The 54,620-nt window shown below is 58.4% G+C and carries 63 protein-coding genes (1 of these 63 only partly in view); 15 read left to right on the forward strand and 48 right to left on the reverse strand.

Annotated features, from left to right (window positions below):
- Positions 1–905, forward strand: partial view of a peptide chain release factor 3 gene (locus AABB31_RS06400; RefSeq protein ID WP_373635546.1) — the 3' portion only. It extends 691 nt beyond the left edge of the window; only the last 905 of its 1,596 coding nucleotides appear in the window; its start codon lies beyond the left edge, outside the window; it ends in the stop codon at positions 903–905.
- Between the two features lie 130 nt (positions 906–1,035).
- Here AABB31_RS06400 and AABB31_RS06405 read toward each other — a convergent pair whose 3' ends face one another.
- Positions 1,036–1,812: an N-acetylmuramoyl-L-alanine amidase gene (locus AABB31_RS06405; protein WP_342075300.1), complete on the reverse strand. Its 777-nt coding sequence runs from the start codon at positions 1,810–1,812 to the stop codon at positions 1,036–1,038.
- A 123-nt stretch (positions 1,813–1,935) separates the two neighbouring features.
- On the opposite strand from AABB31_RS06405, the gene AABB31_RS06410 reads away from it, so the two are divergent.
- From AABB31_RS06410 to AABB31_RS06430, 5 genes are all read left to right on the forward strand, one after another.
- Entirely contained in the window at positions 1,936–2,409 is a 474-nt protein-coding gene (locus AABB31_RS06410; protein ID WP_373635547.1) for a hypothetical protein, read from the forward strand.
- A gap of 134 nt (positions 2,410–2,543) precedes the next feature.
- Positions 2,544–3,113: a hypothetical protein gene (locus AABB31_RS06415; RefSeq protein WP_373635548.1), complete on the forward strand. Its 570-nt coding sequence runs from the start codon at positions 2,544–2,546 to the stop codon at positions 3,111–3,113.
- Between the two features lie 6 nt (positions 3,114–3,119).
- Positions 3,120–3,737 carry a hypothetical protein gene (locus tag AABB31_RS06420; protein ID WP_342075297.1) on the forward strand — a complete coding sequence of 206 codons (618 nt, stop codon included), beginning with the start codon at positions 3,120–3,122 and terminating at the stop codon, positions 3,735–3,737.
- A 51-nt stretch (positions 3,738–3,788) separates the two neighbouring features.
- A complete protein-coding gene (locus AABB31_RS06425; RefSeq protein WP_342075296.1) occupies positions 3,789–4,532 on the forward strand; it encodes a hypothetical protein in 744 nt (247 codons plus the stop codon).
- A gap of 146 nt (positions 4,533–4,678) precedes the next feature.
- Positions 4,679–6,103 carry a DEAD/DEAH box helicase gene (locus AABB31_RS06430; protein WP_342075295.1) on the forward strand — a complete coding sequence of 475 codons (1,425 nt, stop codon included), beginning with the start codon at positions 4,679–4,681 and terminating at the stop codon, positions 6,101–6,103.
- A gap of 83 nt (positions 6,104–6,186) precedes the next feature.
- Here the strand turns inward: AABB31_RS06430 and xylB are convergent, their stop codons facing one another.
- From xylB to AABB31_RS06455, 5 genes are all read right to left on the reverse strand, one after another.
- Positions 6,187–7,653 carry a xylulokinase gene (gene xylB / locus AABB31_RS06435; protein ID WP_342075294.1) on the reverse strand — a complete coding sequence of 489 codons (1,467 nt, stop codon included), beginning with the start codon at positions 7,651–7,653 and terminating at the stop codon, positions 6,187–6,189.
- A complete protein-coding gene (locus AABB31_RS06440; protein WP_342075293.1) occupies positions 7,650–8,618 on the reverse strand; it encodes a sugar-binding domain-containing protein in 969 nt (322 codons plus the stop codon). The genes xylB and AABB31_RS06440 overlap by 4 nt, the downstream gene beginning before the upstream one ends.
- Before the next feature lie 12 nt (positions 8,619–8,630).
- The gene (locus AABB31_RS06445; protein ID WP_342075292.1) at positions 8,631–9,455 is read right to left on the reverse strand and encodes a carbohydrate ABC transporter permease; all 825 of its coding nucleotides are present in this window, start codon (positions 9,453–9,455) and stop codon (positions 8,631–8,633) included.
- Between the two features lies 1 nt (position 9,456).
- Positions 9,457–10,323, reverse strand: coding sequence for a sugar ABC transporter permease (locus AABB31_RS06450; RefSeq protein WP_342075291.1), 867 nt, complete (start codon positions 10,321–10,323; stop codon positions 9,457–9,459).
- Between the two features lie 86 nt (positions 10,324–10,409).
- Complete coding sequence (locus AABB31_RS06455; protein WP_342075290.1) at positions 10,410–11,753, reverse strand: sugar ABC transporter substrate-binding protein; 1,344 nt, start codon at positions 11,751–11,753, stop codon at positions 10,410–10,412.
- A gap of 96 nt (positions 11,754–11,849) precedes the next feature.
- On the opposite strand from AABB31_RS06455, the gene AABB31_RS06460 reads away from it, so the two are divergent.
- The 7 genes from AABB31_RS06460 to AABB31_RS06490 all read left to right on the forward strand — a co-directional run bounded on the left by AABB31_RS06460 (position 11,850) and on the right by AABB31_RS06490 (position 18,509).
- Positions 11,850–12,905, forward strand: a complete 1,056-nt coding sequence (locus AABB31_RS06460) for a sn-glycerol-3-phosphate ABC transporter ATP-binding protein UgpC (RefSeq protein WP_342075289.1) — start codon at positions 11,850–11,852, stop codon at positions 12,903–12,905.
- Between the two features lie 11 nt (positions 12,906–12,916).
- Positions 12,917–14,290: a sn-glycerol-1-phosphate dehydrogenase gene (locus AABB31_RS06465; RefSeq protein ID WP_342075288.1), complete on the forward strand. Its 1,374-nt coding sequence runs from the start codon at positions 12,917–12,919 to the stop codon at positions 14,288–14,290.
- Positions 14,287–14,844, forward strand: a complete 558-nt coding sequence (locus tag AABB31_RS06470; RefSeq protein ID WP_342075287.1) for an SIS domain-containing protein — start codon at positions 14,287–14,289, stop codon at positions 14,842–14,844. Before AABB31_RS06465 ends, AABB31_RS06470 begins: the two co-directional genes overlap by 4 nt.
- Before the next feature lie 3 nt (positions 14,845–14,847).
- On the forward strand, positions 14,848–15,600 hold the full coding sequence (locus AABB31_RS06475) for an SDR family NAD(P)-dependent oxidoreductase (protein WP_373635549.1): 753 nt from the start codon (positions 14,848–14,850) through the stop codon (positions 15,598–15,600).
- 32 nt (positions 15,601–15,632) lie between these two features.
- Entirely contained in the window at positions 15,633–16,445 is an 813-nt protein-coding gene (locus tag AABB31_RS06480) for a TIM barrel protein (protein ID WP_373635550.1), read from the forward strand.
- Complete coding sequence (locus AABB31_RS06485) at positions 16,446–17,342, forward strand: HAD family hydrolase (RefSeq protein ID WP_342075283.1); 897 nt, start codon at positions 16,446–16,448, stop codon at positions 17,340–17,342.
- An 84-nt stretch (positions 17,343–17,426) separates the two neighbouring features.
- Positions 17,427–18,509, forward strand: coding sequence for an IS481 family transposase (locus AABB31_RS06490; protein WP_342074941.1), 1,083 nt, complete (start codon positions 17,427–17,429; stop codon positions 18,507–18,509).
- 159 nt (positions 18,510–18,668) lie between these two features.
- Here AABB31_RS06490 and AABB31_RS06495 read toward each other — a convergent pair whose 3' ends face one another.
- The 33 genes from AABB31_RS06495 to AABB31_RS06655 all read right to left on the reverse strand — a co-directional run bounded on the left by AABB31_RS06495 (position 18,669) and on the right by AABB31_RS06655 (position 44,999).
- Positions 18,669–19,028, reverse strand: a complete 360-nt coding sequence (locus AABB31_RS06495) for a hypothetical protein (RefSeq protein ID WP_342075282.1) — start codon at positions 19,026–19,028, stop codon at positions 18,669–18,671.
- Positions 19,029–19,037: 9 nt separating this feature from the next.
- Positions 19,038–20,702, reverse strand: coding sequence for a ribonuclease J (locus tag AABB31_RS06500; RefSeq protein ID WP_342075281.1), 1,665 nt, complete (start codon positions 20,700–20,702; stop codon positions 19,038–19,040).
- Complete coding sequence (locus tag AABB31_RS06505) at positions 20,699–21,472, reverse strand: type III pantothenate kinase (RefSeq protein ID WP_342075280.1); 774 nt, start codon at positions 21,470–21,472, stop codon at positions 20,699–20,701. Before AABB31_RS06505 ends, AABB31_RS06500 begins: the two co-directional genes overlap by 4 nt.
- Before the next feature lie 10 nt (positions 21,473–21,482).
- Positions 21,483–22,238 carry a biotin--[acetyl-CoA-carboxylase] ligase gene (locus AABB31_RS06510; protein WP_342075279.1) on the reverse strand — a complete coding sequence of 252 codons (756 nt, stop codon included), beginning with the start codon at positions 22,236–22,238 and terminating at the stop codon, positions 21,483–21,485.
- Positions 22,228–23,673, reverse strand: a complete 1,446-nt coding sequence (gene nuoN, locus AABB31_RS06515; RefSeq protein WP_342075278.1) for an NADH-quinone oxidoreductase subunit NuoN — start codon at positions 23,671–23,673, stop codon at positions 22,228–22,230. The genes AABB31_RS06510 and nuoN overlap by 11 nt, the downstream gene beginning before the upstream one ends.
- Before the next feature lie 12 nt (positions 23,674–23,685).
- On the reverse strand, positions 23,686–25,227 hold the full coding sequence (locus AABB31_RS06520; protein ID WP_342075277.1) for an NADH-quinone oxidoreductase subunit M: 1,542 nt from the start codon (positions 25,225–25,227) through the stop codon (positions 23,686–23,688).
- Entirely contained in the window at positions 25,227–27,341 is a 2,115-nt protein-coding gene (gene nuoL / locus AABB31_RS06525; RefSeq protein ID WP_373635551.1) for an NADH-quinone oxidoreductase subunit L, read from the reverse strand. The genes AABB31_RS06520 and nuoL overlap by 1 nt, the downstream gene beginning before the upstream one ends.
- A 219-nt stretch (positions 27,342–27,560) precedes the next feature.
- On the reverse strand, positions 27,561–27,866 hold the full coding sequence (nuoK, locus tag AABB31_RS06530; protein ID WP_008235370.1) for an NADH-quinone oxidoreductase subunit NuoK: 306 nt from the start codon (positions 27,864–27,866) through the stop codon (positions 27,561–27,563).
- 91 nt (positions 27,867–27,957) lie between these two features.
- The gene (locus tag AABB31_RS06535; protein ID WP_342075276.1) at positions 27,958–28,428 is read right to left on the reverse strand and encodes a hypothetical protein; all 471 of its coding nucleotides are present in this window, start codon (positions 28,426–28,428) and stop codon (positions 27,958–27,960) included.
- Between the two features lie 7 nt (positions 28,429–28,435).
- Positions 28,436–28,711 carry a hypothetical protein gene (locus AABB31_RS06540; RefSeq protein WP_342075275.1) on the reverse strand — a complete coding sequence of 92 codons (276 nt, stop codon included), beginning with the start codon at positions 28,709–28,711 and terminating at the stop codon, positions 28,436–28,438.
- 4 nt (positions 28,712–28,715) lie between these two features.
- Positions 28,716–29,321: an NADH-quinone oxidoreductase subunit J gene (locus AABB31_RS06545; RefSeq protein WP_342075274.1), complete on the reverse strand. Its 606-nt coding sequence runs from the start codon at positions 29,319–29,321 to the stop codon at positions 28,716–28,718.
- Entirely contained in the window at positions 29,318–29,716 is a 399-nt protein-coding gene (locus tag AABB31_RS06550; RefSeq protein WP_342075273.1) for a carboxymuconolactone decarboxylase family protein, read from the reverse strand. The genes AABB31_RS06545 and AABB31_RS06550 overlap by 4 nt, the downstream gene beginning before the upstream one ends.
- Entirely contained in the window at positions 29,713–30,213 is a 501-nt protein-coding gene (locus tag AABB31_RS06555) for a hypothetical protein (protein ID WP_342075272.1), read from the reverse strand. Before AABB31_RS06555 ends, AABB31_RS06550 begins: the two co-directional genes overlap by 4 nt.
- The gene (nuoI, locus tag AABB31_RS06560; protein ID WP_342075271.1) at positions 30,210–30,704 is read right to left on the reverse strand and encodes an NADH-quinone oxidoreductase subunit NuoI; all 495 of its coding nucleotides are present in this window, start codon (positions 30,702–30,704) and stop codon (positions 30,210–30,212) included. Before nuoI ends, AABB31_RS06555 begins: the two co-directional genes overlap by 4 nt.
- Positions 30,701–30,859 carry a hypothetical protein gene (locus AABB31_RS06565; protein ID WP_342075270.1) on the reverse strand — a complete coding sequence of 53 codons (159 nt, stop codon included), beginning with the start codon at positions 30,857–30,859 and terminating at the stop codon, positions 30,701–30,703. The genes nuoI and AABB31_RS06565 overlap by 4 nt, the downstream gene beginning before the upstream one ends.
- Complete coding sequence (locus AABB31_RS06570) at positions 30,859–31,554, reverse strand: hypothetical protein (RefSeq protein ID WP_342075269.1); 696 nt, start codon at positions 31,552–31,554, stop codon at positions 30,859–30,861. Before AABB31_RS06570 ends, AABB31_RS06565 begins: the two co-directional genes overlap by 1 nt.
- The gene (gene nuoH, locus AABB31_RS06575) at positions 31,554–32,591 is read right to left on the reverse strand and encodes an NADH-quinone oxidoreductase subunit NuoH (RefSeq protein ID WP_373635552.1); all 1,038 of its coding nucleotides are present in this window, start codon (positions 32,589–32,591) and stop codon (positions 31,554–31,556) included. Before nuoH ends, AABB31_RS06570 begins: the two co-directional genes overlap by 1 nt.
- 11 nt (positions 32,592–32,602) lie before the next feature.
- A complete protein-coding gene (gene nuoG / locus AABB31_RS06580; protein ID WP_373635553.1) occupies positions 32,603–34,621 on the reverse strand; it encodes an NADH-quinone oxidoreductase subunit NuoG in 2,019 nt (672 codons plus the stop codon).
- A gap of 136 nt (positions 34,622–34,757) precedes the next feature.
- Entirely contained in the window at positions 34,758–35,165 is a 408-nt protein-coding gene (locus AABB31_RS06585) for a DUF5333 domain-containing protein (RefSeq protein ID WP_342075268.1), read from the reverse strand.
- Positions 35,166–35,256: 91 nt separating this feature from the next.
- Positions 35,257–35,724, reverse strand: a complete 468-nt coding sequence (locus tag AABB31_RS06590; RefSeq protein WP_342075267.1) for a DUF3291 domain-containing protein — start codon at positions 35,722–35,724, stop codon at positions 35,257–35,259.
- Positions 35,721–36,173, reverse strand: a complete 453-nt coding sequence (locus tag AABB31_RS06595) for a DUF3291 domain-containing protein (RefSeq protein ID WP_342075266.1) — start codon at positions 36,171–36,173, stop codon at positions 35,721–35,723. Before AABB31_RS06595 ends, AABB31_RS06590 begins: the two co-directional genes overlap by 4 nt.
- A gap of 39 nt (positions 36,174–36,212) precedes the next feature.
- Positions 36,213–36,452: a hypothetical protein gene (locus AABB31_RS06600; RefSeq protein ID WP_373635554.1), complete on the reverse strand. Its 240-nt coding sequence runs from the start codon at positions 36,450–36,452 to the stop codon at positions 36,213–36,215.
- Between the two features lie 7 nt (positions 36,453–36,459).
- Entirely contained in the window at positions 36,460–36,873 is a 414-nt protein-coding gene (locus tag AABB31_RS06605) for a hypothetical protein (protein ID WP_373635555.1), read from the reverse strand.
- Complete coding sequence (gene nuoF, locus AABB31_RS06610; RefSeq protein ID WP_342075263.1) at positions 36,870–38,156, reverse strand: NADH-quinone oxidoreductase subunit NuoF; 1,287 nt, start codon at positions 38,154–38,156, stop codon at positions 36,870–36,872. Before nuoF ends, AABB31_RS06605 begins: the two co-directional genes overlap by 4 nt.
- Positions 38,156–38,386 carry a DUF5337 domain-containing protein gene (locus tag AABB31_RS06615; RefSeq protein ID WP_342075262.1) on the reverse strand — a complete coding sequence of 77 codons (231 nt, stop codon included), beginning with the start codon at positions 38,384–38,386 and terminating at the stop codon, positions 38,156–38,158. The genes nuoF and AABB31_RS06615 overlap by 1 nt, the downstream gene beginning before the upstream one ends.
- A gap of 121 nt (positions 38,387–38,507) precedes the next feature.
- A complete protein-coding gene (locus AABB31_RS06620; RefSeq protein WP_342075261.1) occupies positions 38,508–39,296 on the reverse strand; it encodes an NADH:ubiquinone oxidoreductase in 789 nt (262 codons plus the stop codon).
- A 203-nt stretch (positions 39,297–39,499) separates the two neighbouring features.
- The gene (locus tag AABB31_RS06625; RefSeq protein ID WP_342075260.1) at positions 39,500–40,624 is read right to left on the reverse strand and encodes an NADH-quinone oxidoreductase subunit E; all 1,125 of its coding nucleotides are present in this window, start codon (positions 40,622–40,624) and stop codon (positions 39,500–39,502) included.
- A 239-nt stretch (positions 40,625–40,863) separates the two neighbouring features.
- Positions 40,864–41,196: a hypothetical protein gene (locus AABB31_RS06630; RefSeq protein ID WP_342075259.1), complete on the reverse strand. Its 333-nt coding sequence runs from the start codon at positions 41,194–41,196 to the stop codon at positions 40,864–40,866.
- 95 nt (positions 41,197–41,291) lie between these two features.
- Positions 41,292–42,527, reverse strand: coding sequence for an NADH-quinone oxidoreductase subunit D (locus AABB31_RS06635; RefSeq protein ID WP_342075258.1), 1,236 nt, complete (start codon positions 42,525–42,527; stop codon positions 41,292–41,294).
- A gap of 3 nt (positions 42,528–42,530) precedes the next feature.
- Positions 42,531–43,421 carry a sulfotransferase gene (locus AABB31_RS06640; protein ID WP_342075257.1) on the reverse strand — a complete coding sequence of 297 codons (891 nt, stop codon included), beginning with the start codon at positions 43,419–43,421 and terminating at the stop codon, positions 42,531–42,533.
- Positions 43,422–43,444: 23 nt separating this feature from the next.
- Positions 43,445–43,861 carry a GFA family protein gene (locus AABB31_RS06645; RefSeq protein WP_342075256.1) on the reverse strand — a complete coding sequence of 139 codons (417 nt, stop codon included), beginning with the start codon at positions 43,859–43,861 and terminating at the stop codon, positions 43,445–43,447.
- Positions 43,861–44,472: an NADH-quinone oxidoreductase subunit C gene (locus AABB31_RS06650; RefSeq protein ID WP_342075255.1), complete on the reverse strand. Its 612-nt coding sequence runs from the start codon at positions 44,470–44,472 to the stop codon at positions 43,861–43,863. Before AABB31_RS06650 ends, AABB31_RS06645 begins: the two co-directional genes overlap by 1 nt.
- On the reverse strand, positions 44,469–44,999 hold the full coding sequence (locus tag AABB31_RS06655) for an NADH-quinone oxidoreductase subunit B family protein (RefSeq protein ID WP_342075254.1): 531 nt from the start codon (positions 44,997–44,999) through the stop codon (positions 44,469–44,471). Before AABB31_RS06655 ends, AABB31_RS06650 begins: the two co-directional genes overlap by 4 nt.
- A 226-nt stretch (positions 45,000–45,225) precedes the next feature.
- On the opposite strand from AABB31_RS06655, the gene AABB31_RS06660 reads away from it, so the two are divergent.
- Positions 45,226–45,798, forward strand: coding sequence for a calcium-binding protein (locus tag AABB31_RS06660; protein ID WP_342075253.1), 573 nt, complete (start codon positions 45,226–45,228; stop codon positions 45,796–45,798).
- 60 nt (positions 45,799–45,858) lie between these two features.
- Here AABB31_RS06660 and AABB31_RS06665 read toward each other — a convergent pair whose 3' ends face one another.
- On the reverse strand, positions 45,859–46,224 hold the full coding sequence (locus tag AABB31_RS06665; protein WP_342075252.1) for an NADH-quinone oxidoreductase subunit A: 366 nt from the start codon (positions 46,222–46,224) through the stop codon (positions 45,859–45,861).
- Between the two features lie 20 nt (positions 46,225–46,244).
- Between AABB31_RS06665 and AABB31_RS06670 the strand changes: the two genes are divergently transcribed.
- The gene (locus AABB31_RS06670) at positions 46,245–46,409 is read left to right on the forward strand and encodes a hypothetical protein (protein WP_342075251.1); all 165 of its coding nucleotides are present in this window, start codon (positions 46,245–46,247) and stop codon (positions 46,407–46,409) included.
- A 60-nt stretch (positions 46,410–46,469) separates the two neighbouring features.
- Here the strand turns inward: AABB31_RS06670 and AABB31_RS06675 are convergent, their stop codons facing one another.
- The 8 genes from AABB31_RS06675 to AABB31_RS06710 form a co-directional block, all read right to left on the reverse strand.
- The gene (locus AABB31_RS06675; RefSeq protein WP_373635556.1) at positions 46,470–47,411 is read right to left on the reverse strand and encodes a hypothetical protein; all 942 of its coding nucleotides are present in this window, start codon (positions 47,409–47,411) and stop codon (positions 46,470–46,472) included.
- Positions 47,412–47,566: 155 nt separating this feature from the next.
- Entirely contained in the window at positions 47,567–48,337 is a 771-nt protein-coding gene (locus AABB31_RS06680; RefSeq protein WP_373635557.1) for a crotonase/enoyl-CoA hydratase family protein, read from the reverse strand.
- Positions 48,334–49,194 (reverse strand): hydroxymethylglutaryl-CoA lyase, encoded by an 861-nt coding sequence (locus tag AABB31_RS06685; RefSeq protein WP_342075248.1) that lies wholly within the window; start codon positions 49,192–49,194, stop codon positions 48,334–48,336. The genes AABB31_RS06680 and AABB31_RS06685 overlap by 4 nt, the downstream gene beginning before the upstream one ends.
- A complete protein-coding gene (locus AABB31_RS06690) occupies positions 49,187–49,879 on the reverse strand; it encodes a glutathione S-transferase family protein (RefSeq protein ID WP_342075247.1) in 693 nt (230 codons plus the stop codon). Before AABB31_RS06690 ends, AABB31_RS06685 begins: the two co-directional genes overlap by 8 nt.
- Entirely contained in the window at positions 49,876–51,786 is a 1,911-nt protein-coding gene (locus tag AABB31_RS06695; RefSeq protein WP_342075246.1) for an acetyl/propionyl/methylcrotonyl-CoA carboxylase subunit alpha, read from the reverse strand. The genes AABB31_RS06690 and AABB31_RS06695 overlap by 4 nt, the downstream gene beginning before the upstream one ends.
- Positions 51,787–51,789: 3 nt before the next feature.
- On the reverse strand, positions 51,790–52,461 hold the full coding sequence (locus AABB31_RS06700) for a hypothetical protein (RefSeq protein ID WP_342075245.1): 672 nt from the start codon (positions 52,459–52,461) through the stop codon (positions 51,790–51,792).
- Between the two features lie 64 nt (positions 52,462–52,525).
- Positions 52,526–54,100 (reverse strand): carboxyl transferase domain-containing protein, encoded by a 1,575-nt coding sequence (locus AABB31_RS06705; RefSeq protein ID WP_342075244.1) that lies wholly within the window; start codon positions 54,098–54,100, stop codon positions 52,526–52,528.
- The gene (locus AABB31_RS06710) at positions 54,097–54,531 is read right to left on the reverse strand and encodes a lysozyme inhibitor LprI family protein (RefSeq protein WP_373635558.1); all 435 of its coding nucleotides are present in this window, start codon (positions 54,529–54,531) and stop codon (positions 54,097–54,099) included. The genes AABB31_RS06705 and AABB31_RS06710 overlap by 4 nt, the downstream gene beginning before the upstream one ends.
- Positions 54,532–54,620: the final 89 nt, after the last annotated feature.

The following is a 54,620-nucleotide window of genomic DNA, read 5'->3' on the forward strand; positions in this document are numbered from 1 at the left end:
AGATCGAGATGGCCAAGGAACTCTTGCCGGCGCTTGATCATGAAAGCGTGCTCAATGGCTCCATGACCCCGATATGGTTCGGGTCTGCCATCAACTCTTTCGGGGTTAAGGAATTGATGGATGGGATCGGCACCTATGGGCCGGAACCGCAAGTGCAATCCGCACAGCCGCGGCATATCGCACCCGAGGAAAAGAAAGTCGCAGGCTTTGTGTTCAAGGTGCAGGCCAATATGGACCCCAAGCACCGGGACAGGGTCGCATTTCTGCGCCTGGCCTCGGGCCATTTTGAACGCGGCATGAAACTGACCCATGTGCGGTCGAAAAAGCAGATGGCCATCACCAACCCCGTGCTTTTTCTGGCCGCCGATCGCGAATTGGCAGAAGAGGCGTGGGCCGGTGACATCATCGGCATTCCAAACCACGGGCAATTGCGCATCGGCGATACCCTGACCGAGGGCGAAGCCTTGCGCGTGTCCGGCATCCCCTCTTTTGCGCCAGAATTGCTGCAGGCCTGCCGTGCGGGCGACCCAATGAAGGCCAAGCACCTTGAAAAGGCACTGATGCAATTCGCCGAGGAAGGGGCCGCCAAGGTTTTCAAACCCACTTTCGGATCGGGTTTTATTGTTGGCGTCGTCGGCGCATTGCAATTCGAAGTACTCGCCAGCCGGATTGAGATGGAATACGGGCTGCCGGTCCGGTTCGAGGCGTCGCAATTCACCTCGGCCCGGTGGGTGCATGGCGCCAAGGACGCGGTCGAGAAATTCGCCGCCGCCAACAAACAACATATCGCCGAGGACAATGATGGCGATACGGTGTTTCTGACACGGCTGCAGTGGGATATCGACCGGGTGGATCGCGACTATCCCGATGTCACACTCAGCGCGACAAAGGAAATGATGGTTTAAAGCGTTATGCGAAAAACCTGAATCACCTAACGCTGCCTGAAATCAAAGATTTCAACGCGTTAAGTGACAAGCGATATTTCAGGTATTTCGTCAAACGCTATAGGGGACGCAGCCTGCGCCCCCTGACCGGTCAGTTCACCGGCTTTAGAAATTCCGACCAGACCCAGCCCACATGCCCAAGCCGGGTACGGACCTGCCACCAGAACCCAACGGCCGAGATGAATTCGACCACTGTCCGTTCCGGCAGGGCGCCGATCTTGTTGCCATCGGGGTTATCCCGGAAATTCAACGTGCTGGGATGCACGCCGCTGACGCGGAACTTGGCCAGCTTGGTGCTGTCAGGCGGCGTTTCGTCTTTCTTGCCGCTGCCACCGCGCAACAAATCCAGCTGCGCGGCCACCTGCGCGCGCATCTCGTCGCCCACATCTGCATGCCCCTTGATTGACGGATCAAATGCAAGGCGCGTGATATCCCATTTGTTTTTCTGCCGAATATTCAGATTTGGCTGTACTTCCGCATGGGTCAGAATGGTGCGAGGGGTAATCTTGATGTTGTAAAAATCGGCCAGTTCGGCCAGCACTTTCATCCCCGCATTCCATTGCTTTTTGGTCATCGGGGACGGCCCTGCATCAAACGGGCTTTCACGGGATTTCCGCATGCAACATAGCGAGACACCAATCGCGCCGGTATTTGCATTCAGCGTGTGCGAGGCGCGCTTGATCCCCGATCCCTTGGCATTTGAATGGATCGGGCGATCACCTTTGACCAGACCGCCATCCCCTTCGACAAGGATATGGTACGACTTCTTGTCAACGGAATTTGCCTTATGCCCACCAGCGGTCCAATGCAGGTGAATCCGCTGCATCGCCGCTTTCTTCATCCACGCTGCTGGTATCAATTTTGCCATAATGGCCTCCAATATCTTTAAAAATGTAAACAGTATGCCCGATAACAGAAAAATGTCTACAATTCAGACATCATACCGGCGCGCGTTACATAACATTAACCAGTTTCGGTGCGTTATGCAGGAATGCGTTACTTGCTGACCTCTGTTCTGATCCTTGCCTTGGCCGCCTGCACGGGATCCCGTGTTGTTTCGCGGCAGGATGCCTGGACCGGTTTTCAGCAATCCTACACATCCGAATACGAGATTTTTAGCGATCGCAAGGCCATCATGGTTGTGCGGCCAATCATGATCTCGCGCGACGGGGTGCAGGCCTTTGGGGTCCTGACCAATATCCGGCGCCGGGTGGCCAATGGACCGATTGTCGAAACCATGACCTCGCGCGGTGTGCCATTGCAATACGAACGCCATGACAGATTGCTCACCCACTGCATTGATGGCTGCCAGCGGGCTGAGGTTGGGATCATCAAACTGACACCTGCGGCCTTCCGTCTGGCCGCCCGCACTGGCCTGCCAATCCGGGTGCAGGGGCGGCGGGGCCGTTATGAAGGCACCGTGCCGGGCTGGTTGTTTCAGCGGGTCCTGGCAGGCGCGCAATAGCGCCGCCTCTCACCGGGTGACGGCAGCCAAAGGCAGGTTCTTGCCGGTGCCGCACAACGCTCTCTTGTCTTGAACCTGTAGCTTCTGCAAACATGGGCGCGGGAATGTGGAAGGTGACGGCAATGAATACTGGCATGAAATTTTGGCTGACCGGGGTGCTGTTTGCGGCACTTGCAGCGTGTGAAAGCACGGGCGATGGCGGCGGCGGTAGCACACCATTACAGATCGTCGATCCGGCGTCACTGCCGGTCACGGGCGCGCCAACATATACCGGCACATTGAATTTTGTCTTGAACGAGGGCGGCGCGGGCGATGTCACCTATACCGGCGATCTGTCCCTGACCGCCAGCTTTGCGGGTGACACGATCACCGGCGACGTCAGCAATTTCACCGATTCCGACGCTGAAACCTATACCGGCACACTGACGCTGATCAATGGCGATATTGACCGTGGCGCGGGCGCGGGGATCAATCCGGTCTTTGCCGATCTTGACGGGTCGCTGACCCGCGCCAGCGATGCCCAAGTCCTTGAATCCGGGGCAGCAATTGGCGGCGAATTCTTCGGATCGGCCGGGGCAGCAACACCTGAAGAGGTGCGCGGCACTGTCACCGGCTCGTTCTGTACAGAAAATTGCAGTGGCGGCGGACCCCCTTCCATTGTGGCGGTTGAAGTCGCCGGAAGCACCTTCACGGCATCTCAGTAACGGCGGGTGCCGCTTCAGAACCGCGTTCTGCCGACCGGCGAAATCGTCATCGACCCGGCCCGTGGCGGCCTGACCGGCAATCGCGGGATCATCCACCGGCCCGACAAGACGCTGGGGGTTGCCCGATGGTCCCACAAGGCGTGGATTTGCTGCACACTTGACTGGCAGGGGCGCCGGCGTTCGGTCATGACGGGCCGCAATTGGACAGAACTGTTCTTTCTCGACGAGGTCACGGCCCTTGCTGCCGGACACCGCCCCTGCGGCTATTGCAGGCGACAGGCATATCTGGATTTTGTGGCCGCCTGGACACGCGGCAGCGGCACCCGGCCCAAAGCCCCAATGATGGATAAGGCGCTGCATGCGGCCCGGGTGAATGGACGTAATCGAACCCAGATCAGACATCAGGCGCGGGCAGAACACCTGCCCGACGGTGTCATGGCGTTGCACGACGACGCCCCCCATCTGTTATGGAACGGGCAGTTGATCCCCTACACCACAACGGGTTACGCACCCGCCCACAGCAGCGAGGCAAGGGATAGCCTGACGGTCCTGACCCCCGTCCCGACCATATCAGTCTTGCGGCATGGCTATGCACCGCAGGTTCATCCAAGCGCGGGCTTGTAAGGGGGCCGCCACCTCGCAATAGTGCCCCTATCGGCGCGCGGAGGCCCAATAATGAGCGACCATGACGAAACCTTTCCCGATGGTATCCGCAGCCTGCTGCCGCAATATCAAAAGCGGCGGTCGCTGCTGACCCATGACCCCGGGCAGGAACTGGCACCGTTGGACGTCGATTTCGATCAGCTGGCCACGATCCCGCTGCCCAAACAGGAAAATCCGCGGCCAGAGGGGCTCAGCCGGGTTGCGAAAAAGCGGCATATGCTCTTGGGCGAACTGCAAGGCGGCACCGAACTAGCGCTGCTGCATGGCCTGCTTGTGGCGCATCTGCGCAAGCATACATTCCCTGATCACGCGCCTGCGCTATTTCGCAGATTGTGGCGCGAGAAAGAGACATGGTTGCTGGATAATCTGCCGACCCGTTGGCTGATCTCGGCGGTGATCACCTTTGCCGAGCATGGCGAAAGCGAGGCGGATCGCAAGCTGGCCCAATCGCTTAACATCCTGTTTTCGCTGATGAAGATATACGAGGCCGAGCGTTGTTTTTCGGGGCTGTCACCGCAACAGCCCTTTCGCATCAAGGACCGGAACAAAAGCCCATTGCCCATGGGAATGCGCGATTTTTCAGTGCTGAAAGGCGATCTGGAGGCGCACCTGCTTGCCCCGCTATGGCGCGACAGCAATGCGGCACCGGCAATTGGCCCGCTCACCCGGCATCTTTTGACGTTGCTGAACACCGATGACCGCACCATATTTCGGCGATTTGCAAAAATGCGGCAGGCTGCGCAAAAACATCAATGACCAAAGGGGCTAAGGGGCCGATCCTTGACCCTCTAGCGCCGATCAGATATGCGCAGCGAAAGGCCTGATCGCCTTTGACGCGCAGGACGCTCGGAACATGCGTCCTTTTTTGAATTGCGGACCGTACCCGCATCTATAGGACGTATATGACCAAGTTTACTGATATGAACCTTGACCTCAAGGTTCTCAAAGCCGTCGCCGAAACCGGCTATGACACCCCTACCCCCATTCAGGCCGGCGCGATTGCCCCTGCCCTTGAAGGCCGCGATGTTCTTGGGATCGCCCAGACAGGCACCGGCAAGACAGCCGCGTTTACACTGCCGATGATCACCCTTCTGGGCCGCGGGCGCGCACGGGCGCGGATGCCCCGGTCACTGGTGCTGGCGCCAACCCGCGAGCTGGCGGCACAGGTGGCCGAGAACTTTGACACATACGCAAAATACACCAAGCTTTCCAAGGCCTTGCTGATCGGCGGGACCAGCTTCAAGGATCAGGACAAGATCATCGACAAGGGCGTTGACGTGCTGATCGCCACCCCAGGCCGTCTGCTGGACCATCTGGAACGCGGCAAGCTGATCCTGACAGACGTCAAGGTCATGGTGGTGGATGAGGCTGACCGGATGCTTGATATGGGCTTCATCCCCGATATCGAAGAGATCTTCAAACGCACGCCCTTCACGCGGCAGACCCTGTTCTTCAGTGCCACCATGGCGCCCGAGATTGAGCGGATCACGAACACCTTCCTGTCCAACCCCGCCAAGATCGAGGTTGCCCGTGCCGCGACGACAAATACCAACATCAAGCAGGGTGTTGTGATGTTCAAAGGCTCGGACAAGCGCAAGGAACCTTCCGAAAAACGCGCCCTGCTCCGCAATCTGATTGATGCCGAGGGCGAGGCCTGCACAAACGCCATCATCTTTTGCAACCGCAAGTCGGATGTGGATATCGTCTCGAAATCGCTGAACAAATACGGCTATAACGCCGCCCCGATCCACGGTGATCTGGATCAAAGCCATCGGACCAAGACGCTTGACAAGTTCCGCGATAATGAGCTGCGGATCCTTGTGGCATCGGATGTGGCAGCTCGCGGGCTCGACATTCCGGCCGTGACACATGTGTTCAATTTCGACGTACCCAGCCATGCCGAGGATTACGTCCACCGGATCGGGCGCACCGGTCGCGCCGGGCGATCTGGCACCGCGATCATGATCTGCGTCCCCCGGGACGAGAAAAACCTCGAGGATGTCGAACGGCTGGTCAAGGAAACCATCCCGCGTCTGGACGGCCCGACGCAAGCGGCCCCCGCGAACGGCGACAAACCAGCGGCAGAAGACAAGCCCAAGCGCACCCGGAACCGCCGCAAGAAAGACGATGACGCTGCGGCCGCGAAACCCGCCGAACAGCCCGCCCCGCCAGCACCGGACGAAAAGCCAAAGGCGGAGGAACGGCCAAAGCAAGACCGCAATCGCGGCGGGCGTGGTCGCGGACGCAATGACCCCGATGTTGTCGGCATGGGCGACGAAACACCGGCCTTCATCGCAAAGAGCTTTGCAGAGCGGGCGAAAGTCTAACGCGTTATGCGAAAAACCCGGATCACTTAACGCTGCCTGAGATCAAAGATTTCAACGCGTTAAGTGATATTTTGGGTTTTTCGTCAAACGCTATGAACAACCGAAAACGGCAAAGAACGATGGTGCTGGTACCGTTCAAAGAGATCGGTTTGCAAAGACGGCACCGGTTGCACGGCAGCCTTGCTTGGGTTCAGGCGGGTTAAGATCACGTCGCGGTCTGCCGGTTGAACAGCACTCTGCGCCATGCGTGCCGCACCCAGGCAGGCTGCAATTTCACCTTGTTCGGGGATAACGATTTCTGCGTCAAACAAGGTCGCAATCAGTGACACCCAGAACAGAGAGCGCGTGCCACCACCAACCGCAGTCAAAGATGTGATCGGCACATTTGCCGCCTTTTGCGCGGTAAAGGCGGCATAAAACTGCATCGCCACGCCTTCAAGAATTGCGAATGCCACGTCGGCCGCATCATGCCCGGCAGTCAGCCCACCGATGAAGCCCTGCGCATCGGGGCGATTGTCGGGTGTGCGCACACCTGTGATCGACGGGCGCGCGGATGGGCAGCCTGTGATGCCCTTGGCCGCGCGGGTCTCGGCCAGTGCGGCGAGCTCGGGCGCTGTGCGGCCCGTCAACCGGCTGAGCCAATCCAGCGACTGTGTCGCCGACATCACCACCCCCATCGACAAAAACAGCCCCGGCGCGGCATGCGGGGTCGTCAGGACGGCAAGGTTGGGCGCGGGATGGAACACATCATCAGCCGCACATAAAACGCCCGATGTTCCGATGCTCAGCGCCGCACGGCCCGCGACAGCGGCACCAACCCCCAAAGCGCCTGCGTAATTATCGCCGCTGCCGGCCGCCACCACCACAGCTTCTGGCGTGTTCCAGCGGCGGCAAAGATCAGGCTTGAGCTGTCCTGCAACATCGCAAGATTGCAAAAGCGGCGGCAAGCGCGCCTTGTCCCACCCTGCGGCGTCCAGCAGTTCATCATCCCAATCGCCCGTCGCACAATCAAGCAGCATGGTGCCGGATGCATCGCTGCGCTCTGTGCAGCGTTCGCCTGTCAGCTGCAGAACCACATAGTCCTTGGGCAGCATCAACACATCTGTTGCGTCCAACACATCGGGTGCATGTTTCGCCAACCACAAAAGTTTGGGCGCGCCAAGTCCCGGGTCGGGCTGCCCGTTTGTGCGCCAGCCAATGTCGGGCACCTTGGCAAGCAATTCGTCGCATTCCAGAATGGCGCGTTGGTCATTCCACAATATGCAAGGGGTCGTGGGGCAGTTGTCCCTATCCAGCAGGACCGGCCCCAACATGTGACCGGACAGGGAAATCCCCGCAAGTCGCGCCATCAGGGCGGGATGGGTTGCAGCCAGTTCATCGAAGATGTCGCAGCTTAGACGCCACCATTGGTCGGGATCCTGCTGGCTCCAGCCGGGGTGCGGGATATCAACGGGTGACGGCCGGGCCGCGGCGGCGAGGCATGTTCCCTCCTCGTCCACCAAAGCAGTCTTGATGCCAGACGTTCCAAGGTCGATACCCGCGAAAATCATGGCGAAGCGGCCACAAGACTGCGGGCTGTGTGTTCGTCCGTCACGATGTGATTGACGCAGCCGCGCAGAAGGATGGCCCGGATGATCGGAACCTTATTCAGCCCGCCAGCGGCGACAACAACGTTCGAAAGACTATCCAGATCGGCCAGATTGATTCCTAGCACGCGCGCATTGATATCATGATCAATCAGCGTGCCATCCGCGCGCAGAAAATAGCCCATAATGTCACCGATGGCCCCGGCCTGTACCAGATCATCAATTGCAATGTCATCGGGCAGACCATCGGCCAACAAAAGCGAATGTTTCATGTCTCCTGCGGCGAGGGCAAGCCCGTTTGCAGCCTGGATTTTCTCGATGGAGCCTTTGAATTCCTGCTGCTGTTCCAGAATTTCACGCGACGCCCTGCTGGAGGCATAAACCGGCGCCGTAAAGTAGCTGTGCTGGGCATTGCACAAGTCGGCAAGCCGCGTGGTAATTTCGTAGCTGTTGACGTCGGACCCTTTGGTCAGCCCGCCCATCACGGATGTGATCTCAAGGTCCGGGCGGTTCATCGGTTCCATGAAACGGGTCGCCATGTTCAACGTATTGCCCCATGACATCCCGAACAGGCGGATGTCTGGTCGTTCCAGCAGGCGGTTCAGGAATTGCCCCAGGGCGGCCCCGAGGACCGTATGCAGCTTGAAATCATCACCACCAACTGGAGCAACCGTGGCTGTATCCAGCCCGAATTGCACGCAAAGTTGCTCTTCCAGTTCAATACAAGGACCGAAAGACGAATTGATTGTGACCCGCACAATGCCGCGTTCGCGGGCCTCGGCCAGCGCCTTGTTCACACGCAGACGCGTGACGCCGAACTGTTCCGCCGCTTGGGCCTGGGTCATGCCTTGGACTTCACAGGCCCACGCAAGCCGCACCAAAAGCTGTTCATTGGCATCCAGAAGTTCTGTCTTTGACTGGCGGGACATAGCCGATAATTCCTATTTTACGGCTCCCATCGTCAAGCCACGCACGAGCTGTTTTGAGGCTAGAAGGGCAAAGATCAAGACCGGGATGACGATCAATGTCGATGTGGCCATGATCTTTCCATAGGGCAGATTGTAGCCTTCCATGAAACTGACAGCCATCGCGGGGGCAGTCTTGGCCTCTGACCGCGTAAGGATCAGGCCAAACATCAGCTCGTTCCACGAGAAGATGAATGCAAAGATCGACGACACCGCCACGCCCGGCATCGCCAGCGGCAGGCAGATTTTGGTCATGATGGTGAATTGCGACGCCCCTTCAAGGCGGGCCGCTTCGTCAAGGTCATAAGGAATGCCACGGAACTGATCGGTCACGATCCAGATCACGATAGGCAGGTTGAAGGTCAGGTAGATCAGCACCAGCGTGATATGCTTGTCCAGCAGGCCCAGATTGCGCGCAATCAGGAAGAAGGGCAGCGCCAGAACGATGGGTGATACCATGCGGTTGGTGATGAACCAGAACCACAGGTCTTTCTTGCCGCGAAACTCGAACCGCGCCAATGCGAAGGCCGCAGGCACCCCCAAGAGAACCGCCAGCACGGTTGTGCTGATCGCGATGATCAGGGAATTGGCAAGTGTGCGCAGCACCCCATCCTCGAACAAAGCTTCGCGGTAATTGTTCAAGGTCGGCTCAAATATCCATGCAGGTGGGGATTGCAGCGCAACGATGTGGGTTTTCAAGGACGTCGTGACCATCCAGTAGAATGGAAAGACGCAGACCAGCATGATCAGGGTAAGCAGGATGATCTGGCCCCAAAGGGGTTTATGGGTGCGGGTCGCCATCTCAAACCTCCTTGTAGAAGACGCGGATATAAATCTGCGCCAAAACGATTGTGATGATCAGCAGGATGATCGCCTGCGCAGAGGCAAGGCCCTGATCAAAGCCACGAAAACCGACCCGCTGGATCATCAGTGAGATGAACTCGGTCGAGGCACCGGGCCCCCCGCGTGTCAGCGTAAAAACCATGTCAAACAATTTGAGCGTATCAGCCGTGCGCAGGATCAGAACGGCCACAAGGCCGGGCAGCAGGAACGGCAATTGCACATAGCGCAAGACGGTCCAGCGGCTTTTGGTTTCCAGCCGCGCGGCCTCCTCCACTTCGCCCGGGACCATTGTCAGGCCCGCAAGCAGGACCAGCGCCACAAACGGGGTCCATTGCCAGACGTCCCAAAAGATGATCATCGCAAAGGCGTTTTGCGGATCGCCGATCCAGTTGATGTTCGCCCCGCCCATCAACTGATTGATGACGCCGAATTTCTGATTGAACATGACCTGCCCCAGCAGGCCCACAACGGCGTATGTCGTCGCCATCGGCAGCACAAGGCTTAGTCGGGCCAGTGTTTTCAAAAGGGTCAGCCCCGGTTGATGCAACACCAGCGCGATCATCATCCCGAAGATAAGTTGCAGCGGCAATGCAGTGGCAAGCAGAAAGAATGTGCGGCCCATGGCTTGCCAGAACACCTCATCCGTCAGAACTGTCCAGTAGTTCTTGAGGCCGATGAACTCGACCTGACGCAGCTTGGTCAGGTTAAAGAAATGAAGCGAGGTCCAGGCCGCATAAAGAAGCGGGGCGATCCCAACCAGCGCGAGACTGATGACAGCCGGGCCAATGAAACCGAAAATTGTCTTACGGGATACCTGTCCGCGCATTCTTGCTCTCTCCCCAAGGCCCTGCTGACAGGGTGACTTCGAGGGCGCACAAGACGCCCCCGAATGGTTTTCATACGACGGCTATCTTACTGGGCCAGCGGCTTGCTGCCGTCGTAGTAGCCGGCGGCCTCAAGCACGGCTTCCATACGGGTGCCGATTTCCTGTGCGCCTTCTTCGGTGGTGACTTCGCCCAGCATCATCTTCGTGCCCCATTCCTGCACGATCTCGGTGATTTCAGGCCATTCCGCAAAACGTGGGCGGAATTCCGGCACACCGTCCTGCCAGCTTTCAACCAGCGCGGGGATGTACTTGAAGGTTTCAGCCAATGCCGGATCTTCATAGGCCGATTGACGGGCACTGACGCCGCCACGTTCGACATATTCAACCGCATTCGCCTTGGATGTCGCCCATTGGATAAATAGATAGGCGGCTGCCTGTTCTGCGTCATCCGCCTGGGACGCCACAGCCATCGAGAACCCGCCAAGTGCTGGCTTGCGCCCCGCTGGACCCATTGGCTCGGGTGCAATTTCAACGCAATCGGCCACGGCTGATGTGTCTGGTGACACCACTGACGAATAGAATGCCGACCATTCGGTGATCATTGCAATGTCACCTTGGGCGAAACCGTTCACCACTTCGGCGTGGTCATAGGCCACGATGCCATCCGGCATATACTGCATCAGGTCCTGACGGAATTGCAGACCCGTTTGGCTTTCGTCGCTATTGAGGTTGGAGCGGAAGTTTTCATCGAGGAACGAACCACCAAACGGCCAGATCATACGCGCAAAGCTATCGGCGGATTGGGTTTCATTCCGCTTGGACTGCAGCGCATAGGCATATTTGCCATCGCCGGTCAGGGCCGGGCCATAGACGTCCTTCAGATCAGCCCATGTTTCTGGCGGCCCATCAAAACCGGCCTCTTCCAACATGCAGCGGTTGTAGAAAAGCAGGCCGGAATAGTTGTCGACCGGCAGGCCGTAAATCGTGTCATTCCATCCCCCAAAGGCATTCAGAACCAGCGGGAAAAAGTCGTCAATATCCAGATCAGGATCGACAGTTTCAGGGAATTTCGCCTGCACATCGGCCAGCGGCAAAACCCATTCGTTTTCTGCAAAGTTGCCGATCCAAACCAGGTCGATCAGCGCGACATCAAGGTCACCCCCCGCAACAAAATCGCGGACCTGTTCGCCAAGCGCGTTTTCATATGGATGTTTGATAATGTTGACCTTGATGCCGGTCTCATTCTCAAACTCCGGCAGCATCGCTTCGATCGCTTCATAGCCGGGGCGCAGCAAGAAGATGACATCCACTGTCGTCCCCGCATATGGTGCCGCTGCGTCTTTCAAACTCCACCCATGTCCATCAGCAAGAGCCCCCGACGCAAGCGTCGCGGCCAGTGCTGTTGACGCCAATAATGTCCTCAATTTCATAATAACCTCCCAGTTGAGAATTGGTTGACATACTTTTGCTTCGTGCTGCATACAAATGTAAATTAGTGCCATGTGTCAAATACAAATTGACGTGATGTGAACTTGGGCCGGCATGGGCCAAACGAAGGGAATATAGATTTGGCCACTGTAGAACTCTCAAAAATAAACAAGTATTACGGTGACTTGCATGCATTGAAGGACGTCAACCTGGCAGTGGACGATGGGGCCTTTGTCGTCTTTGTCGGGCCGTCAGGTTGCGGCAAGTCCACCCTGCTGCGGGCTATCGCAGGTCTCGAATCGGTCAGCGAAGGGACGATCAGCATTGATGGCAAGGACGTCACAGCCCTTGAACCGGCTGATCGCGATCTGTCGATGGTGTTCCAGTCTTATGCGCTTTATCCGCATATGTCGGTGCGCGCGAATATGGAATTCGGGATGAAGGTGAACAAAATCGCCCCTGCCGAGCGCATAGCGCGGATCGAGGAAGCCGCGCGTGTCCTGCAATTGACCGAGTTGCTGGACCGCAAGCCGGGGCAACTATCTGGCGGTCAGCGCCAGCGGGTCGCGATTGGTCGATCCATCGTGAAAAATCCCAAAGTGTTCTTGTTTGATGAGCCGCTGTCAAACCTTGATGCCAAACTGAGGGTGCAGATGCGCATCGAGCTTGAGGCACTGCACAAAGAACTGGACGCCACGATGATCTATGTGACCCACGATCAGGTCGAGGCGATGACAATGGCCGACCAGATCGTCGTGCTGAACGGTGGGCGGATCGAACAGGTGGGATCGCCGATGGATTTGTATCACACACCCGCCACCGAATTTGTCGCGGGGTTCATCGGCTCCCCTGCGATGAACATTTTTGCAGCTGACAATGCTTTGGGCGCCAATCTTGGCCTGTCGGATGACACGGCCAAACTTGGCATCCGCCCCGAACATATCCAATTGGGCGACGCAGGCCATCCTGGCACCATTCGGGTCAAGGAAAAGCTGGGCAGCGAAAGTTATCTTTATGTGATGACCCCAGACGACACCCAGATCGTGATCAAGACCGACGGTGAAGACAGCTTTAACGCAGGTGACACCGTGCACATGACGTTCCGCGAAAACCGGCTGCACCGTTTTGATGCGCATGGACAAACGATGAAATAGGGACCGGCCCGATGACCACATGGACGAACCAGATGGACAGACTGATCGCGCCGGCGGTCGCGCGCTCTGAAGTGACGGATGAGGTCGTGGTTGGTGCGGGCAGGTTGGCCGATACAGGCGCGCTTGTACGGCGTATGACGGATAAGGCCCGGGTGCTGTTGTGCGCAGACGACGAGGGCTTTGAGGCGGCCGGTCACGTGGTGAAAACATCCCTGCAAGCCGCCGGGTTTGAGGTGCAGGCGCATGTTCTGCCCGCTGCCCCGTTGCCGAAAGCATCCGTCGAAGAGGCAGAACCCTTTCGCGCCGCCTTGGCCGCTGACCCCGGGCTTTTCCCTGTGTCTGTCGGGTCCGGTGTGATCAATGATTTGACCAAATACGCGGCCTTCAAGACCGGCCGCCGCTATGTGACGGTGGCGACCGCCGCCTCGATGGATGGGTATACAAGCGCTGGCGCGCCCTTGGCAGAAAACGGCTTTAAGGTCACCATCCCGACCCGCGCGCCCATTGCAATGCTCGCCGATCTGGACGTGATCGCGAATGCACCGGCCGAGATGAATGGCTGGGGCTACGGCGATCTTGCGGGCAAATCGGCCGCAGGCGGGGATTGGATTCTCGCTGATGCGCTGGGGATCGAACCTATTGATGATGTCGCCTGGCCGATGGTGCAGGACCATTTGAAAGGCTGGCTGGACGGACCCGAGGGGATCGCATCGGGTGACCATGACAGCATCGCGCGGCTGTATGTTGGCCTGACTGCGGTTGGCTTTGCGATGGAAGCCCATGGCAGTTCCCGTCCGGCATCGGGTGCGGATCACCAGATTGCCCATATGTGGGAAATGGAAGGCCATTCCTATCAGGGACGCAAAGTCAGCCATGGGGCGGCGGTGTCTGTCGGCTGCGTGGCCTCCTTGGCATTGTTTGACTGGCTCGTGGACCAAGATCTGTCCCGCTTGGACTCAGACGCCATTGTACAGCATGCCCCCAGCCTGCAAGCCCGTGAACTTACCTTGGGCAAAGCGATCCCCGACAAGAAAATTGCAGAAAAGGCACGGGATGAACTAGAGGCAAAATTCGCCACCCCCGCGGTTCATGCCGCACGTTTGCGGATGTTGCGGTCGGACTGGCCCGCGTTAAAAGACCGGCTTGAAACACATCTCTATCGCCACAAAACCATGGCCGATATGCTGCAAAAGGCAGGTGCGCCGGCCTATGCGTGGCAGATCGGCGTGACGTCAGAACATTTGCTGGCGACGATGCACGCGGCTGCCTTTATCCGCCGACGCTATACGATCTTTGATCTGTTGCATGATATCGGCCAAACCGAAGCGGCGTTTGCCGCCGTGTTGCCATTGCTGACACCGCAAAGCGCGGAACTGGCCTCATGACTGACAAGCAGCTTGCCGCCAAAGCCATCGCCGAACTGGGCGCGGTTCTCGAAGCTGCGGTGCCCGACCAGATTAGTGCGATGGCCGCGCCGATCCTGAACGCCAAGCGCATCGCGGTATATGGTGTGGGGCGCGAGGGGCTGATGATGAAATCGCTGGCGATGCGGCTGTTTCATCTTGGGCTGGATGCGCATGTGGTGGGTGAGATGACAACACCCCCGATCGGCGACGGTGATCTGCTGATCGTCAGCGCAGGTCCGGGTCAGTTTTCCACCGTCAGCGCGTTGATTGGCGTCGCCAAAGCGGCGGGTGCCGCGACCCTATGCGTGACCGCTACGCCACAGGGCGCTGCACCGCAATCTGTCGATCATGTTGTTTACCTGCAGGCGCAAACCATGGCTGATGATCAAGGCGGTGGGGCGTCCGTTCTGCCGATGGGTTCACTTTATGAGGCGGCGCAATTCCTGTTCTTTGAAATGGTCATCCTGCAGCTGCGTGACCAAATGGCCCTAAGCTCCGACGCGATGCGGGCCAATCACACCAATCTGGAGTAGGTCATGGGCTGGCAGGACAGATTTTCGATTGCGGGCAAGGTCGCTTTGGTGACTGGGGCCTCTTCTGGGATCGGGGCGGAAATCGTGCGTGTCTTTACGCAGGCTGGCGCAAGAGTCATCGCGACAGGTCAATCGGTTGAACGATTGGCTGCCCTCGCCGCAGAGACCGATTGCACGACAATTGCAGCAGACATCGCGACGGTTGCAGGCTGCGAAAGTGTCATCGCCGACGCGCAGGCCCTGCACGCGCAAGTCGATATTGTGGTGAATTCAGCTGGTGTTGCGCTGGTTGGACCCGTACTGGATTTTGATCCGGCAGACTGGGATCGCACGATGGCGATCAACCTGCGCGCGCCCTTCCTTTTGGCCAAAGGTCTGGCACCTGCGATGATCAAAGCGGGGGGCGGTAAGATCATCAATATCTCGTCCCAGACAGGTGTCATCGCGCTGCCTGATCACGCAGCTTATGCGGCCTCCAAGGGGGGGCTGAACGCGTTGACCAAATCCCTGATGACAGAGCTGGCCCCCCATAACATTCAGGTCAACGCGATCTGTCCAACTGTTGTGATGACAGACATGGGCCGCGAAATCTGGAGCCCTCCGGAAAAGTCCGGCCCGATGATCGCGGGCACGCCGTTGGGCCGTTTTGGCGAACCTGTCGAAATTGCGGACATGGCGCTTTACCTCGCCTCTCCGGCATCCGATCTGGTCAACGGGGCGCTGATGATGATCGAAGGCGGGTATTCGAGCGTATGAAGGGCTTTGGCGTTCATACCAGCATGTGGACGATGTCCTGGGATGCAGAGGGTGCCGCGCGGGCGATTGCGGCGGCAAAGGCGTCGGGTATGGATTTCATCGAGATTGCCTTGCTTGATCCGGCCTCCACCGATGCCGCATTGGGACGCGCCTTGTTGGAACAGGAGGAATTGCCTGCCATCTGCTCGCTTGGTTTGCCGCAGGCGGTTTGGGCCTCGCATAACCCGTCGGGGGCCATCGATTTTCTGACGCTGGCGATTGAAAAGGCTGCAGGGCTCGGAGCCGAGGCGCTCAGTGGCGTGACCTATGGCGGGATCGGCGAACGCTCTGGCCTGCCGCCCACCGACCAAGAGCTGGACAATGTCGCAACCGCGCTGGCGGCCGCAGCCAAATGCGCAAAATCTCATGGTTTGGCTTTCGGGATCGAACCGGTGAACCGCTATGAAACCCACCTGATCAACACGGCGGCCCAAGGGGTTGCGATGATCGAACGGATCGGGGCGGACAACATGTTCCTGCATCTGGACACCTACCACATGAACATTGAGGAAAAAGGCGCAGGCAACGGGATCATCGCGGGTCGCGACCATCTGCGCTATATCCACCTGTCGGAATCCGACCGTGGTACGCCGGGCCAAGGCACCTGCGATTGGGACGAAATCTTTGCCACCCTCGCGGCGATCAATTTCAAAGGCGGCCTTGCGATGGAAAGCTTTATCAACATGCCGCCCGAGATCGGCTATGGCCTGTCGGTCTGGCGCCCCGTGGCTGAAAGTGCCGAAGAGGTCATCGGGCAAGGCCTGCCTTTCCTGCGCGGCAAAGCGCAGCAATATGGATTGATCTGAATGGGCTATGACGACACGTGGGGCACGCAGGACGCCTTTGACCGCTACGAGGCTGTGCGCCACCGGATGCCCGGCGCGCAGTTCCCGGATCAAACACAGAATTGTTCCGGGTTGGTCGAGATCGCAGATCACTTTGATGCCTTCGTTCTGGACAGCTTTGGCGTGTTGAACGTGGGCGAAACAGCGATCGCGGGTGCGGTGGCGTGTATGCAAACGCTGCGCAGTAAGGGCAAGCGCCTGATCGTGCTGACAAATGCCGCAAGCTACACCCGCGACGTTGCCGTCGAACGTTACCGCAGGCTTGGCTTTGATTTCATCGCTGACGAGGTCGTTTCAAGCCGGGACGTGGCCGTGTCTCGATTGAATTCAGTTCTGCCAAACGGAAACTGGGGCGCGATTGCGGCCCCTGACGACCGGTTCGAAGACATCCCAGCGCAGGTCGCCCATTGGACGGGGCAGGATGTTGACGGTTTTCTTCTGCTTTCCAGTGCGGCCCTGAATAACGATATGGTCGCGCGGCTTGCCGCCGCCTTGGCAGAGCAGAACAAACCATTGGTCGTGGCAAACCCCGACTTGGTTGCGCCCCGTGAAACAGGCCTGAGCAAAGAACCCGGCTATTACGCGCATGCCTTGGCAGATGACCTTGAAGTTGCGCCCGTATTCTTTGGGAAACCCTTCGGGAATGCGTATGAAGATGCCAAAAGCTGGCTTGCCGATATCGCGCCGCACCGCATTGCGATGGTGGGCGACACGCTGCATACTGATATTCTGGGCGGCGCGGCGACAGGGTTCAAAACAATTCTTGTGCGCGATCACGGGCTATTTGCCGGACATGCGACTGCACCATTTATCGAAAGCTCCGGTATCAGGCCCGATTTTTCCTGCGCTTCGATTTAACCGGTATTTTCAATTCACTTGTAAAACACACGACTTGATCTGACATTTCTGCTCTTCTGGAGCGCAATCAAGGAGTGTCGATCAATGACAAGTATTCAAGAGAAGATCATCAAGCCGAAGCTGGGGCTGTTGGAACTGGCCAAACAGCTCGGAAGCGTGTCGCAGGCCTGCAAAGTGATGGGTTATTCGCGGGACAGCTTTTACCGGTTCAGAGAACTTTACGATCAGGGTGGCGAAGAAGCCCTGATGGATCTCAGCCGCCGCAAGCCGGTGATGAAAAACCGCGTGCCAGAACATGTCGAGAAGGCGGTCATCGAACTGGCCATCGACAACCCGGCTCTGGGTCAGAAACGGGCGTCGTGGGAGCTGCAGCAGAAAGGCATCATGGTGTCATCGTCGGGCGTCCGGTCGATCTGGCTGCGTAATGATCTGGAAACCATGAAAAAGCGCCTCAAGGCCCTGGAGGCCCGTGCCGCCCAAGAGGGTATCTTGCTCACCGAGGATCAGTTGGCCGCGCTGGAAAAAGCCAAGGCCAAGAAAGAAGCCCATGGCGAGATCGAGAGCCACCACCCTGGCTATCTGGGCAGCCAGGACACCTATTATGTGGGCACAATGAAGGGCGTCGGACGCATTTATCAACAGACCTTTGTCGATACCTATGCCCGCGTGGCGATCTGCAAGCTCTACACTGAAAAGACGGCAATCACCGCGGCCGACTTGCTGAACGACCGCGTGATCCCGTTCTTTGCAGAGCATGAGATCAGCCTGCTGCGCGTCCTGACAGACCGGGGCACGGAATACTGTGGCAAGGTCGAGAACCACGCCTACCAGCTTTATCTGGCCGTCGAGGACGTGGACCACACCCGAACCAAGGCCAATTCTCCGCAAACAAACGGCATCTGCGAGCGGTTCCATCGCACCATCAAGGATGAGTTCTACGACATCGCATTCCGCAAGAAACTGTATCGGTCAGTCGAAGAGTTGCAGGCCGATCTGGATGCGTGGCTGGCAAAGTACAACGAACAGCGGCCACATTCGGGACGTCACTGCTATGGCAAAACACCTATGCAGACCTTCCGCGAAACGCTACACATCGCTGTCGAGAAGACGATCAAAACGCACGACCAATCGGACAGTGCGCAACCCGTTCTCAGCGTCGCAAGCTGAGATGTCCGTCAGATCAAGTCTGAAGTTTTACAATTCACGAGAATTGCGGTTTCCCCGCGCGGGCAGACCGCAATATGAAAGTTTACAAACGCCCGATCCGCGCTCCAGTAAGTGATCCCGTACGCCGCCGCGGCGAACACACGGCCCGGGCCTTTCGCATCAAGCGTCGAGCACTATCCCGAACTCTTGCCCGAAGGCTCGACAATAGGCGACCCAATCGTGAAACTCTTCGGTTGTAAAGACGTCGGGGCCTTTGGCCTCCCACTCGCCGGTTTTGCGGTCGATCATCGCCCATATGACGTTTTCGGGATCGGCTATCCCTTCTACCTCGGCCTGCATAATTGCGGCCTCTGCCCAGCGTCGGGTGGCAATCAAAAGCTTTTCGACGGCATCGTCCGATCTGACCCATTGGGCAGCATTTTGATGGATCGCCGCACATTCAGCCATGCTTTCACTATAAGACTGCGCCGCTGCCGGCGCGGCGAGCATGCCAGCCAGAATGATCCATGTCGTTCTCATCCGACGCCTCTACCCCAACCGGCTGACAATCACGGTCACCTCGGGTTTCTTGCCAATCTCGGCCTGGGCAGACCGGCGCGCAATCGTCTTGAGCTCTTTTTCCAACTTCACCTCGTCGCGCAATGTCTTGCCATTCGCACGGTTCACGAATTGGCTCAGGTCTTCCTCGACAACCTCGACCAAAGCGGCGTTGGAATTTCCCGTCTCTGCCAGCCCGGAAATCTCGACCCATGGATCACCTAGCGGGTCGCCATCCTCATCAATGATCAGCGTCACGATCATATGCCCGTTCAGCGCCATGCGGATCCGGTCGCGCACGATGCCGTCCATGGCGCCGACCTGCACCGACCCGTCCAGATAGGTGCGGCCGGTGTCGATATATTCCGCCACGGTCGGTTGGTTGCCGGACAGATCAATCATCATGCCATTGACGACGACGATCCCTGTCAGCCCGCCCGCATTGCCAAGTTTCACATGCTCGCGCAGATGCCGGTGTTCGCCATGCATGGGGATCAGGATTTGCGGCTTTACAATCTGGTGCATGGTTTGCAGATCGGGCCGGTTTGCATGGCCCGAGACGTGATATTTGCCGCCCGCATCGTCAATCACGTCGACGCCCAGCTCGGACAATTGGTTCATGATCCGGATCACGCCCCGTTCGTTCCCCGGAATGGTCTTGGAGGAAAACAGGAACGTATCCCCCTCTTTCAACTTCAGCCCCAGATAGGATCCTTGCGCCAATTGCGCCGATGCAGCCCGCCTTTCCCCCTGCGAGCCGGTCACCAGCAGCATCAGGTTCTCGCGCGGAATATTCAGCGCATCTTCGGGTGAGACGACGGCCGGAAAACCGCTCAGAATGCCCACATCAGTTGCCGCTTCAACCATCCGCCGCATGGCCCGACCCAACAAAACAACGGACCGATCCGCCTTTTGTGCCGCAATGGCCAGTGTCTTGAGCCGGGCAATATTCGACGCAAAGGTGGTGGCCACGACCATCCCGGTCGCATCCTTCATCATCTCGGCAATTGCGTCGCCAATCGTGCTTTCCGACCGGCCGGGATCGGGCGAGAACACATTGGTGCTGTCGCAGATCAACGCCTTGACCCCATCCTTTGATATCTCTTCCCAGAGACCCTTATCCCATGGATCACCAACCACGGGGGTCTCATCAATCTTGAAATCGCCCGAGTGAATGATCCGCCCATCTGGGCTGTCGATCACCAATCCCGCACTTTCCGGGATCGAATGGCTGATCGGGACGTAAGAGACCTTGAACGGCCCACATGCGATGACATGTGGATAGACATCGACAACGGTCACCACCCCCTCTGGCTGGCCATGTTCGCCCAGCTTCCGGCGCGCGATATTGGCCGTGAACGGCCGGGCATAGACAGGTGCCCCCAACTGTTCCCAATAGTGCCCGATCGCGCCAACATGGTCTTCATGCGCGTGGGTGATGAAAATCCCGTCAATCTGTGCCTTCCGCTCGCGAAGCCAGGCAATATCCGGCAGGATCAGATCGACCCCCGGGGTCCCGTCCATATCAGGGAATGTCACACCCAGATCGACCACGATCAGCCGTTCTTTGCCAGCTGCGCCATAGCCATAGACATAGGCGTTCATCCCGATTTCCCCGGCGCCGCCAAGGGGAAGGTAGATCAGCCGGTCACTCATGCATTGTCCTTGTTATACTGGTGGATGACGGTCAGACCGTGCATCGTCAAATCATCTTCGAAAGCGTCAAAAAGGGTCTCTGCCTGCTGAAAGAGCGGGGCCAGCCCACCGGTCGAGATGACCTGCATCGCAACACCCCTTTCGGCTTTGATCCGCGCGCATATCTCACGCACGAGCCCGATGTAACCCCAAAAAACGCCCGATTGCATACAGGCAACAGTGTTGGTCCCCACAACCGCCTGTGGTTTGGAAATATCCACATGCGGCAGTGCGGCCGCGGCATTGTGAAGCGCCTCCAGCGACAGGTTCACGCCGGGTGCAATGACCCCGCCCACATAGGCCCCGTCATGGGCCACCACATCAAATGTCGTGGCTGTTCCAAAATCGACGACAATCAGGTCCCCACCATGCCGGTCAAACGCCCCGGCTGTGTTCACCAGTCTGTCCGGCCCGACCTGCGTGCCTTCGTCCACACGCGGCGCCTTTGGCAGCAGGCAATCGGGCTTGCCCACCACAAGCGGGCGGCAGTTATAGTACCGGTCCGCAAATACCCGCAGGTTAAACACGACCCGTGGCACGGTCGAGCTGACAATCACCTCGTCGATATGCACATCCAGGTTCTGGAACCGCATCAGGGTGGACAGCCAGACATAGTATTGATCTGCCGTGCGCTGCCATTCGGTGCTGGTCCGCCATGTGGCCAGAAACTGCTGTCCGTCCCAGATCGAAAAGACAGTATTTGTATTGCCGCAATCAATGGCCAAAAGCATGGGCGTCCCCCTAGAAAAACACGTCGGCAGCAGCGATGGCACAAGGGCCGGTGCCCGTGATCAGGACCAGATTGCCGTCCTTGTCGATTGTATCAAAGATCCCGGTGACATCCTTGGTGCCGGTGCGTGCTGTGATCACATCCCCCAGACGGGCCGCATTCGCCAGCCAATCGTCGCGGATCCGTTCAAACCCGAAATGGCGCAGCTTGTCTTCCTGGGTGGCATAGGCATCGGCGAGGATGGTCAGAAAATCCTCTGGGTCGACTTCCCATCCGCCAGCGGCCATCAGGCTGGTGGGGGCAAAGCTTGCCTCGGTCACGCCTTCGGGCACGTGCCGCAGGTTGACCCCGATACCGACTGACAGCCAGTCCACGAATGGCCCCTGCCCGCTGCTTTCCAGCAAGATGCCTGCAACCTTGCCCCCGGACAAAAGCACATCATTGGGCCATTTCAGCGCCAGCTTTTCAGCCGGTACATAAATCGCCAGCGCCTGATAAAGCGCATTGGCTGCCAGAAATGACCGCTTGGCCGCCTCGGCCGGGGTAGCACCGGGATTGAACACCAGCGTCGCATTCAGATTGCCCGACGGTACGACCCAAGGCCTGCCCCGCCTGCCCCGCGCTGCGGTCTGGGTCTTGGCCATGATCCAGGTTGGTTTCGTGATACTGTCTGCCCGGCGCGCCGCCTCGGACATGGTGCTGTCGACGCTGTCCAGAACGACGCGCGCGTAGCCCTCGGGCCAATGCCCGTGAGCGCTAGTTGACAAGCGTCGCCGCCGCGGCTTCGGCAATGACTTCGATGCCGAACAGGTTGACACCGGGCAGCCAGGCCAGGCCGACAATGATGCCCGTCAGCACCGCCGCAATCCACAAAACCGGGGCCGGTTTGCCATCAAGCGCATCACTGTCTTCGCCGAAATACATGTAGTAGACGATCCGCAGATAATAGAACGCGCCAATCACCGATGCGATCACGCCCGCGACCGCCAACCAGGCAAGGCCACCTTCATACGCAGCGCGCAACACATAAAACTTGCCAAAGAAGCCCAACAGCGGCGGCACACCGGCCAGACTGAACATGAATACCAGCATGATCAGCGCCATCAGCGGCTGCTTTTTGGAATAGGATTTGAGGGCTGTGATATTCGTCACTGGCCGGCCGTCCTTTTCCATGGTCAGGATCAGCGCAAAGGTGCCCACGTTCATGGTCACATAAATCGCCATATAGATCAGCATGGCCTGCACGCCAAAGGCAGTCCCGGCCGCCAGCCCCATCAGGGCAAATCCCATATGCGCAATGGATGAATAGGCCATCAGGCGCTTGATATCGGTCTGCCCAATGGCGGCAATCGCGCCGAGGAACATGGACACAACAGCAAGGAAGGCGACAATCTGCTGCCAATCGCCAATGATGCCGCCAAAGGCGTCATGGGCAACACGAGCGAAAAGCGCCATCGCAGCCACTTTCGGCGCGGTGGCAAAGAATGCAGTGACCGGGGTGGGCGAGCCTTCATACACATCTGGCGTCCACATATGGAACGGCGCGGCAGAGACCTTGAAGGCAAAGCCCGCAAACAGGAATACAAGCCCGAACAACAACCCCAGTGACGGATCGGTCGCGGTCGCCTCGATGATCCCCGAGAACAGCGTTGTCCCGGAATAGCCGTAGGTCAGCGACGCACCATAGAGCAACAGGCCCGAGGACAGCGCGCCAAGCACAAAGTACTTCAACCCCGCCTCGGTCGATTTCACGCTGTCGCGGCGCAAGGATGCAACGACATAAAGCGCCAGCGACTGCAGTTCCAACCCCATATAAAGCGCCATCAGATCACCGGCCGAGACCATGACCATCATACCGACCACGGCCAATGCCACCAGCAGCGGATATTCAAAGCGCAGAAGACCCCGCCGCTGCATATAGCCTTCGGACATCAGCAACACGGCAGCCGCCGACAGCAGGATCGTGATCTTGGCAAACCGGGCAAAGCCATCATCATGGAACATACCGCCAAAGGCGATATTCGTCCCGTTCCCGTTCATGCCGATCCAGACAGCGATCAGCACAAAAAGCCCTGAGGTGGCCCATGTCAGCAGCGGCGCAGCCCCGTCCTTGGTCGTGTAAACGGCCCCGATCAGCGCCAGCATCGCGTAAAGCGACAGCACGATTTCGGGCATGACGATTGAGATATCAGCAGAGATCATGTCAGCCGTTCCTTAGTTCGATGCAAACTGCGTTGCGGCCTCAAAGGTCGCAAGCGCTGTTTCATAGTTGCCCACCAGCGCCGCAACGCTGGGGCCGATAATATCGAGGACAAGCGCCGGGTAGACACCCAGCAGCAGCGTCATCACAACCAAAGGCGCAAAGATCACACGCTCGCGCGTTGTCATGTCCTTGATGGTTTTCAGGCTTTCCTTGATCAGGTCACCCATGACCACCCGGCGATACAGCCACAGCGCATAGGCCGCCGACAGGATCACGCCAGAGGTTGCAATCACGGCCACCCAGGTGTTCACCTGGAAGATGCCCATCAGCGTCAGGAATTCACCGATAAAACCAGATGTGCCCGGCAGGCCAACATTGGCCATCGTGAAGAACATGAAGATCAGCGCATAGGCCGGCATCCGGTTGACCAACCCACCATAGGCATCAATCTCGCGCGTATGCATCCGGTCGTAGATCACGCCGACGCAGAGGAACAACGCGCCCGAGATAAAGCCGTGGCTGATCATCTGGAAAATCGCCCCGTCGATGCCTTGCTGGTTCACCGCAAAGATCCCCATGGTCACGTAGCCCATGTGGGCGACCGAGGAATAAGCAATGAGCTTTTTCATGTCTTCTTGGACGAGTGCGACCAGAGACGTGTAAACAATGGCAATGGCTGACAGCCACAGAACCAGTGGCCCCATCACCTCTGACCCGACAGGGAACATCGGCAGGCTGAACCGCAGGAAGCCATAGCCGCCCATTTTCAACAGGATCGCGGCCAGCACGACCGATCCGGCAGTTGGGGCCTGCACGTGCGCATCAGGCAGCCACGTATGGACTGGCCACATTGGCATCTTGACGGCAAAGCTTGCAAAAAACGCGAGCCATAGCAGCGTCTGCATCCCGCCCACAATCTGCACGCCAAGCACATTGAAGTTCTCGGTCCCAAAGGTGTGGGTCATCAGTGTCGGAATATCTGTCGTCCCCGCATCAGCAAACATGGCGACCATGGCCACCAGCATCAGGACAGAGCCGAGGAAGGTATAAAGGAAGAACTTGAAGGACGCATAAATCCGATTCTTGCCGCCCCAAATACCGATGATCAGGAACATCGGGATCAGACCCGCCTCAAAGAACAGATAGAACAGCACCAGATCCAGCGCCATGAACACGCCCAGCATCAGCGTCTCAAGCAGCAGGAACGCGATCATGTATTCCTTGACCCGGGTCGTTACATCCCAGCAGGCGGCGATGACCAGCGGCATCAGGAAGGTGGTCAGCATCACAAACAGGATCGAAATGCCATCGACACCCATCTTGTACTGCAAGCCCAGCAGCCATGCGCGGGTTTCGACCATCTGAAAACCCGTATCCGCCGGGTTGAAGTTGGACAGGATGAACAGCGAGGTGACGAAAGTCACGACGGTGGTCACCAAGGCCACCCATTTCGCATTCCGCTGTGCGGCAGGATCATCGCCGCGCAGGAAGATCGCCAAAATGACGGCCCCGATCAGCGGGATAAAGGTGGTGAGTGAAAGGATGTTGCCCATCAGCCTGCCCCCCCGCTCAGCGATACAATGGTGATCAGCACCGTGATCCCCAGCACCATCGCAAAGGCATAGGTAAACAGATACCCGGACTGTGCGCGACCGGCCAGACGGGTAAAGAATGGAATGATCCCCATCGCCACACCATTGATGCCGCCATCAATCGTATTGGTGTCACCCTGCTTCCACAGGATGCGCCCCAAGGCCACCGCCGGTTTCACGAAGAGGAAATCGTAGATCTCGTCAAAATACCACTTGTTCAGCAGAAACAGGTACAGCGGGCGCTGCTGTTCTGCCAGCTTGGCGGGCAGATCAGGGCGGCGGATATACATCTGATAAGCGAGCGCCAGACCGGCCAGCATCGCAATGAAAGGCGACAGCTTGACCCAGATCGGCACGTAGTGGGCATCATGCAGCACATGATTGTCGGCGGCCTTGAAGATCGCGCCTTTGCCCGGGACCTCGGGCCACTGCGCCTCTTCCTTGCCGTGCTCATCCTCAGACGCTTCGCCTGCCGCATAGGCAGGCGCGATCAGGCTAAAGCCAAGCGCCTGATCCTCGGAGACTTCCTTGGCGTCAATTGTGCCGAAATACTTGCCGACCTTCTCATCACTGCCAAAGAACGGGCCGTAAAACACCATCCCGCTGAACACCGCACCAACGGCCAGCACGTAAAGCGGGGCGAGCATTGTGGTTGGGCTTTCATGGGCATGATCATGGGTATGCTTGTCACCACGCGGGGTGCCATAGAAGGTCATGAACATCAGGCGCCAGCTGTAGAAACTTGTCATGAAAGCAGCGATCAGCAGCATCCAGAAGGCATAGCCACCTGCCGTGCCTGCATAAGCGCTCTCAATAATCGCGTCTTTGGACACGAAGCCTGCAAAGCCGATAGGGAAGCCGATGTAGAGCAGCGGAATGCCCACACCGGTAATTGCCAGCGTGCCGATCATCATCATCCAGAAGGTCTTGGGGATCTTGTGACGCAGCCCGCCATAGTTGCGCATGTCCTGCTCATGATGCATCGCGTGGATGACCGATCCGGCCCCAAGGAACAGCATCGCCTTAAAGAAAGCATGCGTCAGTAGGTGGAACATAGCCACGGAATACACACCCAGCCCCGCAGCGACGAACATATAGCCCAGCTGCGAACAGGTCGAATAGGCAATCACACGTTTGATGTCGTTCTGGACCAGACCGACCGTCGCCGCAAAAAACGCGGTCGAGGCACCAAGGAACACGATAAAGCTTTGCGCCTGCGGGGCATATTCCATCAGCGGCGACATGCGGCAGACAAGGAAGACACCGGCGGTGACCATGGTGGCGGCATGGATCAGGGCAGATACAGGGGTCGGACCTTCCATCGCGTCGGGCAACCATGTGTGCAGGATCAACTGGGCCGATTTGCCCATTGCACCGATAAACAGGAGCACCGCAATCAGGTTCAGCACATTCCAATCACGCCACAGGAAGGTAATGGTCTGACCTTGCAGATCAGGGATGGCGGCAAAGATATCCGCGAACCGGATGCTGTCGGTCATCATGTAAAGGGCAAAGATACCCAAGGCGAAACCAAAATCGCCGACACGGTTGACAACAAACGCCTTAATCGCCGCCGCATTGGCGGTGGGTTTGCGGTAGTAGAAACCGATCAACAGATAGGACGCGACGCCCACGCCCTCCCAGCCAAAGAACATCTGAACAAGGTTGTCGGCTGTGACCAGCATCAACATCGCAAAGGTAAAGAACGACAGATAGGCAAAGAAGCGGGGGCGATAACTTTCGCCTTCTTTGAAGTTGTCGTCATGGGCCATATAGCCGAACGAATAGAGGTGGACGAGCGCCGAAACAGTCGTGATCACGATCAACATGATCGCCGTCAAACGGTCCATCCGGATCGCCCAGTCGGTGGACAGGGTGCCACTTTCGATCCAGCGCAGGATCTGAATATTCTCAGTGGTGCCATCAAAGGTCAGGAAGACGACCCAGGACAGGAAAGCCGCCAAAAACAGCAGGCTGGTGGCGGTCCACTGGGCAGCGGTTTCACCAATAAACTTCCAGCCAAAGCCGCAAAGGATGGCGCCCACAAGCGGGGCGAAGAGGATGGTGGTTTCCATTACTGGTATCCTAGTCCTGGCATTCCACCCTGACAGGATGGGCATTTCCGATGGTGAGTGTCCGAACCATTGGCTCCATAAACCTCACCACAATTCCCGCAGGCCATCTGATAGACTTTCTGCAAGTGATCCGTTCCATTCAGACCTGTGTTTCGAATGACAACCTGTGCGTTGTCGTTCACGAACCCAGTTTTTGTTGAGTATCCCGCTTCCAACACTCTATCCCTTCATCACGTTGACGTCTTCAACGTCGATGGTTCCGCGATTGCGGAAGAAACAAACCAGAATGGCCAGGCCAATCGCGGCCTCTGCGGCGGCAACGGTCAGGACAAACAGGGTAAAGACCTGGCCCACCAGATCACCTAGATAGCTCGAAAACGCGACCAGATTGATATTCACCGCAAGCAGCATCAATTCGATGCTCATCAGCAGAATGATCACATTCTTGCGGTTCAGGAACAGACCAAAGATGCCGATGACGAACAGGGCCGCCGCCACTGTAAGATAATGTTCAAGTCCGATCATTTATTCGTCCTTCTGGGGTGATATCCCCGGTCTTTTGTCTGTCACGTCCCGGACATGATCCGGGACCTCTTAGTCCTGTCCTGCGCGGCCTTCAACCGGCCAACGCAAATTCCGTCTTGTCACCGCGCAAGGCCGGATAGGCGGCAGCGCAGGCACATGTCTCATCCGTCAGTGTGACCTGCTCTATATCCCGGGCGATAAACTTCAGATCCGCAGCGATCCGTTCGAAAGTTGCAAAGACGCGCGCGCCCGACTGATGCCGGTCCAACACGTCCAACGCATCATCAGTGCGGTCAAAGGCAGGGCGCTCAACCGACATGTTCTCTTCCTGGGTGCGGAACCGAAGCACAGCACCCGAGCCGCATTCCACCAGCGCAAAACCGGTTGCCGTGCCTTCCTGCGACCACCAGTCACGCCACATTACACGACCCTCGCCCAGATCCACATCATCGGCTTGACCACCATGGCTGATATGCGTGGTGCGGGTGCAATCCGCGAGTGTCAGCGAAAAAGATGCATTACCGTAAGCGCTCAACGCAAGAACCAGAAAAATGCGATGCATTAAAGGCCTATGCATTTGTTCTACTCTCCAGCCACTCCTGCAAAAGCTGATAGGCCTTATCTTGAACATAGTCACTTTTCGCGGGGTCGCCGCCTAGGCCGATCACGCCTTCAGATGGCCAATTTTTGTCGATCATTTCAGCCGTTGGGAAAACATCCAACTCGGCAACGGCGTGAAAAAAATCCGCAAACCTTTTCTCATCCAAAGCGTGAAGACTGGTCGGATTGCTCAATTTGACTGCTTTGTGCAAAAGCCCGACGACATCTTTGGGTAAATCTATCATCGTGTTACAGCCCCTGCCCCGGCTTCACGTCCCGCAATTCCATCGCCTTTGCCGGATCACGTGACATCTGCGCCATGACGTTCTGGCGCTTGATATCCACCCGGTGGCGCAGGGTCAGCACGATGGCCCCGATCATCGCAACCAGCAGGATCAACCCGGCAAGCTGGAACAGCATCCAGTATTTATCATAAATCAGCAGGCCCAGGGCGCGGGTGTTGTTCATATCACCCGCCGGGGCCGCGATGCGCCCGTCCACGCCTTCGGAAAAGCCCCAGACGCCAAGTGCGAGGGCCAGTTGCATGATAATGACTACACCGATCAACAGGGCCAGCGGGAGGTATTTGGTCATTTCCGCCTTCAGTTCGGCGAAATCCACGTCGAGCATCATGACCACGAACAAGAACAGCACCGCCACCGCGCCCACATATACAATGATCAGCAGCATGGCCACGAATTCAGCGCCCAGGGTCACGAATAAGCCAGCCGAGGACAGGAACGCCAGGATCAGCCACAGCACCGAATGGACCGGGTTCCGGCTGATCACGGTGAACAGCCCCCCCACGATGGTCGTGATGGCAAACAGATAGAATGTGAATGCGAAGACTGTCATTCGGCTTCGTCCTTTTTCAACATGTCGGTGGCCAATTCCATGGCCTTGTTCATGGCAGGGACACCGGCAAACATGCCCATCTGGGCGATCACCTCGGCGATTTCCTGTTTGGTGGCACCGGCCTCGACCAGATGACGGACGGTCAATCTGATCTGCGCCTCGGCCTGCGCGCCCAGCACGGTCAAGCCGGCCAGGGTCAGCATCAAACGGGTCTTGGCATCCAGACCGCCGGGGCTGATGCCTTTGCCAAAGAACATCTCCATCTGGTCCTTTGACATCGTGGGCCACATCGCCTCAAAGCCTTTGGCGGTGAACATGTCGGTATCGACATTCATCGCCTTGGCCCAATCGGCGCCCATCTTCATCATGGCCTCAAAGGGGTTTTGGTCGGTCATGCCGGACAACTCCCGTTTCGGGTCGCCTGCGGTATGATCACAATCAAACCTTCCTTTACTTGAGCCTTTTTCATGACAATCTCAACATCAACGCCATCAAAATCGAACACCATTTGGATCGGGCCTGTACTGCTCGACCGTAGTTCGGAACGGTATTCCCGCTGTAAGGTCACAACAAAGTTGTTTAGAGCGCCTGGTAGAAAACTTTCAGCCAGCAGGAAGGCGACAGTGCAAGAACACGCCGTATCCGTTTCGACCAACTTGAGTATGCCTTGATGGTTAAGTTCGCTGCGGCGAGGGACAAAGGTGGGTCCGCCACGCACCAGTTGTGATGCATCAGCAGCGGCAAAAGATGGAGCCGTAGCAAGGCACAAATGCGCAAAATACTTCGTGTCATCAACGCCAACGACATTTGACGTAATGTGCTGCGCTGAACCGGGCACGGCGACAATGCTCGCCAATGCAGCCACAAGCATATGTGACAAAAAGCGGCTCATCGGTAAGGCGCGTCCAGTTCAAGGTTGCGGGCAATCTCGGCTTCCCACCGGTCGCCATTCTCCAAAAGCTTGGTCTTGTCGTAATACAGCTCTTCCCGGGTCTCGGTGCTGAACTCGAAATTCGGGCCTTCGACAATGGCATCCACGGGGCAGGCTTCCTGACAGAAACCGCAATAGATGCATTTGGTCATGTCGATGTCATACCTTGTGGTGCGGCGGGAGCCATCATCGCGCGGTTCGGCATCAATCGTGATGGCCTGCGCGGGGCAGACGGCCTCGCAGAGCTTGCATGCAATGCAGCGTTCCTCGCCATTGGGATAGCGGCGCAAGGCATGCTCGCCCCGGAACCGCGGCGAAAGCGGCCCCTTTTCATGCGGGTAATTCACCGTTGCCTTGGGTGAGAAGAAGTATTTCAGCCCCAGCTTGAACCCCTGAAACACATCCTGAAGCAGGAAATACTTGGCCGCGCGGTTGTAGTCGATTTGGGTCATTTGCAAATCTCCAAATGGTAAGAGGGTTCGGACACGTTTTCAGCCATCTGAAACAACAAAAAGGCCAATTCACCGTCGGCAATGTCAGCAGAGTAAGAAATCTGGTTATCGGCAAGGGACGCCTTGCGCGTCGTAGCGAAGTGTCGTTTTTTCATCAGTCTGCCTCCTCGCATCGAGGAGTACCATTTCCCGCCTCAAGCCAATTTTGGTGATCCACCATTATAAGGCCGAAAAGTTCGTTACCATGGTCCGGTCTGATGATCGATACATCCAAATCAATGTAACTACGAAAGAGTGTAAAACCCTCGAATTCGCATAATCTACCGACAAGGTTGGTAGCAATAGCAGGCAAAAGCAGCGGCCTAGGGTTTTTTGCTAAATTGAGTTCTTGATTATTAACTTCTTCGAATTGAAGCGGAAGCATGCACTCCCACAATTCCAGCGCTACCCGTGCGCGGTCTTGTCTATCTTCGTTGAGAGCGGTGGAGTCTGCCCGTCCCACGGCATTACTGAACTTAAGAAGCTCTGCCATCGAGGCTGCGCCAATCACCACCAAGCCAAAGGCCTGTTTTTCAGTTTTTTCCAGAAGGGGCGCTGCAAGCTCAAGCTTCATAACCTCCAACGTCCAATCGCCATCAGTCGTCGTTTCAGAAAGCGGTTGCGCAAGAACATAATAGATAAGATCACGGAAATCATCACGTGCGAGTGCTTCTGTCGGGCAATGGTTCACGACTTCAGCCCAAACAGTGTCAGCAAAGTTTGTTGCAAGTGGCTTATTGTGCGACGGCTGTGCCACCGCGCAGAAAGGCATAACACCAAGCAGAACAACGTATATCGCACGCGCGATCATCACACACCCACCGCCCAGCGTGCCCAGAACCCGCCGAACACTTCGTATTTGGCCAGGAACGAGACCAGGACAACCCAGCCCAGTGACAGGGGCAGGAAGACTTTCCAACCAATCCGCATCAACTGGTCATAGCGGTAACGCGGGGTGATTGCCTTGACCATCGAGAAGATGAAGAAGCAGAAGCCCATTTTCAGAACCATCCACAGAATGCCATCAGGCAGGCCCGGGATCGGCGACAGCCAGCCACCAAGGAACAGTAGCGAGATCAGCGCGCACATCAGCACCACGGCCATCAATTCGCCGATCATGAACAGCAGGAATGGTGTGGACGAATATTCCACCTGATACCCCGCGACGAGTTCTGATTCCGCCTCGGGCAGGTCAAATGGAGGCCGGTTGGTTTCCGCCAAGGCGCTGATAAAGAACAAAAAGAACATCGGCAAATGCGGTAGGATGTACCAGCTTAGTAGACCGGCACCGCGCTGCGCCTCGACGATATCGCCGAAATTCATCGACCCGGTCGAGATGATCACCCCGATGATGATCAGCCCGATGGAAACCTCGTAGGAAATCATCTGCGCCGCCGACCGCAGCGACCCAAGGAACGGGTATTTGGAGTTCGACGCCCATCCGCCCATGATCACGCCGTAGACCTCAAGCGAGCCAATGGCGAAGATATAGAGGATCGCCACGTTGATGTCTGCCAGCACCCAACCATCGTTGAACGGGATCACTGCCCAGGAAATCACGGCCAGCACAAAGGCAATCATCGGGGCCAGGAAAAACACGAACTTGTCCGCCCCCGCCGGCACCACGATTTCCTTGACGATGTATTTCAGAAAATCCGCGAAGGATTGCAAAAGCCCGAACGCCCCAACCACGTTTGGCCCTTTGCGCATCTGAACCGCAGCCCAGATCTTGCGGTCCGCATACATCAGAAAGGCAAGCGCCAGCAGCAACGGGATCAACACCAGCAGGCACTGCGCCAGTATCACAAGGACAATGCCAAGATTGGTGTTGGTAAAAAATTCAACCATTGTCGTCGTCCTTATTCGGCAGCCATCGGTGCGGATTTGCGCGCTTTGGCATTCGCGCTCAACTCCGCCATCAGGCTGGACGCCCGTGCAATGGGGTTCGTCAGGTAGAAATCGGTGATCGCGTTCACAAAGTCCGCATTGCCCATCTTGGTCACGGGCAGCGGCTGCCATTCATTGGCCGGGACCGCGTCGATCTTGCCCAGATGCGGATGGGCCGCAACCAGCGCCTGGCGCAGCTGCGCCATGCTGTCATAGGGCAATGTCGCCTCCAGCTCTGCCGATAATGCGCGCAGAATGGCCCAGTTTTCCTTGGCCTCCCCCGGGGGGAAGCTGGCGCGCAGGGCAAGCTGCGGGCGCCCTTCGGTGTTGACGAAAAGGCCGTTTTCTTCGGTGTAGGCCGCGGCGGGCAGAATGATATCCGCGCGATGCGCGCCGCGATCCCCGTGGCTGCCCTGATAAATCACAAAAGCGCCCGGATCGATATCAACCTCGTCTGCGCCAAGATTGTAGATGACTTCTGCCCCATCAAGTGCGGCATCCAACCCACCATCGGTGACAGCCCCCACATCCATTGCGCCCACCCGGGCCGCAGCGGTGTGCAGGACCAGCAGTTTGGAGTCGGTCTTGCTTGCCAGATCCATCGCATTGGCCAACACGGCCGCGCCATCGGCTTCGCGCAGCGCGCCCATACCAACAACAACGACGGAAGGCACCTCGAGCACTTCTTTGAACGTGTTGCCCAAGGTCTTGTCCAGCGTCGCCCGGTCCGTGCCCATGTGATAGGCATCAAAGGTCAGGTCGACATTCTCGCCGATCAGTCCGATATTGGCACCATTCGCCCAGGCCTTGCGCAGGCGCGCGTTCAGAACCGGCGCTTCGACGCGCGGGTTGGTGCCGATCAGCTGGATCATTTTTGCATCGTCGATATCTTCAATAGATGCGGTGCCAACATAGGCAGACCGATTGCCAATTGGCAGTTTGGCCCCATCGGTGCGGCATTCGACATGGCCGCCCTGCCCTTCGATCAACTGCTTAAGCGCATAGGCGGCTTCGACCGGGGCCAGATCACCCACAAGCCCCGCCACCTTCTTGTCCTTCATCGCGGCGGCGGCGGCTTTCAGCGCCTCGGGCCAGCTGGCTTTGCGCAGTTTTCCATTCTCGCGGATATAGGGGGTATCCAGCCGCTGCTTGCGCAGGCCATCCCAGACAAAGCGGGTCTTGTCCGAAATCCACTCTTCGTTCACGCCGTCATGGTTGCGCGGCAAAAAGCGCATGACTTCGCGGCCCTTGGTATCAACGCGGATATTGGACCCCAGCGCATCCATCACGTCGATGGATTCGGTCTTGGTCAATTCCCACGGGCGGGCGGTGAAGGCGTAGGGCTTACTCACCAGCGCGCCAACCGGGCACAGATCAATGATGTTGCCTTGCATGTTCGAATCAAGCGTTTCGCCCAGATAGCTGGTGATTTCCGCATCTTCACCCCGACCGGTCTGGCCCATCTGATGGATGCCCGCGACCTCGGTCGTGAACCGGACACAGCGGGTGCAGGAAATGCAGCGGGTCATATGGGTTTCGACCAGCGGGCCCAAATCCAGATCTTCGGTTGCACGCTTGGGTTCGCGGAAGCGGCTGAAATCAACGCCGTAAGCCATTGCCTGGTCCTGCAAATCGCACTCGCCGCCCTGATCGCAGATCGGGCAATCCAGCGGGTGGTTGATCAGCAGAAATTCCATGACCCCTTCGCGGGCCTTTTTGACCATCGGCGAGTTGGTTTTGACAACGGGCGGCTGCCCTTCCGGGCCGGGGCGCAAATCCTTGACCTGCATGGCGCAGGATGCGGCGGGTTTGGGGGGGCCGCCAACAACTTCGACAAGGCACATCCGGCAGTTGCCTGCGATCGAAAGCCGCTCGTGATAGCAGAAACGGGGGATCTCGATCCCGGCTTCTTCGCAGGCCTGGATCAGGGTCATGGCCCCGTCAACCTCGACCTCTTTTCCATCAATGACGACTTTGCGCAGATCAGACATGGCGTGCCTTATATGTTCCCTGTGCACAGCCATCCGCGTTGCGGCGGCTGCGCGTTGCCGCGTTCTAGCGCGACATGCAGGGTGATGCCAGTCTGATCAGAAAAAAAGACGCCAAATCGTCTTGCAGAAACAGGACTTAGCGCAAAAGCCAGCCAACACGGGTATTTCGGGCAATCTGGTCGCGGCCAACGGCGCAATACGAGGCCATGTCACCGGGTACGACGCCAAGTGCGGCAAGCTGGGATCGTGCAATCCCTTCCAGCCGCTTCTTTTCATCCCGGTTGTCGATATATGCCGCGATCTGGTCATCGCTGTAGCCAAGATCCTCTGCATGCCTTTTCAGCGATTGCAGAAAGCCGATTCCCCGCAGGGTTCGCGCCCGAATGCTATCGCATTGCTCGGAAATTTCGTAGGCCATGCCGACATGGATGATGCCATCGCGCACCTTGGCCACGTCCTTGAGCGCGGTCTGGGCCGACGCATTTCCCGCAAGGGCCACAGTTGCCAGCATTGCAGCTGCAAGCAAACCAAAGGTCTTTGTCATCGCATGTCTCCTGTTGCACATCCTTGTTGATGCGTTGCCGATCACATCGGAATTTTTGCGCGGTTATTCAATATCAGCACGCCGATATCGGTCACAACGTGGCGTCGGCCAGCCGGCGCAGTGCTGCGCCACCAAAGATCGCGTCGCTGTCGCCCTGCGCCTGCAGTATTTCCCAATTGGCCATGCCTTCGGCGACATCCGGCCGGTGTCCTGTCGGCACCCACCAACAGACAAGAAACCCGCTATCGCCTGGCACAAACCAGTCCACCCGGCCAGCCATGATCCGCGCATGCAGGGTTTTGGTCACAAAATCATAGAGCGGCGCGGCACCTGTCCAGACGGACAAGGTTGACGCCGTATTGGGCCGATGCCCCAGCGGCCCGTGCGGGTCGTCCTGAACCGCCTCCATCGCGTCATCAGGCATGCGCCAGACAAAACCGTCACTGCGGGTCGCAATCGCATTGACCTGTGCAATCGCGTTTTCAAAGCCGGCGATCCGCGGATCGCCCCAGCCATAGCGCAGCGTGCCGAAATTGAATTCGGCCAGATGCCGCGTCATGATTTGCTATTGCTGCGCAGCCAATCCCAGCCAAAGGCCGCTTCGCTATCTCCATGTTCGGCACGGTGTGCCAGCTTGCCCAAAGCCTCATCCAATGATGGCCGCGTGCCCACAGGCACCCACCACATGACAAAGTGCATTTGCACCAGCTCCTCGAACCAGGTCTTGCCGCGCGCCATGAACCGGGCATGCAGCGTGTCAAAGACAAAGCGTTCCAACGCCGCAGGGTTTTCCCAGACCGACAGGTTGGCGACGAATTGCGGGTCGCCGTCGATACAGGCCTCGGTATTGCCGCGACCGGGTTCGCCCGAGCCTTCCATCATCCAGACAAAGCCCCGCATCCGCTTGCCCAGGCCGTTCACACGGTCCAGATTTTGCATGAATTCCGCAACACGCGGATCATCGGTTGGCGCGATCAGGCGCCCGATATTCAGCTCTGCCAGGTGCATAGGCGTTCCCCACAAAGGCAGGATGGGTTGAAACCCATCCTACGACGTCCGGCGTCGTTGACGGGTGGGTGCCACGCCAGCAAACCCCTTGCGCAGAAAGGCAAGCGTCAGGATCAGCCCGATGATCGCCAATGCCCCCGCTGGCGCATAAGCCCAAAGCGGCGCCACATTGGCATTGATCGCCTGTAGGGTGAACCAGGCCGGCAGACCGCAAGCCCCCAAAGTGATCAGCGCGGCCCCAAAGCTGGCCGCGCCATCAAGCAAATGTCGCATCGCCATCGGCGGATCAGACAGGCACCAGCATTGCACCCAGCGCCGATCCTTCCAGCGCCTCGGCATCAGCCGCCTGACAAAGATCGGGGGCCGTCGTATCAACCCCGTGCTTGGCGATGAAACTGCGGCGCGACACGTCAAGCTCAAGCTCGATCTGGGTGCCAAGGCCCGATTGCGACAGTGACCCGCGCCCGACCTCATTACGCTTTTCGTTCAGCAACAAATCAAGCGGCGCATCGTAATTGTAGCGCACACAATTCTGCGCCACACGCTGCGCGATGGTCAAGGTGGCCACATATTGCGGCGTGCTCATGTTAAAGAGCTTTTGCACCGCCGGATCATCGAAGGAACGGGCCGGCTGCGGACCGCCCGGCCCACATGCAACCAACGCCAAAACTGCTGCTGTCATCCCTGCGCGTATCATCATTCTGCCGCTACCCCTGCCATGCGTTTATCCTTGATCCGGTCCTCGATTTCATCCCGGAAATTCTTGATCAGCCCCTGGATCGGCCAGGACGCCGCGTCACCAAGTGCGCAGATCGTGTGCCCTTCGACCTGTTTGGTCACATCAAGAAGCATATCAATCTCTTCGGGCCGTGCATCCCCTTTGACGAGCCGTTCCATCACACGCATCATCCAGCCGGTCCCTTCACGGCAGGGCGTGCATTGTCCGCAGCTTTCATGCTTGTAGAACTTCGAGAGCCGCCAGATATTCTTGATCATATCCGTTGACTGATCCATCACGATGACGGCAGCCGTGCCAAGGGACGACCCTTTTTCCTTGAGCGCGTCAAAATCCATGATCGCATCGCGCATATTCTCGCCGCGCACACATGGCACAGATGATCCGCCCGGGATCACGGCCTTGAGGTTGTCCCAGCCGCCCCGAATACCGCCACAATGCCGTTCGATCAGTTCTTCGAAGCTGATCGACATCTCTTCTTCGACGACGCAGGGGTTGTTCACATGGCCTGAGATCGCAAAGAGCTTGGTGCCGGCGTTATTCGGGCGGCCCATCGAGGCAAACCATTCCCCGCCGCGCCGCAGGATCGTGGGCACAACGGCAATCGATTCGACATTATTGACCGTGGTCGGACACCCATAAAGCCCGGCGCCCGCGGGAAATGGGGGCTTCATCCGGGGCATGCCCTTCTTGCCTTCGAGGCTTTCCAGGAGCGATGTTTCCTCGCCGCAGATATAGGCCCCTGCCCCGTGGGTCAGATAAATGTCAAAGTCCCAACCGGATTTTGCGGCGTTCTTGCCCACAAGTCCGGCGGCGTAAGCCTCGTCAATGGCGGCCTGCAGGGCCTCCTTTTCGCGGATATACTCGCCGCGAATGTAGATATAGCAGGCATGCGCATTCATCGCGAAGCTGGCAATCAGGCAACCTTCGACCAGCGTGTGTGGATCATGGCGCATGATCTCGCGGTCCTTGCATGTGCCGGGCTCGGATTCGTCGGCGTTCACCACCAGATAGGCGGGGCGGCCATCGCTTTCCTTGGGCATAAAGGACCATTTCAACCCGGTCGGAAAACCGGCCCCGCCGCGCCCACGCAAGCCGGATGCCTTCATCTCGTCGATGATCCAGTCACGCCCCTTCTTGATGATGGCAGCCGTGTCATCCCAATGGCCACGCTTTTGTGCGCCGGCCAGGGTGCGGTCATGCATCCCGTAAAGGTTCGTGAAAATCCGGTTTTCGTCTTTGAGCATCAGCTTGAGCCTTTGTCGATCTGGCGGGCCCGCCAGAGTTGATATGTCTGCCACAGCGCAAAGCCGAAACCGGCCAGTGCTGCAAGATCAAAAAACGCGCGGGTCCGGTTGGACCAGCCATATTGAGACCCGATCATGGTGACCAATATCCAGAAAACACCAATACCCGCCAGCAGCATTGCAACCCGCTGCCCGGCCTTGGCCTGTTTTGTGTCACCATGTTTTGTCATTACGCGACCCGCTTACAGCGAAACGACGGGAATCTGAATGGGGTTTTTGGTCTCAGGGCAGGCATTTTTTGCACCCGCCCCGATAGTTTTTGATGAACCGCGCCGCAAAAGCGGCCGGCAATCAGTAAACGTCGCCCTTGTCGACCTTTTTGGAGAATTCGGTTGTCCCGCCTTCTGCAAGGATCTTGGCCTGCGGGACCCAGTCATCGCGGCTGGCCCGGCCTTTGAAACCTTCCAGATTGTCGTCCATCCAGGCCAATTCGGCAGCCCCCCAGCCAGCAATCTGGTCAAAATGGTAGATGCCCATGCCGTGCAAGGTGCCTTCAAGCTTGGGGCCGACGCCCTTGATCTGCTTGAGATCATCCGGACCACCCTCGCGGGCCGCACTGAGGAAGGTGGGCTTGGTGCCTGCGACGGCCGCATCCGTACTTGCCTCTGCAGGTGCTGCATCAGCCGGGGCGGCGTCACCGCCATCATATTTCCAACTGCCTTTCTTGGCGGCAAGTTCTTGTTCGCCCGCAAGCACCGTGTCAGGTTTGACCTTTGGCGCAGAGGCGGCTGCGGCTGCAGGGGCCGCGGCGGCGGCGGGCGGCGTCGACACTTCCGGTTCCGGGTCGGCCTGCGGTGCCGCAGGCGCCGGTGCTGTGGGGGCCTGGGCCGTTGGTGCCGGCGCTGTTGGTCTGGGGGCCGTTGGTGCTGGTGCCGCGACCGGATCTGCCTTGGTGTGTGGGGCAGGTTCGCGCCAGCCCAAAAGAAGGATGATTGCCGTAATAACGGCGATGATGGCGCCGATAAACAGCGCAGCGAGCCAGCCGAAATCATAGAGGACAAAGGCAACGCCCGCCGCAATCAGGCCAAACAAAGCCGAAACCGCAATGACGCCCAAACCTATTGGTGCTGTGTCTTTCATGGTAGTTCATCTCCCTTCGGATGGCCGCTTTTGCAGCCTTATCGACGTTCACACATTACGCATGGACACCGCGATGCGGCCCGCCCATTGCGACAGCATGGCACAGTCTTACCCCAAAGGACAAATATGCGGAAATAATTTGTGTGTCTGCCACGACTTAGGTCAGGGTCAGTCGGGAAATCAGGACCACAAAAACCGGGCTGCTATTCTGCCTTTTTGGCCAGCTCTGCCGCCTGCGCCATCCAATTGTCACGCGTGATGCGCCCTTTGAATTTCAGGCGGCTATCGACCCAGGCGACCTCTGCCTCGGTCCATTTGGCGATTTGGTCAAAATGCCAGAATCCGAGGTCATGCAGCACACCTTCCAGCTTTGGACCGACGCCACTGATCTTCTTCAGGTCATCACCCTTGCCACCACGGGGGGCGGACAGGGTTTCCGGCGCGCTTTCAGCAACGGGTGCCTCGGCCGGGGCTGGGTTACTCTTGGACACAGGCTTGGCCTTGGATGTGGCTTTGGCCTGTTGTTTTGTGACCCCGGTGTCACCGGCAGGCTTTTTGGCCGCAGGCTTGGGCTCTTTCGCATTCTTTGCGGCTGGCTTGGGGGCCGTCTTGACGGCGCCATCATCAATCCATGGGGTCAAAAGCGGTACTTCGGTGCCGTCGATCCGCTTGACCGTATCACCAATATCAACCGCCGCCTGAACGCTGGCATTATATTGGGTGCGCCCAGCCTCGTGATCCTTCAGGCTGGTCAGGCCGGCCAGTGGTTCAGCACCATAGCGACCATTCTGCGGTCCCGGAACCGGGACCTTGCCAGCGGCAAGTTCATCAATGATCTCGATCAGGCGCGCGGTTGTCAGGTCTTCGTAATAATCCTTGCCGATCTGCGCCATCGGCGCATTCGCGCAGGAGCCGAGGCATTCGACCTCTTCCCAGGAAAACTTGCCATCCGCAGACAATGTATGCGGCTTGCTGGCGATCTTGTCCTTGCATACGCCGATCAGATCCTCGGCCCCGCAAATCATGCAGGATAGCGTGCCGCAAATCTGAATATGCGCAACAGAACCAACTGGTTGCAGTTGAAACATAAAGTAGAATGATGCCACTTCCAACGCGCGGATATACGCCAGATCAAGCATACCGGCGACATGTTCGATGGCGGGGCGGGTCAGCCAGCCCTCTTGCTCCTGCGCGCGCCACAAAAGCGGAATGATCGCCGAGGCCTGACGACCTTCGGGAAACTTCTTCATTTGCGCCTCGGCCCATTTCTGATTGTCGGCAGTAAAGGCAAAGCTGTCAGGCTGATCAGGATGAAGACGACGAAGCATAAAGGACCTCTGGGCAATAGGTATCGGCAGCAGCACCGGGTTACACAGGACCGGCCGGTTTGACAACGGTCGCAAGGGGCAGTTTTGCCGCCGACGCCGATTTATTGAATGAATGGCTGCGGACTAGGACGCGCCGGTCAGGGCAACACCTGCCGTCACCAGAATATACAGCAATGTCGTTGGTGCCTGAACGCCCGCGCCAATGCCCAAAAGGACCACCGGCAGCAAGCCTAGTGAACTCACGCGCAGGCGCCGGATGTCACCCGGAAACCCTGACCAGGCACAAGGTCCACCCCGCCCTCATTGCGCAAATCCTGCAGGACGCGCGCCAGATCATCCTGGGACAATGTGGCACTTGCCAGAATTGTCGGGGTCGTTTGCGCATTCACCTCGCAGCCATTGGCGGCAGCGGCCCGCAGAAAACGCTGCTTGGCCGATTGCGGGTTTTCGATGGGGACCGGCGCAGGCTGAATGACCGGCGGCGCGGGTGGCGGTGCAGGCAAAGGCCGAAGGTCAGGAACGGTGCACGCCGCGACTACGCCAAAAGCAACAAGTGGAAGTTTACGCATCATGGCGGTCACCTTTCTGTATCAAAGTTCGGGCAAGCCTAACTTTCGATCAGCGTGATGACCAGACGCACAAAACCATCCGCGGGCTTTCTTGCCGATCAGCGGTCAATCTCGCCAAACACAACATCCATCGTGCCGATAATCGCGGCAACATCGGCCAGCTGATGGCCACATGCAACATGGTCCATCGCCTGCAAATGCAGGTAACCCGGCGCGCGCAGCTTGGCACGGTAGGGCTGATTGGTGCCATCGGCAACCAGATAGACCCCAAACTCACCCTTGGGGGCCTCAACCGCGGCGTAAACCTCACCCGCTGGCACATGGAACCCTTCGGTATACAGCTTGAAGTGATGGATCAGCGCCTCCATCGAGGTTTTCATCTCACCACGTGTGGGCGGGGTCATCTTGCCACGGGCCATCACATCACCCGGCTCATTGCGCAGCTTTTCGCAAGCCTGACGGATGATGTGAACCGATTGACGCATCTCTTCCATGCGGCACAGGTAGCGATCATAACAATCGCCATTCTTTCCCACTGGCACCTGAAATTCGAACTCGTCATAGCATTCATACGGCTGGGCGCGGCGCAAATCCCAGGCAAGGCCCGATCCACGGACCATCACACCGGAAAAGCCCCATTCCTGAATATCTTCTTCGGTCACCACACCGATATCGCAGTTGCGCTGCTTGAAAATCCGGTTCTCGGTCAGCAGGCCGTCAATATCATCCATGACTTTGGGGAATTCGACCGCCCATTGATCAATATCCTCGATCAATTCAGGGGGCAGGTCCTGATGCACACCGCCGGGACGGAAATAAGCGGCATGCAAGCGGGCGCCGCAGGCACGCTCGTAAAACACCATCAGCTTTTCACGCTCTTCAAAGCCCCACAAGGGCGGGGTCAGCGCGCCCACATCCATTGCCTGGGTGGTCACGTTCAGCAGATGGTTCAGCACCCGGCCGATCTCGGAATAGAGGACCCGGATCAGGCTGGCGCGGCGCGGCACCTCGGTGCCGGTCAGCTTTTCAATGGCCAGACACCAGGCATGTTCCTGGTTCATCGGCGCGACATAGTCGAGGCGATCAAAATAGGGCAGGTTCTGCAGATAGGTCCGCGATTCCATCAGCTTTTCGGTGCCACGGTGCAGCAGGCCGATATGGGGATCGCAACGCTCTACGATCTCGCCGTCAAGTTCCAGCACAAGACGCAAAACACCATGTGCAGCAGGGTGTTGCGGGCCGAAGTTGATGTTAAAATTCCGGATCTTCTGCTCGCCGGTGGCGGCGTCCGTGGACCCGTCATCATAAGTGTTCACACGAATATCGCCGTCCATGCTTTACGCCCTCGCCAAGTTGTCTTGCCACCGTTGCGGCAGGGGGCCGATATTTTTGGCCACCCAAGTGTAGTGTTCATTCAATAGTTTCAACGCCTTAGGGCGCAGCTTGTCCAGCATAACCACCTCAGGTCCGCTATGGACCGGCGTGGTGACCGCAGGTTCTGCATAGCTGATATCAAGGAAGGAACAAAGTTGCGAGAGGCCATCTTGCCTCATCAGATCTTCGGTAAACATCACCAGCAAACGGCCCTTTGGGATGGCGCGACGCAGCCGGGCAATGATCGCGGGATAATCACCCCGTTCAAGGATGTGGGTCTCCTGCCCCCGATTGAGAATACGGTAGAGGATGTTGTTCGACTTCTTTTCGTATTTTTCGTGCGACTGGCGCTGGCGGCGGGCCTGCATGCGAATATGCGACCACAGCCTGTCCAAGGGATCGCGGATCAAGAAGACAAATTTGGTATTCGGGGACAGGCGCGCCATGCGTTTGAGCATGCTGTCGGGCAAGGTCGCGTAATTGGGGGTCATATCCGCAACCAGACGGGTCTCGCCCCGATCGGTCAGCCATGCGCCATAGGCAAGGTCATCGGCCCGGTCACCTTCAAGCACGGACATCAGCGCCTTCATGTCGGTGATCCGCCGGTCCGCATTGGCAACCTGCCAGCCCCGCCCGGCATCCTGCGCATCGGTTTTCAAATCGCGGAGCTCGCGCAGCCGCAAACGAAACGCGGTCAGCTGCTTGTCAGCGCGATCTGGATCAAACGTATCCCAATAATGCGCCTCTTTCACGGCGGGCATCGCGCAGTCCGGGTGGTCGTGCAGATAACGATAAAGCCATGACGTCCCTGCTTTGGTCGCACCGACACAATAAAGCAATGTGGGATCAGTCACGGCGCAAATGCATCCCCACCAAGCTAGACATCGGGCATGAACATGGCGAAAACCTCGGCCTCGGTCATGGTCTTTGTCTGATTGGACAATGCATAATTCGATGGCTTGCGGTCGATAAACACCTCTACCCCGATCTCGAACTGGCCGGGATCATCGAAGGTCTGGATCGACACATGCTGATGCGCGCCATCCTGTGTCTGCCACATAATGGACGAGCCGCACGTCTTGCAAAAAACACGCTCTCCCCATTCCGACGCCTTGTAAGAGCCCAGCGGGGCGTCGTCATTGAAGGTCACGTCAGTGCAGCCGACGCTCATGTAAATTCCGCCGGACCATTTCCGGCACTGCCCGCAATGGCAGGCCCCTGCCCCCTGGTCGGTCAGGGATGCTGTGAAGGTACATGCGCCGCACAGGCATGACCCGTTCAGCGCATCGGCCATCAGCTTGCCTTCTCGTCTTTCTTTTCGTCACCGGGCAGGATGTATTCGGCCCCTTCCCATGGCGACATGAAATCAAACTGGCGATACTCTTGCACCAGCTTCACCGGCTCGTAGACAACCCGCTTTTGCACTTCGTCATAGCGCACCTCGGTATAGCCGGTGGTCGGGAAATCCTTGCGGAGCGGATAGCCGCGAAAACCGTAATCGGTCAGGATGCGGCGCAGGTCCGGATGGCCGGAAAACAGGATGCCGAACATGTCAAACACTTCCCGCTCGAACCAATTGGCCGATGGGTGGACAGACATGATTGACGGCAGCATATCCTCTTCGCGGATCTGAACCCGCAGGCGAGTGCGCTGGTTCTGATACATGCTTAAGAAGTGATAGACGACATCAAAACGCTTGGCCCGGTTGGGATAGTCCACAGCCGTGATATCCACGAGGGACGAGAATTTGCAGGCCTGATCGGTTTTCAGAAACTCGACAAAGCTGACAAGCGATGACGGCGCCACATTCACTGTCAATTCGCCATGGGTTACCTCCCATGACAAGACGCAATCGGTGCGCTTCAGCTCCAGGTGGGTGCCTAGTTCGTGCATGCTGTCACTCATCGTACAATCGTCCCTGTCCGGCGCATTTTGCGCTGCAATTGCAAAATGCCATATAGCAGCGCCTCGGCCGTGGGTGGGCAGCCGGGGACATAGACATCAACCGGCACGATCCGGTCGCAGCCGCGCACAACCGAATAGCTGTAGTGATAATATCCGCCACCATTGGCGCAGGACCCCATCGAAATCACATAACGCGGCTCTGGCATCTGGTCGTAGACCTTGCGCAGCGCCGGGGCCATCTTGTTGGTCAGCGTCCCGGCCACAATCATCAGATCCGACTGTCGCGGAGAGGCGCGCGGCGCGGTGCCAAAACGCTCAAGATCATAGCGGGGCATGGATGTGTGCATCATCTCAACCGCGCAACAAGCCAGACCGAACGTCATCCAGTGCAGCGATCCGGTACGGGCCCAGTTCACGATATCCGCGGTTGACGTGACCAGAAAGCCCTTGTCCTGCAACGCCTCGTTGATCAGACCAGCGCCATGTTCCTTGTCGGCGCCAACGGCGGTCCCGGTCATCACTCCCATGGTGCGTCCTTTTCTACTGGTCGGCTGCCAATTTACTTGCCGTGGTTTAACGGGCTGCCGTCAGGGCGTCAACGACATCCGACACCGATCCAATTGGGCAAAACGCAGCACCCCCACCTTCCCGCCACGTCAGTTCACAAACCCTTGAGACGGTCATTTGCGGGTTCAAATGGGAAATTTTCCCATTTATGACATGCGGACTACGCAACTCACAAAGGAACACAGTATGAGAACGACCTTCCAATCTGGAATCAGAGGTGGATTCGGCCCCGACCAACTGACCGGCGGCGCCCAAAATGACGACATTCGCGGCAATGGCGGCAACGATATTCTTTCCGGCGAAGGCGGAAACGACCTGCTGGTCGGCGGTTCAGGCTCGGATATCCTGTTCGGCAGCCTGGGCGATGACCGCTTGTTTGGTGGCAGTAGCCGAGACTTTCTGTCCGGTGGCGCAGGCAATGATCGCCTCAGCGGCGGCAGCGGCAATGACGTGCTTGACGGCGGGGATGGCGCAGACACGCTGATCGGTGGATCAGGCGACAATGTCCTGACAGGTGGCGCGGGTGATGACGTGTTCATCTTCACCGCTGCAACCGGGAACGATGTCATCACCGACTACACGGCTGGCGAAGATATCGTTGCAATCCAGATCGCTGCAGGTCGCGAAGTGACACGCGCCGACTTTGAACGGTTTGCAACACAGGACGGCGACGATCTGGTGTTCCAGCTCAGCCAGAGCCAGTCCATCACAATTGAGAATGCGACCTTTGACGACGTGACATTCGCCACGTTCTTCTAACCCATAAAAAAGCCCGCGGCGCATATCCTGCGGCGCGGGCACATAACGATCAGCGCGGGGTCATTCCCACTCAAGCGCGCCCTTTTTCCATTCGTAAGCAAAGCCAATTGTCAGTACGGCCAAAAAGATCATCATCGACCAGAAGCCAACCATGCTGATATCTGCGAAAGCCACCGCCCATGGAAACAGGAATGCAACTTCCAGATCAAAGATGATGAACAGGATCGACACCAGGTAGAACCGCACGTCGAATTTCATCCGCGCGTCATCAAAGGCATTAAACCCACATTCATAGGCCGACACCTTTTCAGGGTCCGGATTGCGCACCGCCACAATGGCGGCCGCAAGGATCAGAATCAGACCAAGGGCGATGGCCAGCCCCAGAAAAATGAGGATCGGCAGATACTCTGACAGCATATCTTGCAACAGGCGTTCCTTTCGGTGGCATGCGCCACGATCTGGCGCAGCGTATTTGCTGGTTTCCTGTTACCTGCGGGGCAGATTGGGGTCAACTGCACGCAGCGGGGTTTCATCCCGGATCAGATCAAAAAATGATGGGTAAGGAAAACGGCATCCTCCAGGTCGGCATCGCGCTATTGTCAGTCGGCTGATGGCCCGCGCCGCAACGCTGGCCAAAGTATCAACCGCTTGCGTGCGGCTTGCTCAGCGCCCTACTCGGCCCGATCTGCGACAGGCAGACGTGGTGACAAGACAGCCCCGGCCACCGCAAGGAAGGACACGCCATGGGCCAACCCGTTTGCCCGGGCAGGGATGCCGGCGATGATGTCGGCGGTCTCTGTCAGGTTATCGGCCTGTTGATCGGTCAGCCAGAACATGGCGTGCATGCCCAATGTAAAATCGCCCGGCATTTCGCTAATAGCGACCTGGCACCCATCAGCCGTCGGGGCAAAGGTTTCAGACGTCACTGTCACGGCACCATTCGGCAGGACCAGCATGGTTTCTTGCCCTTGGGCAGTTTCCTGCATCACCTTGGCGGCCACATGCACAATCATCGGATTGGCGGCATTGGCCGGGTCCTCGACTTGGGGGGCGACAATCGCGACATCGAAAAAGCCGTTTTCATCAGCCGCGCCTGTCAGGATGCGTCCACGGCGCACGCCGGGTTTCAGCGCAAACTGACCACGGGCCACATCCGCCGAGCAGCCAACATCAACGGATGCTTTCAGCCGCAAGCGCACAAACGGCCCCATCAGCAAGGACACCCCAAGCACCAGCTGCAGCAAAAGCATCAAGCCGCCAGCAGCCACCACCGACAGGCCGACAAGCAGCGCAAGTGCGGCATCTGCATAAGCCACCGGGGCAAGGGCGCTGAACGCCTTGATCCACGGGGCGGCGACAATCAGGCAGGTCAGCGACAGTGAAAGGCTGATCGTCTCTAACGGTACATTCGGGAACAGGACAACATGCCCCACAACCAGCAATGCGACCGCCAGACACCCCAATGTCGCCCGATCCGGCGCAAGGAAGGCCGGATCAATCAGCGACCCGGCGAGCATGGTCACAACAGGGATCATCACAGCCAGCAGCACCAGGCGGCGCAGCCGTGTCACGCGGTAGATCATCTGCTCAGGTGTCGGCCAGTCAAAACGCATATCAATCCCCTTTGACCGGCAAGAAACCCTTGAAATCGGTCAGAAGTGAGACCGAATTCTGACGATAACAGATTGATGTGTGGTTAAGTTAGGTACGGGATTGCAGCGCATTTTGCTAAAATTGGAACGATGAAGCGGCGGCGCCCGCGGGCCGATCAGGCCCAGGGTGCCGGACGCTTGTCAAAAAATGCAGCGATCCCTTGGGGGGCTTCATCGCCCTCCCACTGCGCGATCAGTGCGTCAATGGACCGGTCGATGACAGCCGTATCAATGACCGGCCCCAGGCTGCGCGCGAATGCTTTGGCTGCGGCCACCGCACCGGGGGCGCATGACAGATAGGGTGTCACTTCTGCCTCTACGGCGGCATCCAGATCTGCTGCCGGGACCGCATCGGCCACCACACCGAGCGAGGCAGCCTCGGCCGCGTCAAACACACGCGATGACATAAAGACGCGTCTTGCATGCGCCTCTCCCAGCCGGGCAAGGACGTATGGGCCGATGGTCGCCGGAATCAGGCCCAGCCGCGTCTCTGTCAGCCCGAATTTGACCTGCTCGGCGCAAATCGCGACATCGCAAACACAGGCCAGCCCAACGCCGCCGCCAAAGGCGTTGCCATGGATTTTGCCAATCACAGGCTGGGGGAGCGTATTCAAGGCACCCAGCATCTGCGCGATTGACCGGGCCGCATCGCGTCGCGCAGCCGCATCGGCGCGCATCTGGTCGCGCATCCACCCCAGATCGCCGCCGGCGCAAAAGGATTTCCCCTGCCCCGCCAGAATAACCGCGCGGATCGTACTGTCTGCGGCGATCTGGCGGGCAGCCGCGTGCAACTGGTCAATCATATCCTGCGACAGGGCGTTGTGCTTGTCCGGCCGGGCCAGTGTCAGCGTGGCAACCCCGCGCGCATCTGTTTGCAAATCAATCATCGCATGGCTCCCGCAAGGGTGGCAGCCCGGGCGATCACCGCCGGATCGACACCTGTTTCATATCCCGCATCATGCAGCATCTCGAGCACCGCCTCGGTCGCAACATTGCCCGGGGCGCCGGGGGCGTAGGGACAACCGCCAAGACCGCCCACGGCGCTGTCAAACGCACGGACGCCCAGCGCCAGCGAGGCCGCGATGTTTGACAGCGCTTGACCACCGGTATCGTGATAGTGGCCGGCAAGCATCTCCACCGGCACCTCCTGCATGACGGCCTTCAACATTGCGGTCATCCGCTCTGGCGTGCCTTTGCCAATCGTGTCGCCCAGCGATATGGGCATCGGGGCCAGTCGGCGCAGGCCCGCGACGGCGCGGGCGACCGCATCCGGGGGCACCGGGCCATCAAAGGGGCAATCGGTCACGCAAGATACATAGCCGCGTAGCCCCACGCCCGCAGCTTCGGCCGCCTGCACAACCGGGGCCAGGCGACTGATCGAGTCGGCAATCGAACAGTTCAGGTTATTCTGGGAAAACCCTTCCGACGCTGAAATGAAAACGGCAACATCGTAGGCAACACCTGCGATACGGGCCTCTGCAAACCCCTGCCATCCGCGCATATTGGGGACAAGAACCGCATAGCGGACCCCGTCCCTTGGGGTGAGGGCTGCCAGAACACGGTTGGTGTCGGCCATCTGTGGCACCCATTTGGGGCTGACAAAACTGCCAACCTCGATATTGCGCAGGCCGGACTGGCTTAGCAAATCAATCAGGGCGACCTTATCCGCAACCGGGATCAGGCCTGCCTCGTTTTGCAAGCCATCACGGGGGCCAACCTCGTGCAGACGAACAAAATCAGGCATCAGAGGGGACCTTCACCTGCGACGGATCAGGGCGGGCGTCCGAGGCCTCCCATGGCGGATAGAAGGTCTGCTTGAACAAGACATCACCGGCAGGCAGCGACTTTGCCCAGGCCGGGCGGGCGCACAGGCGATTAAACCAGGCGGTCAATCGGGGGAAGTCATCGAGGCGCACATAATGCATCGCCATATAGACAGCCTGCCCCACGCTGATATCGGCGGCAGAGAATTCCGACAGCAGATAATCCGACGACAGACCAGCCTCGACGGTGCGCAGCGTGCGGGCCAGGCGCTTTGCCTCCAACTGCATGATGATGGGCGAACGCATATGATCCTCGCGCAGCATGATATGCTGCTGGGTCAGGGTCGCTGCGTGATGGCTGATCGTTTCGGCAAAATGAAGCCAGTTCAGCCACGCAGCACGTTCGGCGTGTCCTGGGTCTCGACCCAGGCCGGCCTCGGGAAAGCGCTCACACAGATATTCGGTGATGGCGCCGCTTTCTGTCAGGACAATATCGTCGAGTTGCAGCGTCGGCACACGGCCCGTCGGGTTCAGCGAAACGTAAGGCTCCTGCCGGAGCGTCTTGTCAAACGGGTAGGTCTGCACAACAAAGCTGACATCAAGCTCATGCAAAAGCCACAGGCTGCGCATCGACCGGGTCTGGGGGACGTGATGCAGCCGGATCATTGCAACGGCTCCAACGCCACCATCAAGGCGCCAGCTGCAACCTGATCATCCTGTTTCGCAGCCACACTGGCCACAACACCGTCGCGCGGGGCGCGCAAGACATGTTCCATCTTCATTGCCTCCATAACGATCAATCGGTCACCGGCAGCCACGGTCTGCCCCGCGGTGACGCTGACCTCGCGGACAAGACCTGGCATGGGCGCCAACACGGTATCGCCACCCACGGCCATGCTGGATCGGGCCAGCGGATCAACGACCGCAAAAGTCAGTGTCTGCGGGCCAAATACGGTGACATGTTCGCCGTGGCGTTCGGCGGACACACCCCAATCCGCGCCATTGCGCGCCAGTGAAACCTTATCGTCACCAACCGACACATCGACCCGCGCGGCATCCAGCACCTGCAACCTGGCGCAATAGTCAGTGTCAGCAAAGCGCAGATATTGGTCACGCTGCATCGGCTGCCACAGGGTGAACCCCGTCAACGGACCGTCAGGCAGGTTCGCCGCAACAACCGCCGCGATGGCGACATCGCGCGGGGTTGGCACCGCCGCGACGCAGAGGGCATCCTTGCCCCGTTCAATCAGACCGGTATCCACATCGCCTGCGACGAAATCCGGATCCCGGGACAAGCGGCGCAGAAAATCAAGGTTGGTGACCGTGCCGGCAATCCGGGTCTGATCCAGTGCCGCTGAAAGCTTGCGCAGGGCGCGGACGCGGTCGGGGCCATGCACTGTCAGCTTCGCAATCATCGGATCATACCAGGGCGAAATCTCTGACCCAGCGGTCACGCCGCTGTCGATGCGGGCAGCGCCGGGAAACGTGACATGATGCAAAGTCCCTGTTGCTGGCAGAAATCCGGCGGGGACGTCCTCGGCATACAGCCGGGCCTCAAAGGCATGCCCGGTGATGCGCAAATCTGCCTGCGCGGCTGGCAAGGGCTCGCCCGCGGCAACCCGCAACTGCCATTCGACCAGATCGACGCCGGTAATTGCCTCGGTCACCGGATGTTCGACCTGCAGACGGGTGTTCATTTCCATGAACCAGAAACGATCCGGGTGCAGCCCATCCGCACCATCAACAATAAACTCGATCGTACCGGCCCCTGCATAGCCAATCGCGCGGGCTGCGGTCACCGCAGCCTCGCCCATCGCCTGCCGGACGGCATCGGTCATGCCGGGTGCGGGGGCCTCTTCGATCACTTTCTGATGGCGACGCTGCAGCGAACAGTCGCGTTCAAACAAATGAACCGCATCGGTGCCGTCCCCAAAGACCTGCATTTCGATATGGCGGGGGGTGGTGATATATTTCTCGATCAGCACATGAGGATTGCCAAAGGCGGTGCGCGCCTCCGCCTGGGCCGAGGCAAGCGCTTCGGCAAAACCATCGGCATCATTGACCAGACGCATCCCCTTGCCGCCGCCGCCAGCCACCGCCTTGATCAGCACAGGATAGCCGATTTCGGCGGCACGCGCGGCCAGATGCGCGGCCTCCTGATTGGCTCCGTGATAGCCCGGAACAACCGGCACGCCAGCCTCGGCCATCAGTGCCTTGGCTGCATCTTTCAATCCCATGGCACGAATGGCCTTGGCAGACGGGCCGATGAAGACCAGACCGGCCGCCGTGACCGCATCCACGAAATCAGGGTTCTCGGATAAGAACCCATAGCCGGGGTGGATCGCCTGCGCGCCCGTATCCAAGGCGGCCTGCACAATCAGATCACCGCGCAGGTAGCTATCGGCAACCGGTGCAGGTCCAAGGCGCACGGCCTCGTCCGCTTGGGTGACATGCAAAGCACCGGCATCCGCATCAGAATAGACTGCAACGGTCCGAACACCCATCGCGCGGGCGGTGCGGATAATGCGGCAGGCAATCTCGCCACGATTGGCGATCAGTATCTTGTCAAACATGTCTTACCACCACGATCTTGATTTCCGGGCCGGCGGGTCGGTCAGATGGGTTTTGACAAAAGCCGGCAAAGGCCAGGCGTCTTCATCCACCTGCCCCGCAGCCCGCATTTGCGCGTGCCAATAGGCATGTTTGCGTAAATCGCGATGCACCACGACCTGCATATCGCCCAATGCCTGATCAACCTTGGTCTGCATTTCGTCGATCTTGCCTTCCAGCTTTTCCGCATCGCTCTTGCCACGCAGAAAGCCCGGCAAGGGCAGCGCGGACAAGACCATTTTGCCGGCGGACAGCGCAACAAGAAGCACAACATGCGCCACGAAACTGGGAAGCAGATCAAACCCCATGCTCCAGCTGAACCAACCGCGCCCGTTATCCTTTTCGGAGCCCAAGGCGACGCGGGCGGCCTCGAACTCATGCGTAAAGCTTTCGCGAAACTGGCGCGCAAAGGCCCCCCTGGCAAAGTCATTGCGACCGGCCCAGACCTGCAATTTCGGCCTGACAAACATGCCCTGCCGGGAGCGTTCCACGAATTGTTCAAAATCGAAGATGAAAAAGTAATCCTCGGCATCCGCGCTGTTGTGGATCACGTAGACGGGAATATCGACGGTCTTGCCCAAGGTGGGCCATTTCACCTCCGGCAGCTGGTTCAGAAGACGATCCTTGATGCCGCGCATCACGCCCTCCGCCGAACTGATGGCGCGGCGACCCGCGCGATGGTGATGACCAGACACATCTGCATTACATCCGGAACACGCCAAAGCGTGTGTCGTCTATCGGGGCATTCAGGGCGGCGGACAGGGACAAGGCCAGAACCTCGCGGCTTTTGCGCGGGTCAATCACCCCATCATCCCAGAGCCGCGCGCTGGCATAAAGCGGATGCGACTGTTCAGCAAACATATCAATGGTGGGCTGCTTATAGGCGGCTTCTTCTTCGGCCGACCAAGCGCCGCCGCCACGCTCAATCGCGTCGCGCTTGACTGTCGCCAGCACACCAGCCGCCTGTTCGCCCCCCATCACCGAAATCCGGGATGTCGGCCATGACCACATGAAGTTCGGGCTGTAAGCTCTTCCAGACATGCCATAATTTCCCGCCCCGAAGGAGCCACCGACAATCATCGTGATCTTGGGAACCTTCGTTGTCGCCACGGCGGTGACCATCTTTGCCCCATGCCGCGCGATACCCTCGTTTTCGTATTTCTGACCAACCATGAATCCGGTGATGTTCTGCAGAAACACCAGCGGGATCTTACGCTGACTGCATAATTCCACAAAATGCGCGCCCTTTTGTGCGCTTTCGGAAAACAGCACCCCGTTATTGGCAACGATGCCACAGGGCCACCCATCAATATGGGCAAAACCGCAGACAAGCGTTTCGCCAAAGCGGGCCTTGAATTCATCCAGATGTGATCCGTCAACGATCCGGCGGATCACCTCGCGGATATCATAAGGGGTGCGTAGATCAGCGGGGATCACGTCAAACAGAGTGTCGGGATCAACGGCAGGTGGCACGGGCGGCTTGCGAAGGACATCGGGATCCTTGCGCAAACTGCAGGAGGCCACAGCCTGCCGGGCCAAAGCCAAAGCATGGGCGTCATCCTCGGCCAGATAGTCGGCAACCCCTGACAGGCGCGTATGCACGTCGCCGCCGCCCAGATCTTCGGCGCTGACCACCTCGCCCGTGGCCGCCTTGACCAGCGGGGGGCCGGCCAGAAAGATAGTGCCCTGCTCTTTGACGATGATCGACACATCGGCCATGGCAGGTACATAGGCACCACCGGCGGTGCAGGACCCCATCACAACAGCGATTTGCGGGATGCCTTTGGCAGACATCTGCGCCTGATTATAGAAGATCCGGCCAAAGTGGTCGCGGTCAGGGAAAACCTCGTCCTGATTTGGCAGGTTCGCGCCGCCACTGTCGACCAGATAGACGCAAGGCAGATTGCAGGCCTCGGCGATTTCCTGTGCGCGCAGGTGCTTTTTGACGGTGATCGGGAAATACGTCCCACCTTTGACGGTCGCATCATTGCACACGACCATGACGTCCTGCCCGTGGACTGTCCCGACCCCGGCGATCACACCGCCGCAGGGGGCAGCCCCATCATACATGCCGTGGGCTGCCGTTGCGCCCACTTCCAGAAACGAGGAACCGGGATCAAGCAGGTTCGCCACGCGATCACGGGGCAACATCTTGCCGCGTGACAGATGACGGGCGCGGGATTTTTCGCCGCCGCCCAACGCGGCCTTTGCGGCAGCCTCGGTGATGTCGGCCAGTGCCGCCTCATGCGTTGCGCGCGAACTGGTTAAGTCATTCATAGGTCACCTATATCGCGCAGTTCAATCGCCCGTTGCGCGGTCTTCGACAAACGGCAATTCGCCCCAACAATGCTCCGAATGGAGCCGCCTTGGAACAGGGTATAGCGCAAATCACAATCAGCATCGCGAAACGCGATCCAAGCCCGTTGGGCGTCGCGCAGCGCATCGGCTAGCTCCGCAGCCGAGGCGGAGAATTCAGCTCGGCGCGCCTGATATTCTTCATTCAAAATCTCATCCCACACGGCAATTTCCGCGGCCAGACACGCACCGATGCCGACGGTTGTGCTGCCGCCGGGCGTCTCTTGGCATAAGTTCGCCGCAGCGCCGATGCAATCCGGGGTCACATCCCATCCTTGCGCACTATCATGACAGGCGCGCACTGCGGCAGCATCCACCCCAAGCTCTTGCGCAGCTGCGCCTGTGCTCGTCATCGCGAGACATACCGCGCCAATCTGCAGCCCCCGGGAAATTGCCCTTGGCTGCAAGGACTTGCGCCCTCCACCCGGCACCGACTGATCAG

Source organism: Yoonia sp. SS1-5 (genome assembly GCF_038443705.2).
Lineage (GTDB): Bacteria > Pseudomonadota > Alphaproteobacteria > Rhodobacterales > Rhodobacteraceae > Yoonia > Yoonia rhodophyticola.

What these genes read in the sequence shown, in the direction of transcription:
- xylB (WP_342075294.1), bottom strand. Translation starts at nt 7,653, where the DNA reads ATGATTTTCGCGGGTATCGACCTTGGAACGTCTGGCATCAAGACTGCT.
- AABB31_RS06705 (WP_342075244.1), bottom strand. Translation starts at nt 54,100, where the DNA reads ATGAATGACTTAACCAGTTCGCGCGCAACGCATGAGGCGGCACTGGCC.
- AABB31_RS06690 (WP_342075247.1), bottom strand. Translation starts at nt 49,879, where the DNA reads ATGATCCGGCTGCATCACGTCCCCCAGACCCGGTCGATGCGCAGCCTG.
- AABB31_RS06535 (WP_342075276.1), bottom strand. Translation starts at nt 28,428, where the DNA reads ATGCATCGCATTTTTCTGGTTCTTGCGTTGAGCGCTTACGGTAATGCA.
- AABB31_RS06565 (WP_342075270.1), bottom strand. Translation starts at nt 30,859, where the DNA reads ATGAAAAAACGACACTTCGCTACGACGCGCAAGGCGTCCCTTGCCGAT.
- AABB31_RS06540 (WP_342075275.1), bottom strand. Translation starts at nt 28,711, where the DNA reads ATGATAGATTTACCCAAAGATGTCGTCGGGCTTTTGCACAAAGCAGTC.
- nuoI (WP_342075271.1), bottom strand. Translation starts at nt 30,704, where the DNA reads ATGACCCAAATCGACTACAACCGCGCGGCCAAGTATTTCCTGCTTCAG.
- AABB31_RS06660 (WP_342075253.1), top strand. Translation starts at nt 45,226, where the DNA reads ATGAGAACGACCTTCCAATCTGGAATCAGAGGTGGATTCGGCCCCGAC.
- AABB31_RS06425 (WP_342075296.1), top strand. Translation starts at nt 3,789, where the DNA reads ATGAGCGACCATGACGAAACCTTTCCCGATGGTATCCGCAGCCTGCTG.
- AABB31_RS06680 (WP_373635557.1), bottom strand. Translation starts at nt 48,337, where the DNA reads ATGATTGATTTGCAAACAGATGCGCGCGGGGTTGCCACGCTGACACTG.
- AABB31_RS06670 (WP_342075251.1), top strand. Translation starts at nt 46,245, where the DNA reads ATGCGCCACGATCTGGCGCAGCGTATTTGCTGGTTTCCTGTTACCTGC.
- AABB31_RS06620 (WP_342075261.1), bottom strand. Translation starts at nt 39,296, where the DNA reads ATGAAAGACACAGCACCAATAGGTTTGGGCGTCATTGCGGTTTCGGCT.
- AABB31_RS06550 (WP_342075273.1), bottom strand. Translation starts at nt 29,716, where the DNA reads ATGACCGACCAAAACCCCTTTGAGGCCATGATGAAGATGGGCGCCGAT.
- nuoF (WP_342075263.1), bottom strand. Translation starts at nt 38,156, where the DNA reads ATGCTCAAAGACGAAAACCGGATTTTCACGAACCTTTACGGGATGCAT.
- AABB31_RS06655 (WP_342075254.1), bottom strand. Translation starts at nt 44,999, where the DNA reads ATGGGAGTGATGACCGGGACCGCCGTTGGCGCCGACAAGGAACATGGC.
- AABB31_RS06405 (WP_342075300.1), bottom strand. Translation starts at nt 1,812, where the DNA reads ATGGCAAAATTGATACCAGCAGCGTGGATGAAGAAAGCGGCGATGCAG.
- AABB31_RS06635 (WP_342075258.1), bottom strand. Translation starts at nt 42,527, where the DNA reads ATGGACGGCGATATTCGTGTGAACACTTATGATGACGGGTCCACGGAC.
- AABB31_RS06625 (WP_342075260.1), bottom strand. Translation starts at nt 40,624, where the DNA reads ATGCTTCGTCGTCTTCATCCTGATCAGCCTGACAGCTTTGCCTTTACT.
- nuoG (WP_373635553.1), bottom strand. Translation starts at nt 34,621, where the DNA reads ATGTCTGATCTGCGCAAAGTCGTCATTGATGGAAAAGAGGTCGAGGTT.
- AABB31_RS06495 (WP_342075282.1), bottom strand. Translation starts at nt 19,028, where the DNA reads ATGAGAACGACATGGATCATTCTGGCTGGCATGCTCGCCGCGCCGGCA.
- AABB31_RS06545 (WP_342075274.1), bottom strand. Translation starts at nt 29,321, where the DNA reads ATGACAGTCTTCGCATTCACATTCTATCTGTTTGCCATCACGACCATC.
- AABB31_RS06480 (WP_373635550.1), top strand. Translation starts at nt 15,633, where the DNA reads ATGTCCTGGGATGCAGAGGGTGCCGCGCGGGCGATTGCGGCGGCAAAG.
- AABB31_RS06675 (WP_373635556.1), bottom strand. Translation starts at nt 47,411, where the DNA reads ATGCGTTTTGACTGGCCGACACCTGAGCAGATGATCTACCGCGTGACA.
- AABB31_RS06570 (WP_342075269.1), bottom strand. Translation starts at nt 31,554, where the DNA reads ATGATCGCGCGTGCGATATACGTTGTTCTGCTTGGTGTTATGCCTTTC.
- AABB31_RS06590 (WP_342075267.1), bottom strand. Translation starts at nt 35,724, where the DNA reads ATGACGCGGCATCTGGCCGAATTCAATTTCGGCACGCTGCGCTATGGC.
- AABB31_RS06630 (WP_342075259.1), bottom strand. Translation starts at nt 41,196, where the DNA reads ATGATGCGTAAACTTCCACTTGTTGCTTTTGGCGTAGTCGCGGCGTGC.
- AABB31_RS06490 (WP_342074941.1), top strand. Translation starts at nt 17,427, where the DNA reads ATGACAAGTATTCAAGAGAAGATCATCAAGCCGAAGCTGGGGCTGTTG.
- AABB31_RS06450 (WP_342075291.1), bottom strand. Translation starts at nt 10,323, where the DNA reads ATGCGCGGACAGGTATCCCGTAAGACAATTTTCGGTTTCATTGGCCCG.
- AABB31_RS06695 (WP_342075246.1), bottom strand. Translation starts at nt 51,786, where the DNA reads ATGTTTGACAAGATACTGATCGCCAATCGTGGCGAGATTGCCTGCCGC.
- AABB31_RS06615 (WP_342075262.1), bottom strand. Translation starts at nt 38,386, where the DNA reads ATGACAAAACATGGTGACACAAAACAGGCCAAGGCCGGGCAGCGGGTT.
- nuoL (WP_373635551.1), bottom strand. Translation starts at nt 27,341, where the DNA reads ATGGAAACCACCATCCTCTTCGCCCCGCTTGTGGGCGCCATCCTTTGC.
- AABB31_RS06445 (WP_342075292.1), bottom strand. Translation starts at nt 9,455, where the DNA reads ATGGCGACCCGCACCCATAAACCCCTTTGGGGCCAGATCATCCTGCTT.
- AABB31_RS06505 (WP_342075280.1), bottom strand. Translation starts at nt 21,472, where the DNA reads ATGCTTTTGGCCATTGATTGCGGCAATACAAATACTGTCTTTTCGATC.
- AABB31_RS06430 (WP_342075295.1), top strand. Translation starts at nt 4,679, where the DNA reads ATGACCAAGTTTACTGATATGAACCTTGACCTCAAGGTTCTCAAAGCC.
- AABB31_RS06645 (WP_342075256.1), bottom strand. Translation starts at nt 43,861, where the DNA reads ATGGCCGATGCGCTGAACGGGTCATGCCTGTGCGGCGCATGTACCTTC.
- AABB31_RS06555 (WP_342075272.1), bottom strand. Translation starts at nt 30,213, where the DNA reads ATGAGCCGCTTTTTGTCACATATGCTTGTGGCTGCATTGGCGAGCATT.
- AABB31_RS06520 (WP_342075277.1), bottom strand. Translation starts at nt 25,227, where the DNA reads ATGGGCAACATCCTTTCACTCACCACCTTTATCCCGCTGATCGGGGCC.
- AABB31_RS06585 (WP_342075268.1), bottom strand. Translation starts at nt 35,165, where the DNA reads ATGACAAAGACCTTTGGTTTGCTTGCAGCTGCAATGCTGGCAACTGTG.
- AABB31_RS06410 (WP_373635547.1), top strand. Translation starts at nt 1,936, where the DNA reads ATGCGTTACTTGCTGACCTCTGTTCTGATCCTTGCCTTGGCCGCCTGC.
- nuoN (WP_342075278.1), bottom strand. Translation starts at nt 23,673, where the DNA reads ATGATCTCTGCTGATATCTCAATCGTCATGCCCGAAATCGTGCTGTCG.
- AABB31_RS06605 (WP_373635555.1), bottom strand. Translation starts at nt 36,873, where the DNA reads ATGATGATACGCGCAGGGATGACAGCAGCAGTTTTGGCGTTGGTTGCA.
- AABB31_RS06710 (WP_373635558.1), bottom strand. Translation starts at nt 54,531, where the DNA reads ATGACGAGCACAGGCGCAGCTGCGCAAGAGCTTGGGGTGGATGCTGCC.
- AABB31_RS06415 (WP_373635548.1), top strand. Translation starts at nt 2,544, where the DNA reads ATGAAATTTTGGCTGACCGGGGTGCTGTTTGCGGCACTTGCAGCGTGT.
- AABB31_RS06650 (WP_342075255.1), bottom strand. Translation starts at nt 44,472, where the DNA reads ATGAGTGACAGCATGCACGAACTAGGCACCCACCTGGAGCTGAAGCGC.
- AABB31_RS06455 (WP_342075290.1), bottom strand. Translation starts at nt 11,753, where the DNA reads ATGAAATTGAGGACATTATTGGCGTCAACAGCACTGGCCGCGACGCTT.
- AABB31_RS06470 (WP_342075287.1), top strand. Translation starts at nt 14,287, where the DNA reads ATGACTGACAAGCAGCTTGCCGCCAAAGCCATCGCCGAACTGGGCGCG.
- AABB31_RS06475 (WP_373635549.1), top strand. Translation starts at nt 14,848, where the DNA reads ATGGGCTGGCAGGACAGATTTTCGATTGCGGGCAAGGTCGCTTTGGTG.
- nuoK (WP_008235370.1), bottom strand. Translation starts at nt 27,866, where the DNA reads ATGATCGGACTTGAACATTATCTTACAGTGGCGGCGGCCCTGTTCGTC.
- AABB31_RS06485 (WP_342075283.1), top strand. Translation starts at nt 16,446, where the DNA reads ATGGGCTATGACGACACGTGGGGCACGCAGGACGCCTTTGACCGCTAC.
- AABB31_RS06595 (WP_342075266.1), bottom strand. Translation starts at nt 36,173, where the DNA reads ATGCACCTGGCAGAGCTGAATATCGGGCGCCTGATCGCGCCAACCGAT.
- AABB31_RS06700 (WP_342075245.1), bottom strand. Translation starts at nt 52,461, where the DNA reads ATGCGCGGCATCAAGGATCGTCTTCTGAACCAGCTGCCGGAGGTGAAA.
- AABB31_RS06600 (WP_373635554.1), bottom strand. Translation starts at nt 36,452, where the DNA reads ATGGCGATGCGACATTTGCTTGATGGCGCGGCCAGCTTTGGGGCCGCG.
- AABB31_RS06440 (WP_342075293.1), bottom strand. Translation starts at nt 8,618, where the DNA reads ATGTCCCGCCAGTCAAAGACAGAACTTCTGGATGCCAATGAACAGCTT.
- AABB31_RS06465 (WP_342075288.1), top strand. Translation starts at nt 12,917, where the DNA reads ATGACCACATGGACGAACCAGATGGACAGACTGATCGCGCCGGCGGTC.
- AABB31_RS06500 (WP_342075281.1), bottom strand. Translation starts at nt 20,702, where the DNA reads ATGAGTGACCGGCTGATCTACCTTCCCCTTGGCGGCGCCGGGGAAATC.
- AABB31_RS06685 (WP_342075248.1), bottom strand. Translation starts at nt 49,194, where the DNA reads ATGCCTGATTTTGTTCGTCTGCACGAGGTTGGCCCCCGTGATGGCTTG.
- nuoH (WP_373635552.1), bottom strand. Translation starts at nt 32,591, where the DNA reads ATGGTTGAATTTTTTACCAACACCAATCTTGGCATTGTCCTTGTGATA.